The organism is Nocardia cyriacigeorgica GUH-2 (genome assembly GCF_000284035.1).
Classification (GTDB): Bacteria; Actinomycetota; Actinomycetes; order Mycobacteriales; family Mycobacteriaceae; genus Nocardia; species Nocardia cyriacigeorgica_B.
The window spans coordinates 2,923,042-2,979,377 of record NC_016887.1; the positions used below are offsets into that span (position 1 = coordinate 2,923,042).

Consider the following 56,336-nt stretch of genomic DNA (forward strand, 5'->3'; position numbering starts at 1 on the left):
CGAATTCGGCATGAACGACGTCGCCAACTGGATCTCCTACGGCGCCTCCCCGCGCGCCAGCCTCGGCATCATCGCCGCGGCCCGCGCGGTGGCCCTGATCCGTGGCCGCGACTACGTGGTGCCGCAGGACGTCGTCGAGGTGATCCCGGACGTGCTGCGCCACCGCCTGGTGCTGTCCTACGACGCCCTCGCCGATGAGATCAGCCCCGAGGACGTCATCAAGCGGGTGCTGCAAACCGTGGGCCTGCCGCAGGTCGCGCCGCAGGCCGTGGGCCAGGGCGGACCCGCCGCACCGGCGCCGGTTCCCGCCAACGGCGCTCACCCCGGTAGCCCGGCGCCGCAGCAGCCCCAACCCGCGCAGCAGCAGCAGCCGCCGGCGCCGCAGCAGCAGGCGGGCCAGGTGCCGCAGGCCGCCGGCAACAGCCCGTCGAAGTGACCTCGACGCCGGAGCCGGTCGACCGAGTACCGATGTCATCGCACGCACCACCGTCGTTCCGAGCGGGTGAGCTGACCGACCCGAAACTGTCGGCCGCTCTCAAGACCCTCGAGCTCACCGTGCGCCGCCGCCTCGACGGCGTGCTGCACGGCGATCACCTCGGCCTGATCCCCGGACCCGGTTCCGAGCCGGGGGAGGCCCGCGCCTACCAGCCGGGTGACGATGTGCGCCAGATGGATTGGTCGGTCACCGCGCGTACCACCCATCCGCATGTGCGGCAGATGATCGCCGACCGCGAGCTGGAGACCTGGATGGTGGTCGACCTGTCGGCCAGCCTGGATTTCGGCACCGCGGCCTGCCAGAAGCGCGATCTCGCCATTGCCGCTGCCGCCGCCGTCACCCATCTGACCAGCGGCGGCGGTAACCGCATCGGCGCCGTCGTCGCCACCGGTGAGCACCTCACCCGCATTCCTGCGCGCAGCGGCCGGGTGCATGCGCAGTCGCTGCTGCGTGGCATCGCGACCACCCCGCACGCCCGCGACGGTGTGCGCGGTGATCTGCGCGGCGCCATCGAATCGCTGCGTCGCCCGCAGCGCAAACGCGGGCTGGCGGTGATCATCAGCGATTTCCTCGGTGAGATCGACTGGCAGCGCTCGCTGCGCGCCATCTCCGGCCGCCACGATCTGCTCGCGGTGCAGGTGCTCGACCCGCGCGATATGTCGCTGCCGGATATGGGCGATGTGGTGTTGCACGATCCGGAGACCGGGCGCACCCGCGAGTTCAGCGTCACCCCGGCCCTGCGGGCCGACTACGCGGCGGCGTCGCTGCGGCATCGTCAACAGGTCGAGCAGGCGCTGCGCAGCTGCGGCGCGCCGGTGCTCACCTTGCAGACCGACCGGGACTGGATCGCCGACGTGGTCCGGTTCGTATCCACCCGGCGCCACAGCCTCGGCGCCCCGACCGGGCGGGTGCCACGTCAGTGAGTATTTCCAACTTCACCGCGCAGATCTGGCTCGGATTCCTGGCCATCGTCGCGCTCATCGCCCTCGGCTATGTACTGGTGCAGCGTCGCAAGCACAAGCACATGCTGCGGTTCAGCAATATGGAGCAGCTGGAGAAGGTCGCGCCCTCGCGGCCGAGCCCGCTGCGGCATGTCCCAATTGTTCTTCTGATCATCGGGATGGCGTTCTCCACAATCGGTGCGGCCGGACCGACGGCTGAAAAGAAGGTGCCACGTAACAGGGCGACCGTTGTGCTGGTGATGGATGTATCGCTGTCCATGGAGGCGACCGACGTGCCGCCTACGCGGCTGCGGGTCGCGCAGCAGGCAGCGAAAGATTTCGCAGATGGGTTGACCCCAGGCATCAACCTGGGCCTAGTCACCTTCGCGGGGACTGCGTCGGTACTCGTGCCACCTACAACCAGCAGGGAGTCGGTCAAAGCTGCGATCGACCAGATCAAACTATCCGAACGTACCGCGACCGGCGAAGGCATCTACACAGCGCTGCAGTCGATCGAAGTCCTGGGGGCGGCTCTTGGCGGGGCGGAAACTCCGCCACCGGCCCGGATCGTGCTGATGTCGGACGGTAAACAGACGGTGCCCGATTTCGCTGATGTCGATAACCCGCGACATGAGTTCGTCGCTGCTCGAATGGCTAAGCAGAAGGGCATCCCCGTCTCGACGATCTCGTTTGGCACAAAGTGGGGCACTGTTGATATCCCCCGGGAGGACGGTGGTACGCAGCGCGTGCCGGTCGCCGTGGACGACGAAGCGATGCGGGAAATCGCTCAACTGTCCGGCGGCGAGTTCTACACGGCGGCTAGCTTGCGGGAACTGTCGGCTGTCTACGACACGCTAGAGGAGCAGATCGGATTCGAGGTGACCCGGGGGGACGCCAGTCGGCCATGGTGGCTGCTCGGCATGCTCTTTACCCTGGCGGGTGTACTCGCGGCGCTGGCTTCCAGGCAGCGGTTGCCATGATCGCTTGAGGTGAATGACAGTGCGGCCGTTGCGATGTGGTTGCAATGTCTGACTTGAGGTCCGCTGGTTCGGTGGTAGGGTTTCCGCCGGGCGGCTACTTCGCTGCCACTAACCTTGGGGAGGATCCATCGTGCGCAAAGCAGCAATTGGATGTGCTGTGGCGATGTCGGCGTTCGCTGTCGTCATAGCTCCAACACCGACGGCTTCCGCTGCGTCTTGCTCAACTGGGGACGCGTGTTTCTGGTCTGGCGAGAATTACTCCGGTCGTGCGACGCAGCTAAAGAATTCGGATAACAAGAAAAACTACTGTATAAATTTGAACGTGCCGTCACAGTCCGTTATCAGCAACTACGATAGGCAGTTTCTGCTGAGTAGTGAGTCCTGTGGCGGTGGCAAGAAGCAGTATCGCTATGTAAGCGCTGGTCAGAAGGTACCGTCCCTGGGTTTCACCGCGCGTTCGATCAGCTGGTGTCCTTCGTGCTGAGGTAGCCACTGACGGGTCTCGCTTCTAGGGCCGGGTTCGATTCGAACCCGGCCCTAGATGTGTCAATGTTGTGATGAACCACGACGTGTTTTTCGGTGGCAGGAACCATCGGCTAGATTGTCCGCATGTCGAACTCTGTCGAGGACAGTCGTAAGTCGGAATCGCAGAATGCGGAGCGGGCCTCCCGGTCGGTACTGGTGACCGGTGGTAACCGTGGCATCGGTCTCGCGGTCGCGCAGCGCCTCCTCGCCGATGGACACAAGGTCGCCGTCACCCACCGTGGTTCGGGTGTGCCGGACGGGCTGTTCGGGGTGAAATGCGATGTGACCGACAGCGAATCGGTCGATCGCGCGTTCTCCGAGGTGGAGGCGCATCAGGGTCCGGTCGAGGTGCTGGTGGCCAATGCCGGTATCACCGACGACACGCTGCTGATGCGGATGACGGAGGAGCAGTTCGAGAAAGTCATCGATGCCAACCTCACCGGCGCCTTCCGCTGCGCCAAGCGAGCGAACCGGGCCATGTTGCGCGCGCGCTGGGGTCGGATGATCTTCCTCGGTTCGGTTGTCGGCATGGCCGGCCAGGCCGGTCAGATCAACTACGCATCTTCCAAGGCCGGCGTCATCGGCCTGGCCCGCTCGGTCACCCGTGAGCTCGGCTCGCGTTCGATCACCGCCAACGTGGTCGCCCCCGGTTTCATCGAGACGGACATGACCAAGGATCTGCCCGAAGATCTGCGCGACATGGCGAAGAAGTTCATCCCGTTGCAGCGTCTCGGCCGGGCCGAGGACGTCGCCGCCGTGGTCAGCTTCCTCGCGTCCGAGGACTCGGCCTACGTTTCCGGCGCCGTGATCCCGGTCGACGGCGGCATGGGCATGGGCCACTGACCCACCGCCTCGCGCACCGAGAATCGAAAGCCGCGCTAACGAAATCAGGCGTGCAGCCGACAGTCCCTCCGGACCGCGGCACACATCCATAACGCAGGGAGAACCCAGAACTCATGAGCGGACTGCTCGACGGTAAGACCATCCTGGTCACCGGCATCATCACCGACGCCTCCATCGCGTTCCACGCGGCGGCCATCGCGCAGGAACAGGGCGCGAAGGTGATCATCACCGGTATCCCGGAGCGCCTGCGCCTGATCGACCGGATCGCCAAGCGCCTGCCCAAGGAAGTGCCGCCGGCGATCGGCCTCGACGTCACCAACGAAGACGACCTGGCCCAGCTCGCCGACAAGATCCGCGAGCTGGCCCCGGAAGGCCTCGACGGTGTGCTGCACTCCATCGCGTTCGCCCCGCGCACGCTGATGGGCCCGGAGGCCAAGCCGTTCCTCGAGGGCCCCGGCCCGGACGCCGCCAAGGCGTTCGAGATCTCGGCCTGGAGCTACGCCTCGCTGGCGCGGGCGGTGCTGCCGGTGATGAACGAGGGCGGCTCCATCGTCGGCATGGACTTCGACCCGCGCACCGCCATGCCGTACTACAACTGGATGGGTGTGGCGAAGGCGGCGCTGGAATCGGTGAACCGCTACGTCGCGCGTGAGGTCGGTGAGGCGAAGAAGGTGCGCTCGAACCTGATCGCCGCCGGTCCGATCAAGACTCTGGCCGCCAAGGCCATCGCCGGCACCGCCACCGACGACGCCGCCAAGCTGAACCAGCTCAACACCTACTGGGACGGTGCCTCGCCGATCGGCTGGGATGTCGACGACCCGACCGTCGTGGGCAAGTCCGTGGTGGCGCTGCTCTCGGATTGGCTGCCCGGCACCACCGGCTCGATCATCTACGTCGACGGCGGCGCCAGCCACAACACCTGGTTCCCGGAGAACATGCCGGTCAACTGACCCGTCACATACGACAGAGGAGACACTGTGGGCCGTTCGGCCGATGCGTTGCTACTGCTGTCGTTCGGCGGCCCCGAACGCCCCGAGGACGTGATGCCGTTCCTGGAGAACGTCACTCGGGGCCGGGGCGTGCCGCAGGAACGTCTCGCCGAAGTCGCCGAGCACTATCTGCACTTCGGCGGGGTGTCGCCGATCAATGAACTCAACCGCCGCATCATCGCCGCGGTGGAAGCCGAATTGCGCACGGCCGGAAGGGATCTGCCGGTCTATTTCGGCAACCGCAATTGGCATCCGATGGCCGAGGACACCCTCGCCCGGATGACCGCCGACGGGGTGCGCTCGGCGCTGGTCTTTCCCACCTCGGCCTGGGGCGGCTACTCGGGCTGTTTGCAGTATCAGGAAGACATCGTTCGCGCCCGTGACTCGGTCGGCCACGACGCACCTGAATTGATCAAGCTACGGCAGTACTTCGACCACCCGCTGCTGATCAACTCCTTCGCCGACGCGATTCGCGTTGCGGTGCAGCAGATTCCGGCCGATCGCCGCGACCGGATCCGGCTGGTGTTCACCGCGCACTCGATCCCCGTCTCGGCCGACCGCACCGCGGGCCCGCCCGCCGACGGTGGTGCGCTCTACAGCCGCCAGGTCGCTGATGCCGCCCGATTGTGCGCGGCGGCAACGGGTTTCGCCGATTACGACGTGGTGTGGCAGTCGCGGTCGGGTCCGCCGCAGGTGCCGTGGCTCGAGCCCGACATCGTCGACCATCTGGAGAACTTGTCCGGCAAGGGTGTCGACGCCGTGGTGGTGTGCCCGGTCGGGTTCGTCTCCGATCATCTCGAGGTGATCTGGGATCTCGACAACGAGGCCGCGCAGAAGGCCGCCGAACTCGGCATGGCCTTCGCCCGCGCCGGCACCCCGGGTGCCGATCCGCGGTTCGCGAAACTGGTCGTCGAGCTGATCGGCGAACACCTCGACGACGTGCCGCCGCGACGCCTCGGGTCCGCGCCGGGTTACGGGTGCACCGTCAACGGCGCCCCGTGTGCGGTGGACTGCTGTAAGCCGCCTGCGCGCCCGGCACGCTGAGGACCGTTCTCCTGCCCCCGCACGGGTACTGACGAGGACCGGCCGGTGCCGACCGGCGGGCTCGCCGGTTCCAGGTTCGGGCGCTGCGCGCGCTCGAGTGCTCGGCCAGTCCGGCGCAGCTCGAGTGGGCCGAGTAGCAGCGATGCGGTCTGCGCGCCGCGGCCGGCGATCAGCTCCCGCGCGCCGAGGCGTGCACCGCGACCAACCGCGCCGCCCGGATGGCGTCCCACAGCGGGCGCAGCAGCGATTCGTGCTCGGTGACGGCGCTGGCGGAGGTGGGGGAGGAGGCCGGTTCACGCTGGGCCACGGTGAGGATGGCGGCCAGGTGGTCGGCGCTGTCGAGGATGCGGCGCGCGCGCAGCGGAATCGCTTCCGGATAGTCGTGGCGGGTGTAGTCGGCCAGTTCGGCTTCGATCAGTTCGCGCGGATCGGCGTCACCGGCACCGAGGCCGGTGGTGTGCAGGCGCATGAGCGCGTCGGCGGCATCGCGGACCGCTTCGCGCATCGCGTATTCGGCTTCGCCCAGCGACATGTCGATACCGGTGGTGGCCGGGATCGGCGCGCTGTAGACGGTCCATTGCAGGGTGTCCTCGCCCTCCCACTGCGGGATCAGGCCGGTGCCCTCGGTGCCGGGAACACCGATGAGGATGCCTTCGCCGGCCTCGAGCGCGTCGGCGGCGAACGCGGTGCCCACCGGCAGCCCCCGCACGTCGCCGGGCACGGGCAACACCAGCCGCAGGTGCGCGCCGGGCTCGGCGAGGGCTTCGCGAATCACCTTGAGCAGCGGCATGACTCCGGTGCCGGTGGTACCGCGCGAGGACCACGGCAAGTCGGTGCGGGCGCCGCTGAGCGGATCGCCTGCGGCGATGGTGTGCCGCGGGGCCCACGCGTGTAGCGCCTCCAGTACGTCATCGGGCGCACTGGAACCGGCCAGCCAGGAGCCGGCCCACACCGTCAGCGTGGCACTCGGGGAGCACATAATCTTCGAGCATAAAGGTTCACCACGACACGTGGACATCGGTGCGCCCGCAGGTGTGCCCCAGGCTGTTATCTCATCGATCCCGTGGTCACAGTTCAGGTGTTGCAGCCCTGCGATGGATCGCCGGAAGCCGACGGCGGCAGCTGGATCAGGCAGACGATCAGGTCCAGCAGCGCCGGTGCCAGATCGGCCGAACCGGTAGCGACGGGATGGCGGTATTCGGCGGCGGGAGCGGCGCTCGCGGCCGGGGCGGCCCACGCGGGCAGGGTCAGGGCGGCGGCAGCCAGCAGCGCCGACAGTGGCTTCGCGGACATGTGCACCTCCGGATCACCCCGGCCGGGCGTTCCGGCCGGCACGGCTCGCGCCCGCACCGACGGGCCGCGAGTCCCTCGATTGCCGGACGCTACTCGGGTTCGGTGACGAAGTCGATGAGTCGTTCCACCGCACCGATCAGCGGTGCCTCGAGGTCACGGAAGGAATCGACGGCGTTGTAGACCCGCCGCCAGCCCTCCTGCGGCGTGCCCCAGCCCAGGCGCCGGCAGACCCCGGTCTTCCAGTCCTCGCCGCGCGGCACCTGCGGCCACTCCGGGATGCCCACTGCGGCCGGGCGCACCGCCTGCCAGACGTCGATGAACGGATGTCCGGTGACCAGCACGTGCGCGCCGAGGCCGGTGGTGAGCTGGGATTCCTTCGACCCGGTGACCAGATGGTCGACCAGCACGCCCACCCGCCGGCCCGGTCCCGGCCCGAATTCGGTGAGCCGCGCGGCCAGGTTGTCCAGTCCCTCGAGATGTTCGACGACCACGCCCTCGACCCGCAGGTCGTGGCCCCACACCCGCTCCACCAGCGCCGCGTCGTGCACGCCCTCGACCCAGATCCGGCTCGCCGCCGCGACGCGGGCACGCAGGCCTTCGACCCGGGTGGAGCCGGAGGCGGAGCGGGTCTCGCGCTTGGGCGCGGTGGGGGCGGGGCGCACCAGCGTCACCGGTTGACCGTCGATCAGGAACGCGGCCTCACGCAGGGCGAACAACCGGACCGCGCCGCGGGCGTCCTCGAGTTTCACGAATTCGCCGTCGTAGCTGCGGTCGAATCCGACGACGGCGCCGCAGAATCCGCTCGCCGCGTCCTCCACCACGAGGTCACGTTCGGCGTCCACCCGCGGGACCGCGCGCTTGGTGGCGCGGGAGTGCCCGGAAAAGATGTCACGGCCGTACATGTCACGCGAACTCACCCGCCCGAAGCTACTGCACCGGAAACGCTTCGACGGTGCGGCGCACCGGGGGATCGTCGTGGCGGGCCACACAAATCGGCTCCGCCCACTACAGTGGAGGCGTGGCCGCAGTTGTCTGGCTGGTCGTGGGCATTCTGCTCGTGGCGGCCGAGATGTTCGTCGGTGAGTTGACCTTGCTGATGCTCGGTGGTGGTGCCCTCATCACCGCGGTGATCAGTTTCGCCGCCGACACCAGTGTCGTGGCCGACGCGATCATCTTCGCGGTCGTGTCCGTCGCGCTGATGCTCGGTGTGCGCCCGATGTTGTTGCGGCGCTTCGCGACTCCACCGCCGACGCTCACCAATGTGGATGCGCTGCCCGGGAAGACGGCGCTGGTGCTCGAGGACGTCGGGGCACACAGCGGACGGGTGAAGCTCGGTGGTGAGGAGTGGACGGCGCGGCCGTTCGATCCGGCGGAGGAGTATCCGCAGGGAACCACGGTGTACGTGATGAAGATCGACGGCGCGACGGCCGTCGTCTGGAAAGGGCCGTAATGGCTGTATTGATCGTTGCCGCCGTCCTCGTGCTGCTGGTCGTGGTGGTGGTGTTCAAATCGATCGCGCTGGTGCCGCAGGCCGAGGCGGCGGTGATCGAACGACTCGGCCGGTACTCGCGCACGGTGTCGGGTCAGTTGACCTTCCTGGTGCCCTTCGCCGACCGCATCCGGGCCAAGGTGGATCTGCGCGAGCGGGTGGTCTCGTTCCCGCCGCAGCCGGTGATCACCCAGGACAACCTCACCCTGCAGATCGACTCGGTGGTGTATTTCCAGGTCACCAGCCCGCAGGCGGCGGTATACGAGATCAGCAACTACATTGCCGCGGTCGAACAGCTCACCGTCACCACCCTGCGCAACGTGGTCGGCGGCATGACCCTGGAAGACACGCTGACCTCCCGTGATCAGATCAACAGCCAGCTGCGCGGCGTCCTCGACGAGGCCACCGGACGCTGGGGTCTGCGGGTGGCGCGGGTGGAGCTGAAGGCCATCGATCCGCCGCCGTCGATTCAGGAGTCGATGGAAAAGCAGATGAAGGCCGATCGCGAGAAGCGCGCCATGATCCTCACTGCCGAGGGCCAGCGCGAATCGCAGATCAAGACCGCCGAGGGTGCCAAGCAGGCACAGATCTTGTCGGCCGAGGGTGCCAAGCAGTCGGCCATCCTGTCGGCCGAAGGTGAACGCCAGAGCCGCATTCTGCGCGCCCAGGGTGAACGCGCCGCCTCCTACCTGCAAGCTCAGGGCCAGGCCAAGGCGATCGAAAAGGTTTTCGCCGCAATCAAATCCGGCAAGCCGACGCCGGAACTGCTGGCCTACCAGTACATGCAGACGCTGCCGATGGTCGCGCGCGGCGACGCCAACAAGGTGTGGCTGGTGCCCAGCGATTTCGGGAAGGCCCTGGAAGGTTTCGCCAAGAACTTCGCCACCAAGGGCGAGGACGGCGTATTCCGTTACGAGCCACCGGAATCCGACGGCAGCGAGAGCAAACCGGAAGACGATTCCGAGGATGTCGCCGACTGGTTCGACACCGCGCCGGATCCAGCCATCGAACGTGCCGTGCGCGCGGCCGAGGCCACGGCCCGCACGCCGGTCGAGGGTTTGGTGCCCGGCGTCGACCCCGCACCGGCGAACCTGAACAAGCCGGGCCCCGCAGCGCCGCAAGGGCCGGCGCGGCCCGAACCGCCGCAGCCCAGTGCCGGTGACATCCACGGCCGGCCGTGGCAGCCGCCGGGGGCGCAGCAGTAGCGCACCGCCCGCGTTATTCCCTCCGCCGATGTCGGATTGTGCACAGTCGACGCGGAATTGACTCTCGCCGCGTGCGGTTGGTCTGCTGCGTCGGTTCGCGAACGGCGAATCGGGTGAGTGAGGGACGCAGATGATCGGGTGGACACGGCGGCGCACGACCGCGCGGACGAGCACGACCGGCAGGCGGCGCGGCACGGTGGTGGCCGCGCTGCTGGCCACGGCGGCGCTGGTACTCGCCGGCTGCTCCGATGACGCGGACGCCGGGACCACCACGGCCTGGTCCGACAGCTGGGTGACCGCGCAGCAGGCGGCGGTCGACCTGTGGGAACCCAATTGGTCCACCGGCGGATTCGAGAATCAGACCATCCGCCAGGTGATCCGGCCGACGCTCGGCGGCGATGAGGTCCGGATCAAGTTCTCCAACCTCTTCGGTGAACGCCCGCTGCGGATCGCCGCGGCGACGATCGCCGAACCGGCAGACGGCGCGGCGGTGCGCGCGGAGAGCGTGCGGCCGCTGCTGTTCGGTGGCGCCGAATCCACCGAGATCCCCGCCGGCGCGGAAACCACCAGCGACGCGGTCGATTTCCCGGTGACCGCGCTGCAGCCGGTCACGGTGACGATCTATCTGGCCGAGCCGACCGGCCCCGCCACCTTCCACCAAACCGGTAATGCCACCAGCTACCTGGCCAGTGGCGACCATGTTGCCGATCCGGCCGCGGCGGCGTTCACCGACACCAGCCGCTCCTGGTACTACCTCGCCGACCTCGAGGTGAACGGCACCGGCGCCGAGGGTGCGGTGGTGACCTTCGGCGATTCGATCACCGACGGCGCCGAAGCCACCGCCGACGCCGACAACCGCTACCCGGACGTGCTGGCCACGCGCCTGGCCGCCGACGGGTCCGCCCGCGCGGTACTGAACACCGGCATCAGCGGCAATCGGGTGCTCACCGATTCCGACTACACCGGGCAGAGCGCCAAGACCCGGTTCCAGCGCGATGCGCTCGACCGCGACGGCGCGAGCACCGTCATCCTGCTGGAAGGCATCAACGACATCGGCGCCAGTGAACTCGACGAACCCTGGGTGCATCCCAACCCGGAGGTCAGCGCCGACCAACTCATCGCCGGCTACCGCGAACTCATCGCCCTGGCCCGCGCGGACGGCCTGCGAGTCGTGGGCGCGACGCTGACCCCGTACAAGGGCGCGCCCTATTACAGCGAACGCGGTGAAGCAGTGCGCGACGCGGTGAACAGCTGGATCCGGTCGTCGGGCGAGTTCGACGCGGTCATCGACTTCGAACGGGCCGTGGCCGACCCCGCCGACCCGGACGCCATCGCCCCCGCCTTCGACAGCGGCGACCACCTGCACCCGAGCCCGGCCGGTTACGCCACGATGGCCCAGGCCATCGACCTGGCCCAGCTCTGAGCCCTCGGCGCCCACCCGCGCAACTGCGCCGGTGGGCGCCTTGCTGTCTGGTTGATCCTTCGGCCATGAACTGCGCGGCCGCGAACAAGACCTTCGGCAGCCATCGCGGGCCGGCTGTGGCGGGCCCGGATCCCGGCGCTGGTCGCGGTGCCATGCGCCGAGATCACCCACAGTCGGCGGGCCGCCGCGCGATCTCGGGGCGACCGTTCGATAGCCTGCGCGCCGATCCGCACGCCACGGCGGTGGCCCTGCTCGCGGCGCTGAGCCATGCGAACAGGCCGTTCTCGGTGCTGGCGCGGCCGTGCGCTCGATCGCGCAGGGTTCTGCACCCATGCGCCGTGCGACGGGACCCCCGATCACCGCGGCGATTGCGCTGCTGGTGAACACGCTGCGGGCGGGCCGTGCAGCTCGGCATCCTGGAGGTATCGGGCTGCGGAGCAGGTGGTGATCAGCGTGGACGATGCGGCGATGGATGCGTACTCGCGCACGGTGATCGCGGTGGCAGCCTCGGTGACACCGCATGTGGCGAGTGTGCGGACGCGGCGGGGGAGCGGGTCGGCCGTGGTGGTGTCCGGGGACGGGTATCTGTTGACGAACGCGCACGTGGTCGGGTCCGCGCGCCGGGGTGAGCTGGTGTTCGCCGATGGGGCCGAAACCCGGTTCGACGTCGTCGGCGCCGATCCGCTGTCTGATCTCGCGGTGCTGCGTGCCCGCGGCGCGGCGCCCGGCGCCGTCACGCTCGGTGACGCCGACGCCCTCGTCGTGGGGCAGTTGGTGGTCGCCGTCGGCAGCCCGCTCGGATTGGCCGGTTCGGTGACCGCGGGCGTGGTGAGCGCGCTGGGCCGGGCCGTGCCGGTGGCCTCGCGCCGCGCCGGGCGGGTGATCGAAGACGTCATCCAGACCGACGCCGCCCTCAACCCGGGCAATTCCGGTGGCGCGCTAGCCGATTCGGCCGGGCGAGTGGTGGGGGTGAACACCGCCGTCGCCGGCATCGGCCTCGGCCTGGCGATCCCGATCAACGCCACCACCCGCATGATCGTGCAAACCCTGCGCACCGACGGACGGGTCCGCCGCGCCTACCTGGGCCTGGTGGGCGTGCCCGCGCCGCTGCCGGCCGAGGTCGCCGCACGCACGGGGCAGGATGGCGGCGTCCGCATCGTCGAGATCATCAGCGGCGGCCCCGCCGATCGAGCCGGGCTGCGCCGCGGCGATCTGGTGCTCAGCGTCGCCCGCACCGAGGTCAGGGACGCGCAGGGGATTCAGCGTCAGCTGTTCGCCGACGCGATCGGCTCACACCTGCCGGTCACGGTGCTGCGCAATGGAGCCATGGTCGATGTGATCGCGGTGCCGAGCGAACTCACCGTCGACTGACCGGCTGCGAGGGCAATGCGACAGGGTCGGCAACCTCCCCGCGGGGTACCGGCTTCCATCGCGCATCGATGACCAACCCCACCACGCCGATCGCCAGGCACACACCCGAGATCACCACCATTGCCGGATGGCTCCCGCCGGTCAGCGCATCCGCGAGGATCACCGTCGCCACCGTCCCGGGCAGCGAGCCGATCACCGTTGCGATCAGGTACGGCCAGAACCGGATCGAGGACAGCCCGCAGCAGTAGTTGACCACCGAGAACGGTGCGATCGCGATCAATCGCAGCGAACCGACGGCCAGCCAGCCGCGGCGTTCGAGCCGTTCATCGATCGCGCGCACCGACGGATGGGTCAGCCGTGCGGCCACGCGGTCGCGATCGAGGGCGCGCACCAGCAGCAGGGCCAGCGCGGCGGCCACCGTCGTCGCGGTGAGCGCCACCGTGCTGCCGAGTCCGGCGCCGAACAGCACACCGCAGCTCACGGTGAGTACCGTCCGCGGCACGGGTGCGACAGCGACCAGGGCATATCCGGCGAAGAACAGCAGCGGGAAGACCGGTCCGACGCTGTCGGCCCAGTCCTGGATCTGCTCGGGACTCGGCAGCTCGATCAGCAACGCGACGACGAAAAGCGCGCCGACCGCGAGGATCAGCGCGACGACGCGTCGATCGCGAATCAGTCGAGTCACCCGGGCAAGGTTACCGGTTGGTAGTGGTGGCCTCGCTCGAGCGCGTATTGGCGTCGGGCTAGCATCGGAGGAAACGAGTCGAATGCTCGTTAACCAAAGTGTCCGCTGAGCTGGGCGGATGCACAGGTGCGGGCGTGCAGGAGTGGTGCGCCCGTACTCGAATGGAAGAGGGAAAGCAGCGTATGCCGATAGCTTCAGAGCCGGTGCCCGAGTACGCCGCCTGGCGTAAGGGCGTAGCGGGTGTGCTGGCCAAGACCCGCCGGGTCGATGCCACGGAGCTTCCGGACGAACCCGAGAAGCTGCTCGAGGTCACCACCTATGACGGCCTCACCATCGCCCCGCTCTACACCCGTCGCGACGAGCTGCCCGAGCAGCCGTTGCCGGGACAGTTCCCGTTCGTGCGCGGCCGCGACGCCACTCGCGACGTGCACCGCGGCTGGTTCGTCGGCGACCGGTTCACCGGCACCGACGGCGCGAGCGTCAACCAGGAGATCCTGGCGCGGCTGGAGAACGGCATCAGTGCCGTCTGGCTGGCCGCCGGCGAAGGCGGTGTCCCGGTGGCCGAGCTGCCCGCGGCGCTGTCGGGCCTGCTGTTCGAGCTCGCCCCGCTGACGCTGGACGCCGGGGCCGCGACCCCGCAGGCCGCCCAGCAGGTGTTCGGCGTGCTCGACGGCTACACCACTTCCGCCCGCGCCGATATCCGCCTCGGCCTCGGCGCCGCCCCGCTGACCAGCCGCTTCGCCGGGGTCGACGACGTGGACCTCGCCGACGTGATCGCGCTGGCCGCGCAGGCGAACGACCGCGCGGAAACCGTGCGCGCCATCACCGTCGACGGCCGGGTCTTCCACGAGGCCGGCGCCGCCGACGCCCAGGAGCTGGGTGCCGCCGTCGCCGCCGGTCTGGAGTACCTGCGCGCGCTGACCGGTGAACTCGATGTGGTGGCCGCGCTCGGCCAGCTCGAGTTCCGCTTCGCCGCCACCGACGACCAGTTCGCGACCATCGCGAAATTCCGGGCCGCCCGCAAGCTCTGGGCCCGCGTCGCGCATGTGTGCGGCGCGCCCGATGCCGGCGGCGCACCGCAGCACGCGGTCACCTCGGCCGCCATGATGAGCCGCCGCGATCCGTGGGTGAACATGCTGCGCACCACCTTGGCCGCGTTCGGTGCCGGTGTGGGCGGTGCCGATACCGTGACCGTGCTGCCCTTCGATGCCGCGCTGCCGCCGGGTGAGCTGGGTGTCTCGCGCTCGTTCGCCGATCGCATGGCGCGCAATACCCAGCTGCTGCTGCTCGAGGAATCGCATCTGGGCCATGTCCAGGATCCGGGGGCCGGGTCCTGGTACGTCGAGGATCTCACCGCCGAACTCGCCGCCAAGGCCTGGGAGTTCATGCAGGAGATCGAGACCGCCGGCGGGTACCTTGCGGCACTGGAGTCGGGGTTGCTGGCCGAGCGCATCGCCGCCACCAAGGCCGCCCGGGACGCCGATGTCGCGCACCGCCGGACCGCGGTCACCGGCGTCAACGAGTTCCCGAACCTGGCCGAGAAGCCGCTGTCGGAGACCGCGCGCGCCGAGATCGGGGTGACGAGCTACGGCGCCGCGTTCGAGGCGCTGCGCGACCGCTCCGACGCCTACCTGGCCGCGCACGGCAAGCGCCCGACGGCGCTGCTGGTGCCGCTGGGGACGGTGGCCGAACACAACGTGCGGGTCACCTTCATCGCGAACCTGCTGGCCTCGGGCGGGATCGAATCGATCAATCCCGGCCCGCTCGATATCGACGGAATCGAATCCGCGGCAACCGAATCCGGTGCCCCGATCGCCGTGCTGTGTGGTTCGGATGCCCGATACGGCACCGATGCGGGCCCGGCCACCGACCGGCTGCGGGCGGCGGGGATCGAGACGGTGCTGCTGGCGGGCCCGGACAAGGCCGTCGCCGAACTGGACGGCGCACAGCGCCCGGACGGGTTCCTGACCGCGCGCATCGACGCCGTCGCCGCGCTGTCGGGTCTGCTGGAGAAGGTGGGAGCCTGATGACATCGCGTATCGAGCATCTGATCGGCAGTTTCGCCGAGGTGCCACTCACCGAGCGGGCCCCCGAGCCCGCCGCCGTGGATGCCGCGCAGGTCGAGGAATTCGTCCGCACGGCCGCCGCGGCCAACAACTACACCCCCGAGCAGCTGGTGTGGGCCACGCCCGAGGGCATCGACGTGCCGCCGGTGTTCACCAAGGCCGACCGGGATGCCGTTGCCGCCGCGGGTTTCCCGCTCGACAGCGTGCCGGGCATCGCGCCGTTCGTGCGCGGGCCGTACCCGACGATGTATGTCAACCAGCCGTGGACCATCCGCCAGTACGCCGGATTCTCCACCGCGGCCGATTCCAACGCCTTCTACCGCCGCAATCTGCAGGCCGGTCAGAAGGGCCTGTCGGTGGCCTTCGACTTGGCCACGCACCGCGGCTACGACTCCGATCATCCGCGCGTGCAGGGTGACGTCGGTATGGCCGGTGTGGCCATCGACTCGATCCTGGACATGCGCCAGCTCTTCGATCACATTCCGCTGGACCAGGTCAGCGTCTCGATGACGATGAACGGTGCGGTGCTGCCGATCCTGGCGCTGTACGTGGTCGCCGCCGAGGAGCAGGGCGTCACGCCCGAACAGCTGGCCGGAACCATTCAGAACGACATTCTGAAGGAGTTCATGGTCCGCAACACCTACATCTATCCGCCGAAGCCGTCGATGCGGATCATCTCCGACATCTTCGCCTACACCAGCGCGAAGATGCCGAAGTTCAACTCGATCTCCATCTCCGGCTACCACATCCAGGAAGCCGGTGCGACGGCCGATCTGGAGTTGGCCTACACCCTCGCCGACGGTGTCGAGTACATCCGCGCCGGCATCGACGCGGGCATGGAGGTCGACAAGTTCGCCCCGCGCCTGTCGTTCTTCTGGGCGATCGGCATGAACTTCTTCATGGAGGTCGCCAAGCTGCGTGCGGGCCGGCTGCTGTGGAGCGAGCTGGTGGCGAAGTTCAACCCGAAGAGTGCGAAATCGCTGTCGCTGCGCACTCATTCGCAGACCTCGGGCTGGTCGCTGACCGCGCAGGACGCCTACAACAATGTGGCGCGCACCTGCATCGAGGCCATGGCCGCCACCCAGGGCCACACTCAGTCGCTGCACACCAACGCCCTCGACGAAGCACTGGCGCTGCCCACCGACTTCTCCGCCCGCATCGCCCGCAACACCCAGCTGCTGATCCAGCAGGAGTCCAACACCACCCGTCCGATCGACCCGTGGGGTGGTTCGTACTACGTGGAGTGGCTGACCCACCAGCTGGCCGACCGCGCCCGCGCCCACATCGCGGAGGTGGAGGCGCACGGCGGTATGGCGCAGGCGATTTCGGAAGGTATTCCGAAGCTGCGCATCGAGGAGGCCGCCGCCCGCACCCAGGCGCGCATCGACACCGGTCAGCAGCCGGTGATCGGCGTGAACAAGTACCAGGTGGAAGAAGACCACGAGGTCGAGGTCCTCAAGGTCGAGAACTCCCGGGTGCGTGCCGAGCAGATCGAAAAGCTGCGGCAGCTGCGTGCCGAACGTGATTCGGCCGAGGTCGAGCGGGCGCTGAACGAACTGACCCGCGCCGCGGCCTCGTCCGAGGGCGGCATGGAGAACAACCTGCTGGCACTGGCCATCAATGCCGCGCGCGCCAAGGCCACCGTCGGCGAGATCTCCGATGCGCTGGAGAAGGTGTACGGTCGCCATCAGGCCGAGATCCGTACCCTGTCGGGTGTGTACCGCGACGAGGCAGGCAAGGTCACCAACATCACCACCGCCGGTGCGCTGGTGGAGGAGTTCGCCGAGGCCGAGGGCCGGCGTCCGCGCATCCTGGTGGCCAAGATGGGCCAGGACGGCCACGACCGAGGCCAGAAGGTGATCGCCACGGCCTTCGCCGACCTCGGCTTCGACGTCGATGTGGGCCCGCTGTTCCAGACCCCCGAAGAGGTGGCGCGCCAGGCCGCCGACAACGACGTGCACGTTGTCGGTGTGTCTTCGCTGGCGGCCGGCCACCTCACGCTGGTGCCCGCCCTGCGGCAGGCACTGGCCGATGTCGGCCGCCCCGACATCATGGTCATCGTCGGCGGCGTCATCCCGCCCGGTGACTTCGAGGAGCTGTACGCCGCGGGTGCGGCGGCGATCTTCCCGCCGGGCACCGTGATCGCCGATGCGGCGATCGATCTGCTGAAGAAGCTGGCGGCCGAACTCGGGCACGAGATCGGCGCCTCGGCCGAGGCAGACAGCACCGAATGACCCGGCGCGTCATCGATATCGACGCGCTCGCCCAGGCGGTCCGCCGAAATGAGCGGGCCGCCTTGGCGCGGGCGATCACGCTGGTCGAATCGACCCGCGCCGATCACCGGGAACTGGCGCAGCAGCTGCTGTTGCGGTTGACGCCGTCCACCGGTGCGGTGACGTCGAACCGGGTCGGGATCACCGGTGTGCCGGGGGTCGGTAAGTCGACGTTCATCGACGCGCTCGGCATGTATCTGATCGAGCAGGGGCATCGGGTCGCGGTGCTGGCCGTCGACCCGTCCTCGACTCGGACCGGCGGCTCCATCCTGGGCGACAAGACCCGGATGGCGCGCCTGTCGGTCCGCGACGAGGCGTTCATCCGGCCCTCACCCACCGCGGGCACGCTCGGCGGCGTCGCCAAGGCCACCCGCGAGACGATCGTGCTGCTCGAAGCGGCCGGTTACGACGTGATCCTGGTGGAGACCGTCGGCGTCGGCCAATCCGAGGTGACGGTGGCGAACATGGTCGACGTGTTCTGCTTCCTGACCCTGGCCCGCACCGGAGATCAGTTGCAGGGCATCAAGAAGGGCGTGCTCGAACTGGCCGATCTGGTCGCGGTCAACAAGGCCGACGGCAAACACGAGATCGAGGCGAAGAAGGCCGCGCGCGAACTCACCGGCGCCATGCGGCTGATCCATCCACACGATGCCCTGTGGCGTCCACCGGTGCTCACCATGAGCGGCCTCGAGGGCCTCGGCCTGGAGAAATTCTGGTCCACGGTCCTCGAACACCGCCGCGTGCTGACCGACGCCGGCGAGTTCGACGAGAAGCGCCGCCGTCAGCAGGTCGACTGGACCTGGACCATGGTGCACGACCAGCTACTGCGCCGCCTCGCCGACAACCCGCGCGTGAAGGCGATCCGCGACGAGGTGGAAAAGCAGGTCCGCGAAGGCGGACTGACCGCCGCCCTGGCCGCCGAGGAACTGCTGCGCGCCTTCGACGAGGGCTGATCAGCCGAACGGATCGAGCGGCGCCGTACCCGGTGATGAAAGTGCGGACCAGCGCCCGCGCACGCCTGCTCGTAGCAATCGACCGACCCCAGTCGTGCTCAGCGCGGGGCCGGGCCGGCCGGGCGGCGATCCGGCATGGTCAGTCCGTGGGATCGCGGTCCGGCGCCCGATCCGGCAGCGCGAACAGTCGCGCCGCGTTGTCGTGGCAGACGCCGCGCAGCCACTCATCGCCGAGCTCGAGCCGTTCCAGGGCGGTGATCGCGTGGTGGTACGGGTAGGGGATGTTCGGGAAGTCGCTGCCGAACAGGATGCGGTCGCCGAGGTCGCGCAGGCGGGGGCGGTCGGCGGCCGGGAAGGGCACCTCTTCTTCGGTGAAGTCGGTGAAGGCCATGGTGGTGTCGAGGCAGACGCCCGGATAGCGGTCGGCCAGGTCCATGAACTCGGCGTACTCGGGCATGCCCATATGCGCGACGATCAGCCGCAGGCCGGGGTGGCGGCGCAGGAGCTCCGCGATCGGGCCGGGGCCGGTGAATTCGCCGGGGGCCGGGCCGGATCCGCAGTGGATGACGATCGGGGTGCCGGACTCGGCGAGCACACCCCAGACCGGGTCGAGCAGCGGATCCAGCGGCGAGTACGCGCCGACCTGGATGTGCGATTTGAATACCTGCGCGCCCTGCTCGATTGCCGTGCGCACGTAGTCCGTGGCGCCGGGTTCGGGGTAGAAGGTGGCGGTGTGCAGGCAGTCGGGGACCTCGGCGGCGAACTCGGCGGTCCAGGAGTTGAGCCAGGCCGCCATCTGCGGCTTGTGCGGGTACACCAGCGCGGTGAACGCGCGAACACCGAAGCCGCGCAACGTCTTCAACCGTACCGCCTGATCGTCGCGGTAGGCGATCGGCCACTCGCGGCCGGTGAGCGGACCCGCCGAGTCGAAATACGCCCACACCTTGCGCATCACCTGATCCGGCATGAAATGGGTGTGCACGTCGACGATCGCGGGCAGGCCGAGCCGACGGCGGAATTCGGTGAGGTAGCTGACGGTGTCGTCGGTCATGGCGCCTCCTGCGCGCTCGCGGGCACAAGCCCGGCCGCCGGCGGGTACACCGCGGCGGCGAAATCACCGACTCGGCTGATCAGCCGGTCGAAGAACAGCTCGGGGTCGGTGCCGACGACGATGTCGGCATTGGGCTCGCGACCCCACATGCCGGCCCAGTCGGCGACCGTGGTGGCGCGGGTGAGGGTTCCGGTGAGTTCGACGTCGACCGTCGCGGGCCGGGTGCGCGCCAGCGCCGGGTCGAGAGCGACCGCGGCGGCGAACGGATCATGCATGTGCGCCAGATAGCCGAGGTCGTAGGAGTGGTGGAAGTCGAAGTAGAACCGCACCGCGTCGGTCAGATGCGCGATGATCGGATTGCTGGTGGCCAACCGGGCGCTGGGCGGATCGGCGGGCGAAACCCGTTCGGCGGGCATACTTCCCGCGCGTTCGGCCAGCCGCACCAGATGCTCGGGCCGCATCTCGATGGTCTCGGTGATGTCGAGCGCGCAGATCAGCGGACGTCGGTCCGGCGGCGCGGCGGAGAAGGCGTCGAAGACCTCCTTGGCGGCTTCGGGGTCGACGTGCACGTTCCACTCGTTGGTCGGCGTGGTGTTGCCCGGATGATTGAACGCACCGCCCATCACCACCAGCCGGTGCAGCAGCCGCGGCAGCGCGGGTTCACGGCGCAGCGCCAGCGCCAGATTGGTGAGCGGTCCGGTACACAGCCCGACGATCTCCCCGGGATGTTCGCGAGCCAGCTCGACCCACAGATCGGGGGCGTTGCGGTCGGAGACCTGGCGGGTCGGCGCGGGTAGCTCCGCGTAGCCGACACCCTGCGGGCCGTGCGTGTCCTCGGTCGTGCGCAGCGCGATGACCAGCGGTTCGGCGGAGCCGAGCGCGACCTCGATCTCGGGTGCTTTGCACAGCTCGAGCCAGGCGAGATTGTTGACCGCGACCTGGGCAGCGCCGACATTGCCCGCCGTGGAGACGATGCCGAGAATCTCCGCCTCGGGACTGGCCAGCAGGTACAGCAGCGCCAGCGAGTCGTCCACCCCGGTATCGACGTCGAGGATGATCTTCTGCCGCACGGTTCGAGCCTATCGAGCGGGCTCGGGTCGGTGAGCGCCCGGGCTCGAGCGCCGGTTCCTGCAGCGTCGCGCCGGCGTGTCCTGCATCGGTCCGCCGGAGTTCGTGGCGTGGCGGCCGTCGATGTGCCGGTGGTCGCGCCAGAGCCGATGGCCGTTCGGGCCGCGCGGAGTGATCAGACACGGCGCAGCGGCGCCGGCGCCGACCAGGTCGGCCGGTCGCACCCATAGCGGCGCGCCGGGGCTGGGTAGTCGGGGTACTCGGCGAGCGCCGGAGTGGCGGTGACGAGGTTGCCGTGCGTGACAACGCTGTGCCGATCCGGTTCGGCGGCCGCGGGATGCCGCGGTGTGCGTTCGGGTGCGGCGAGCAGCCAGGAGGCGGTGCGCGCCAACGACACCCGCACATCGCGACCCACACCGTCGGCGGCACGGGCGACGAGCGCGTCGATCACCCCGGCGGCGAGTAGATAGCCGGACGCGTGGTCGAGCGCCTGGGCCGGTAGCGCGCTGGGCACGGCCGGCGCGCCTTCGATGATCGCGATACCGGTCGCCGCCTGCACGATGCTGTCGAAGCCGCGCCGTATGCCCCACGGTCCGACATCGCCCCACGCGCTGACCCGGCCGTGCACCAGCCCGGGCCGGATCGTCAGCCCGGCATGTTCGAGCGCACCGGGCCGGTAACCGGTGACCAGCACATCGGCGGTGTCGAGCAGGGCGTCGATGCGGGCCCGGTCGGCGCGCAGGTCGAGCACGGTGGTGCGTTTGCCCTGGCAGGTGTCGCGGAACTGCCACGGAATCTCCGGCAGCCCGGGCGGGTCGATGCGCAGCACATCGGCGCCGAGCAGCGCCAGGGTGCGGGTCGCGACCGGACCGGCGATCACCCGGGTCATATCGAGCACCCGGATGCCGCGCAGCGGCTGGAACGGCGTCGCACCATCGGGCAGCCCGAGGCCGCGGGCATCGGCGCGGGCCGTCGTTGCCACCAGCGGGCCCGCCGCCGCGGCCCGGGCCTGTGGCGTGGCGGCCCATTCGCGTTCGGTGCGCACCCGCACCGCGATGGCGCCGGTGGCGGCGGCAGCGTCCTCGATATCGGTGGCGCGGCTCATCGCGATCTGCGCGACGGCGAGGTCGAGGGGTGCGTCGGCGGGCAGGTTCAGCGCGGCCAGCAGCCGGGCGCGGTGGTGCGGATAGTTGGCGTGGGTGCGGACCCAGCCGTCGAAGGTCGGGAAGAAGCCCGACAGGTCGGCGAACATCGCGACCGGCGCACCATCGATGCGCAGCAGTCGCTCGCTGGCGAAGGCGGCCGCCACCCGTCGCGGGTCGATTCGGTGATGCACGGGATCGAGTCCGCGGGCACGGCGCAGCCGGTTCGCCGCACCGATGACGGCACCGATCGCACCCGACGCCAGCCCCGCCACCGGCAGCGTCGCCGCGAGATCGGGCCCGAAATCCGGAGCGGGCGGCACGAATCGATCCTCGATACCGACACCTACCTGGTAATCACGGACCAGCCGTTCGTGCACGCTCACCGCACCCAGCGTAATAGCCGTCGACGGGAACGGATTCCGACGTGAGCAGGACCATCACGCCGGCCGCGCGGACGCGTTTTGCGGCCGCGGCCGAGCCTGATTCACCAGGGGGAGGGCCGGTAATCCTTGAGGAAGCAGCCGAACAGATCGTTGCCCTGCTCGCCCTGCACGATCGGGTCGTAGACGCGCGCGGCACCGTCCACCAGATCCAGTGGGGCCCGGAAGCCTTCGTCGGCCAGCCGCATCTTGGTGTAGTGGGGGCGCTCGTCGGTGATCCAGCCGGTATCGACGGCGGTCATCAGGATCGAATCGGTCTCGAACATTTCGCGGGCGCTGGTGCGGGTCAACATGTTCAGCGCCGCCTTGGCCATATTCGTGTGCGGATGGCCCGGGCCTTTGTAGGCCCGGCTGAACTGGCCCTCCATCGCCGAGACGTTGACGATGTACTTGCGCCGCGCCTGCGCCGCCGCCATCGCCGGCCGCAGCCGCGACACCAGGATGAACGGCGCGACCGAATTGCACAGCTGCACCTCGAGCAGCTCGGTCGGATCCACCTCGCCGACGGTCTGCACCCAGCTGTTGGTGTGTGCGAGGTCGGGCACCAGCCCACCGGCGTCGATGGCGACACCGCGGGAAATGCGGTCGGGCGTGGCCGAACCCGCCACCAACGCCAGCTCGGCGACGTCCGCGGCGGACAGCGTCGGGGTCAGTGAGGCGGTGAGCGCGCTGGGGTGGGCCTGCATGGTCTTGCCGAAGGTGACCACATCGGGCAGCTCACCGGCCGGCAGCGGCATGGATTCGGCCTCGACCAAGGCGCTGTAGGCCCCGGCCGAGCGGCGCACGGTCTGGGCGGCATTGTTGATCAGGATGTCGAGCGGGCCCTGCGCGGCGACGTCGTCGGCGAGGGCCACCACCTGCGCCGGATCGCGCAGGTCGATGCCGACGATGCGCACCCGGTGCAGCCAGTCGGCGCTGTCGGGCTGGGCGGCGAAGCGCCGGATGGCGTCGTTGGGGAAGCGGGTGGTGATGGTGGTGTGCGCGCCGTCGCGCAGCAACCGCAGCGCGATGTACATGCCGATCTTGGCGCGGCCACCGGTGAGCAGCGCCCGCCGGCCGGTGAGGTCGGCGCGCGCGTCGCGGCGGGCATGGCTGTCGGCGGCGCAGTCAGGGCACAGCTGGTGGTAGAAAGCGTCGACCGTGGTGTAGCGCTCCTTGCAGATGTAGCAAGGCCGGGGCCGGATCAGGGTGCCCGCGCTCGCGCCGGTGGCAGACGAGCTGATCGGGATGCCCGCGGTCTCGTCATCGATGCGCTGCGGCGAACCGGTGGCGGTGGCGGCGACCACCGCACGGTCGGCGGCCGAGACCGCGTCCCGGGCCGCCGCGCGACGACGCTGCTTGAGCTTTTTGAACATGTGCCCGACCGCGCGCTGCACCGCCACCGAATCCGGATGATCCTTGTCGAGCTGTCCGGCCTGCTCCAGGACCCGCAAACAGGTGGCGAGCGCGTCCGGATCGATCGTGGTTTCGGCCATCGGAGCTGGAATCATCCTTCATGAGCTGGGCGAGTATCGCGCCCATTGTCGCAAACGGGCCGCCGTGACCGGCCGCTCACCTCCACCGTGACCGGCCTGCCCGCGTTGCGCCTCAGTCGCGCAGCGCGGCCATCGTCGACTTGGCGGCCTCGGTCAGGTTGTCGATGACCTCCGACTCCGGCAGCACCTTCGCCTTCGGTTTCGACGACGACGACGTCGACACATACTGCGACCAGGTGAAGTGCCCGACCACCCACCCGTCACGGACCCGGATGGTGATCGTGGGGGAGGGATCGCCGGCTTTGCTCGGCTCGACGGCCACCCAGGCCTCGTCACCCAGGCCGGAGATCTTCTCCTTGCGGCCGTCGCCGCTGGAATCCGACCGCGAGTTCTCCCACGTGTCGAAGCCCGCGGTGAACTCCGGACTCGGATCGGTCTTCTTATGAATGGTGACGCCGGAGTACATGTAGGCGTCCTCGTAGTCGTCGTCGGACACACCCTGCGGCAGGAACCGCTGCGCGCAGAACATGGAGTCGACCGCGGCGTGCTCGGAGCCCTCGAAGTTCGGGTAATCGTCCTTGCCGGTGGAGGACTTGCGGGAGACCGTGTAGCCGGCGTCGGTGAACGGGGAAGTGTCGGAATCCTGGCAGAAATCGTCAGAATAGGTGTAACCGCGCAGATCGGGCTCGCCCGGCGCGACACCGGAGGAACTGCCGCCGCCGAAGCCGCCGAACGCGAGCACCGCGCCGCCCCACACCACCGAGGCGACCACGATGCCGCCCAGACCCCACAGCCAGCCCTTGCCGGCGAGACCCGACGAGGCCGGGCCGGTGGGGCCGTAACTCGGTGCGGGCTGCGCGAATCCCGGTGCACTCGGCCCGAAACCGCCCGAGGGGAAGCCTTGCTGTCCGAAGCCCTGAGCCTGTGACGCCTGGCCTTCCGGAGCGAAACCCTGACCCTGCGGTGCGAACTGACCCTGCGGCGGGAAACCTTGGCCCTGCGGTGCGTAACCCTGGTGCTGGGCGCCTTGACCTGGCGCGACGTTCTGGCCGTGCGCACCCTGATCCTGGGGCGCGAAGCCCCGACTGGGGGCGCCGCCTTGACCCGGCGCGAAGTTCTGGCCGTGCGCACCCTGATTCTGCGGCGCGAACCCCTGGCCGGGGGCGAAGCCGTGACCCGGGACGCCGGGCTGGGCGTACCCCGGGCCGGGCTGTTGCGGCGACGACGGGTACCCGGGCTGTGCGAATCCCGGTGCGGACGGCGGTGCGGCCGGGGCGAATCCGCCCGGCGGCTGATCGAAGGACCGCAGCTGGGTCGGATCCTGCTGCGGGTCCGACGGATTGGGCTGGCGCAGGACCGTCGGATCCGAGGGCGCCACCGGCTGCTGCGGTGCACCGCCGGTCGACTGCGGCTGATCACCTTGCGCGCCCGGCTGATTCGAAGAGTCCCCCGATGTCGTCATGGCGGGGAACGTACCATTGCGGCCCCCTGACCGGCCATTCGAGCCCGCTACGTGACCCGCAGTTCCTCGGCCAGTCGCGCGCGCCCGGACTCGTCACCACCGGCCGACTCGGCATGGGTCCCGGTCTCCGTCGCGGTGCCTGCAGGCTCGGTCATCACCGGCAGCGCGGCAAGCCGGCGGCGATCCTCGTCGGACAGGGCGGTGGCGAGCGGGATCACGGCCTCCCACTGGCCGGCGGCTCCGGCTCGGCGCAGCAGATCGTCGAGCCGGTCATCGGGTTCGGCGGCGACCCGGCCGGCGACGAAGGCCAGCGGCTCGGCGGGCAGGTTTCCGGTCAGCGGCAGCAGATCCAGCCACAGCCCCTCGTGCAGCGCGGTATCGACGCAGGCGGCGAGGAACTGCTCGTCGTGCACGGCGGGCCGGGCCGCCAACTGGGCGAGCGTGCCGGGACTCATGGCGCGAGTGACCGGGAGCAGGGTCGCCAGCGCATCGAGTTCCACTGCCGCCGCGACGAGACCGTCGAGCACCTCGTCGCCGAGCTCGGCGCAGATATCGCCGAGGCGGCGCTTGTTGGCATCGTTAACCGTGGCGAGCAGGTCCAGGCCCTGGGCCCACAGCTGATCGGTGTGCGCCGCGCGGATGATGCCGGGCAGCCGATCGGCGACGATCCCCATCAGCGTGTCGATCGAGCTCTTGTCCTCCATCAGGAACCCGATACGCAGCAGATCGGCGTCACCGGTCACGGCCGCCGCCGCACGCAAGGACGGTTCGGGCACCACGCCGACGAAACGGCCCATCGTGACGTGCTCGTCGCGCGCGAGCAACTCGGTCGCGACCGCTGCCACCTGCCGCGGCGGAACCTGCGCGATCACCGCGGCCGTGCGCCGCGGATCCAGCGCGATGGCGGCCTCGGCCAGGAACGGCGCGGGCAGGGCCGCCGCGATCTCCACAGCGCGACGCGGTTCGACCGAGGCGGCGACGGCCGCGCACAGCACCGGCCCGAAGGCGCGGGTGGCGATCTTCGCACTGATCGCCACCGGCACCAGATTCGCCGCCGCGGCCACCCGGGCGAGCTTGGACCGGCCACGATCGAAGAGCAGGTCGGTGCTGCGGTCCCGGAATTCGCGGATCGCGGCAGGCGGCAGGTCGACCAGAAAGTCGAGTTCCTCGGCCCGCACGCCCAGCAGCCGGGCCAGTTTGGTCGTCTCGGCGAGCGCGAGCAGATGGTTGCTCACAGCCCCAGCGCCTTCTTCACCGCGGGCCGCATCAGGCGCGGGATCAGCGCCAGCCCCGACTCGAACGCCTCCCGCATCTGCCGGGACCGCTGCTCGGAGGCCGCGCGCAGCATCCGGTCGAGTTCGGTGAGCTGGGCGTCGCTGAGCCGGGCGAACTCCGCGGGCAGGGGAGCGCCGAGGGTTTCGGACAGGGTGTCGGCTGCGGTGGTCATGATGCCTTTCGTGGCGAAGGAGGACGGCCTGCGCTGCTATCGAGTGTTGCCGACGATGGGATCGCTGTCGGCGCGCAGATCACTGACGAAATTGGCGATCGCCTCGCCGACCAGCAGCGGCTCGGTCACCGGCAGCCAATGGTTGGCAGGCAGCGTGTAGCACCACAGCCGATCCACCCGCGCCTGCACGGCCGCGCGCACGCCGGGCCGCGCGGCCGGGTCGGCGGCATCCAACAGCAACTGCACAGGCACCGCGGTGTGCTGATCGCGCGGATGGCGCAGATGGTGTCCGAGATTGGCGCGGACGATGCGCGCCCCCGCGAGCAGATCGGCGCGCCAGGTCGGTGCGATCGGCGCCTGCTGATGGGCGGAGCGGTGGGTGAGTCGGTGCATGCCCGCGCGGACCCGCGGCTGGTAGAGCGCACGGCGCAGCATCGACGGCGAGCTGTGCAGCGTCAGCCGCGCCTCGTCGAGGGCAGAGGCCATCGGTGTGGTCCTGCGGGCGCGCCCACCCGCTGCGCGGCGCTCGAGCGGCGGGGCGGTCGCCAACCGGCGCACCGTGCGTGCCTGCACACGATGCACCGTGCGCCGGGTGCGCTGACGCACTTGATGCAACCACAAGCCGAGATGGTCCAGATGCGGCGCCGAGAGCGCGGTGAACGAAGCGATACGGGTGCTCGCACGCGGATCGAGCACGGCCTCCCAGCCCTGCACCGCGCCCCAGCCGTGCCCGGCCAGATGGACCGGCCGATCCGGAGACACCGTGTCGATCACGGCGTAGATGTCCTCGGCCAGCCGGTCGAGCCGGTAGGCGCCGAGCTCGCGGGGCGCACCCGATCGACCGTGCCCGCGCACGTCGTAGGTGATGACCCGGAATTCGTCGGCGAGGATCGCGGCCACCTGTTCCCAGGCGTGGTGGGTGTCGGAGGCGCCGTGGACGAGGATCAGCGGAGGCGCGCCGGGAGCGCCCCATTCGAAGCCGGCGAGTTCGAATCCGTCGACCGGGATGCGCCAACGGCGGTCGGGGGCGGGCCCGTCCACCGGGTGGCGGCCGGGGTCGCGCGGTTCGGTCATGACGTCACCTCGTTCGTGCGTACTGGCGGTACGGTCGACGATACTGGCAGTACGTCCCGGGGTGAAGCCAGATCCCGCAGGTAGATGCATATGTGTGATGGATCACGTTTACGCTGGCTGTAGCGAGTAAAAGCTTCTCCGCGAGTAGTACGTACCGCGAGTACGTGTATGCTCTGCCGACAGGGTCGGTGGTGTTGCTCGAGGGGTGAACGCCGCCGCACTCGCCAACCTCGAGGTCGCCCGGAGATGAATATCGTGAACCGCAGCACCGTGCGCGCCGCACCGCGGTCGGTCGGCCGCGACGAGATCGTCGACGCGGCCATCCGGGTGATCGACCGGGACGGCCCGCGGCCCAGCATGGACGACATCGCCCGCGAGGCCGGCATCACCAAACCGCGCCTGTACCGGCGTTTCGCCGACAAGGCCGATCTGTTCACCGAGATCGGTGGGCGGATGGCGACATCGGCCTTCGCCGCCGCCGGGAACGACCTGACGCTGGTGCTGCAACCGCCGCGTCAGGCCCTGGCCACCGTGCTGCGCGCCTACGCCGACAGCATCCTCGAGCACCCGAACGTCTTCCGCTTCCTCGGCCAAGCCCAGACCGGCCACGACCGCGACGGCTCGGTGGTCCAGGTCGACCTCGGCCGTCAGGTCGCCGGACGCCTGGCGCGGCAAGCCAGTGCCGTAGCCGAGGCGGTCCCTATCGACGACAGCGGCATCGACTATCTGGCGCGCGCCATCACCGGCGTAGTCGTCTCGATCACCGACCTGTGGCTCGGCGGTGACGACCCGGCCGCAGACGCGGGCGAATTCGTCGATCAGACCACCGAATACGTCTGGGGTCTCATCGACAGCTTCCTGCGTCGCCGCGGGATCCAGGCCGATCCGGCCACGCCCATCTTCAGCACGCTCGCCGCGGTCGACACCGACCGCTGAACTACCCAGATCGCCCCCGCGTAGCCGATCGGTGCGCGGCTTGTTGACAGAATGCCAATAGTGCGCGAATCTGAGGGCGCAAGCCCCGGCGCGGCCGGGTGGGAACGAGCAGAGGATGCGACGATGGCACGCCCGATTTGGAGTGACGACGAGGTCGAAGCGGTGCGGGATCTGGCCCGCAGCTACTTCGAGCGCGAGGTCGTTCCGCACGAGGAGAAGTTCGTCGAGCAGGGCCATCCCGACCGCGAGCTCTACCGCACCGCCGGCAAACTCGGCCTGCTCTGCGCGGCGCTGCCCGAACCGTTCGGCGGTGGTGGCACCTTCGCTCACGAGGCCGCGATCATCGAAGAGCAGGTGCGCGCCGGTGACGGTGCCATGGGCATGCCGGTGCACAGTGCCATCATCGCCCCCTACCTCGCCGAATTCGGTTCCGAGGAACTCAAGCAGCGGGTGCTGCCCCGCGCCGCGAGCGGCGACATGGTGCTCTCGATCGGCATGACCGAACCCGGCACCGGCTCCGACCTGCAGAACATCAAGACCCGCGCGGTGCGTGACGGCGACGACTACGTCATCACCGGTTCGAAGATCTTCATCACCAACGGCTGGCTCTGCGATGGCATCATCATCGCCGCCAAAACCGACCCCGAACAGGGAGCGGCCGGCGTCTCGCTGCTGTTCGCCGAGGTCGGCGACGACACACCGGGTTTCACCCGCGGCCGGATCCTGTCCAAGATCGGCGGCAAGGGCCAGGACACGGCCGAGCTGTTCTTCGACGGCCTGCGCGTCCCGGCGGCGAACCTGCTCGGCGGGGTCGAGGGGCAGGGCTTCTATCAGATGATGCGGATGCTGGCCCAGGAACGGCTGGTCACCGCGATCATGGCGGTCGCGATGATGGAACGCGCCGTCGAGCTGACCGTCGAATACACCAAGGGCCGCGAGGCCTTCGGCAAGCCCCTGTTCGCGATGCAGAACACCAAGTTCGAACTCGCCGAATGCGCGACGCTGGCGCGGGTGAGCCGGGTCTTCCTCGACGACTGCATCGACAAGCACATTCGGGGCGAACTCGATATTCCCACCGCTGCCATGTCGAAATACTGGTTGACCGACCAACTGGGTATCGTGGTTGACCGCTGCCTGCAACTGTTCGGCGGCTACGGCTACATGACGGAGTACCCGATTTCCCAGCTCTACACCGGCGCCCGCGTCCTGCGCATCCTCGCGGGCAGCAACGAGGTGATGAAGGATCTCATTGCGCGATCTCTCTGAAACCCCAGCGTCGGCCACCGACGGGCAACCGCGCCGCCGGCGGCTCGAACCCGATGAGCGCCGGGCCCAGATCCTGGCCCAGGCCATCGAGATGTTCGGCGAGCGGCCGTATGCCGCGGTGTCGACAGCGGAGCTGGCCCAGCGCGCCGGCGTGGCGCGCGGGCTGATCAACCACTACTTCGGCAACAAGCGCGACCTCTACCTCGCGGTGGTGCGCCGGATGGTGACCCTGCCCCGCATCGATGACATGGTCGTGCCCACCGGCACCGAACGCGAACGGGTCGAGGCCAGCGTGCGCTGGTTGCTGGACACCATTTCCGAGCACGGCAGCACCTGGGTGAAGGTCACCAGCCACGAGGGTGTCGGTGACGATCCCGACGTGCAGCAGATCCTGGACCAGGCCGATGACGCCGCCGCCGAACGGCTGCTGCTGATGATCGGCCTGGCCGATTCGGCACACAGTGCGTCCATGCGCGCGATGGTGCGCGCCTACGGCGGACTGGTGAAAGTGGCCGGACGGGAATGGATCACCCGCGGCACACTCACCCGCGACCAGGTGCACGAGCTGCTGGTGGACATGCTGCTGACCTTGGTCGCCGAATCGCTGCCGAAGGTCGAACGCGGCCGCTGACACCCGTCGGCAGGGTAATTGTGCTGTGTTCGTTATGGATACGCCGGGCATGTCGGCTTGCTTTCCGGTAATGCGATCTGCGGCATTCGCAGGACGGTTCGGCGGTGTGGCTCTATCCTTCTCGTGTCGGGGCGGGCCGGATGTCCGGGGTTTCGCACGACGGTGAGTGTGAGAGGGACCCTCGGATGGCAGATTCGCGGCGCTGGGCAGATGAGCGCTGGCCGGAAGTTCGCGACGACAACACCATGACCACTCGCCGTGGTCGCGGGGTGGTCGTCGACGATCCCGACGACGACTACGACCCCGATTGGGTCCGCGCCGAGGAGCCCGGCGCCCGCCGAATCGTCAACCCCTACGCGGTGATCGCGCTGGTCGCGGCCCTGCTGCTGCTGATTCCGGTGGCCATCGTGTTCGGCCTCATCGCCTTCAGCCATCCCCGCGGCCGGGTGATGGCCCTGTTCGCGCTGCTGCTCGGCCTGGCCGAAGCGGCGGTGATCGCGGCCTTGCTGGTGCTGCCGGGCGACCTGCTGTCCGACGTGGTTTCGCGCGCGGAAGAACTCGCCTCCACCCAGACCTCCCAGACGGTCTGGGCCACACAGGCTTCGGCCACCGGCCCGGCAGGCAACGCGCCATCGGAGCCGGCCGGTGCGCCCGAAGCGAGCACCGGCGCATCGGCGTCCGGCGCCGAACCCACCGGACCCGCGGCACCGACGGCCACGCTGCGCACCGCCTGCCCGGAGGCCGGTCTCATCGGTACCGCCGCCGACGGTTCGACGCTGCTGTGCTTGACCGCGGCCACCTCCAGCACCGGATTCCAGTGGAAGGGCCCGTACACCATCTCCGAGGTCGTCGGCGAGGGCGGCACCAGCTGCGATCCGGACGCCGCGGCGACCGCGCGCACCGCCGATGGCCGCGCGCTGGTGTGCGAAGGACAGGGCCGGGGCGCTACCTGGGTGCTCTGGACGAGCTGATCGCCGGGCGGCGGCACGGCCGACCGCATGTCCGAATGTGACAGACAATCGTCATTGCCGTCATCGCCGGGCGCGGGTGAGGATGGGTGCGTGCCCCATTCCCACCGAGTCGTCATCGCGGTCTTCCCCGAGGTCGACCTCCTCGACGTCACCGGCCCGGCCGAAGTGTTCGCGCTGGCCAACCGGGAGACCGCGGGTCGCGCCGGCTACGAGGTCCGGCTCGCGGCGCCGGCCGCCGGCCCCGTCACCACCTCGGCCGGGGTACGGGTGCTGCCCGACCTGACCTTCGACGAGGTCGGCGGCCGGGTCGACACCCTGCTGGTGCCCGGCGCGGTCGAGATGACCGACGGCGGTCCGCTGGCCCGCATCGATTCCGACGTGGTGGCATGGCTGCAAGCGACCGCCCCGCACGCGGCGCGCGTGGCGTCGGTCTGTGTCGGCGCGCATCTGCTCGCCGCGGCCGGGTTGCTCGACGGGAAGACTGCCACCACGCATTGGTCGACCGCCGCCCAGCTCGCCGCTCGGCATCCGGAGATCATTGTCGATCCGGATCCGATCTTCGTGCGCGCCGACCGGGGCCGGTTGTGGACCGGCGCCGGCATCAGCGCCTGCCTGGATCTGGCGCTGGCCCTGGTCGCCGAGGATCTGGGCGAGCAGGTCGCGTTGGCCGTGGCGCGCCAGCTGGTCATGTTCCTGAAACGGCAAGGCGGGCAGAGCCAGTTCTCGGTCCCGTTGAGCCGTCCCGCACCCGCTCGTCGCGATATCGATGAGCTGCGGCTGTGGATCGCCGAGCACTACGACGAGGACCTGTCCACCGAGGTGCTCGCCGCCCGGATGCGGTTGAGCGAACGCCATTTCGTGCGGGTGTTCACCGCCGAGATGGGCGTCGGGCCCAGCGCCTACGTCGAGGCGACCCGGGTCGAGGTCGCCCGGCGGCTACTCGAAACCACCGACCGCAGCCTCGGCCAGATCGCGGCCGATTCCGGGCTCGGCTCGGTGGAGACCTTGCACCGGGCCGTCAAACGTCAGCTCGGCACCACCCCGGCGGCCTATCGCCGCCGCTTCCGCACCACGACGGCCTGAGCCCGGTCGCCCCCAAACCTCCCTCGGCACCCCCGCCGGGAGGAACTTCGTCATGCCCACCTCCCGTTGAAAGGCAGTTCCATGACCACGATTCAGTCGTCGGCTTCCCTGCGCACCGTCGTCGGATTGGACGATTCGGCACCGCGATTGCGCGAGTCCGCCCTGATCATGATCGACTACCAGAACACCTACCGCACCGGCGTGATGGCACTGGTGGGCGCCGAGCAGGCGCTGGCGGCGGGCGCGCGGCTGCTGGCACGGGCTCGCGCCGCCGGGATTCCCATCGTGCACATCGTCAATGACGGTGGCGTGGGCACGCCGTACGACATTCGCGCCGAGATCGGCGCCATCAGCGGCGAAGTCGCGCCCGCCGACGGTGAGCCGATCGTGGTCAAACAGTTCCCGAACGCTTTCCACGCCACCGAACTGGAACAGACGTTGGGTGATTCGGGGGTCGAGCCTGGCGCCGACCTCGTGCTGGCCGGGTTCATGACGCATATGTGCGTCGGCCACACCGCGCAGGGCGCGTTCAACCTCGGCTACCGCCCGACGGTCGTCGCCGAAACCACCGCGACCCGTGCCCTCACCGGGCCGGATGGTGGCGTCGTGTCCGCTGCCACCCTGCAGACCGCGGCCTTGACGACAATCACGGATCTGTTCGGCGTCGTCGTCCCCACCGTGGACGCCCTTCCGGAGTGAACAGGTGCGGGGTGCGGTGAGCCCAGGCTCGTCGCACCCCGGTAGCGCTCCCTACTGCCTGATTCCCGGCGCAGCGGCGCCACAGCACTCAGTCGGCCTTCCTGGCACGACTCGGCTGCACGCGCGGCGGCTCGTTGGGCATCTTCGGATACTGCGGCGGCCACGGCGCGTCCATCAGACCCGAGGCCATATCCCGCTCCGACATCTCCAGTAGCGGTTCGATCGACTGCGGCGGCCGGTCGGCCCACGGGTCACCGCGTTCGGCCAGCCGCGCCGGCACGGTGGCGATGGTCAGCTCCTCCGGCACCACGGTGTCCAGCTCGTCCCAGGAGATCGGCGTCGACACCTGGGCGCCGACTTTGGGCCGCACGCACCAGGCCCCGAAAACCGTTTTGTGCGGGGCGTTCTGGTTGTAGTCGACGAACACGCGGCTGCCGCGTTCTTCCTTCCACCAGTGCGCGGTGATCTCCTCCGGATGGCGTCGCTCGAGCTCACGGGCCAGCGCGACCGCCGCCGCCCGCACCTGGTAGCCGTCCCAGCGCGGTTGCAGCGCCACATACAGGTGCAGCCCGCGCGAGCCGGAGGTCTTGACGCGGGCGTCGATCCCGAGTTCGGTGCACAGTTCGCGGGTGCGCAGCGCCGCCGCGCGCAGCTCGTCGAAGCCGATGCCGGGGGAGGGGTCGAGGTCCACCCGCAGTTCATCGGCGATGTTCAGATCGTCGACGTGGTTGGGCCACACGTGGAATCCGAGGCAGCCCTGATTCACCGCCCACAGGATGTGCGCCAGATCGTGGGCGACCAGCGCGTCGCTGGTGGTGCCGTTGGGGGTGGTGACCTCGACGGTGTGCAGCCAGTCCGGCGCGGATTTCGGCACCCGCTTCTGGAACCAGGATTTGCCCGAGGCGCCGTCGGGATAGCGTTCCAGCAGCAGCGGCCGATTGCCGATGACGCCGAGCAGCGGTCCGGCCACGGCCTGGTAGTAGTGCACCAGATCGAGTTTCGTCTCCCCGCGCTTGGTGAAATACACCTTGTCCGGGTTGGAGATGGTGAGGGCGCGGCCGTCGACCTCGATCTCGACCGAGTCACTCATCGCGCCACCTCGGAACCGAAGATCGCGGCCAGTTCGGCCGGAGCCACCTCGTCGAGCTGGCCGTAGGTGCACGATTCCGGTGTGCGGTCGGTGCGGAACCGCACCAGCCTGCCGCCGTGCCGGAACCGGCCCGACTGCACATGCTCATAGCGGACCTCGGCGACGAGTTCGGGTCGCAGCGCCTCCCAGGACAGATCCTTGCCCGCGCTCCAACGGCTCATCCCGCCCGGCATCTTGCCCTCGGCCGAGGCCTGCGCGGCCGCATCGGCCCAGTTGCGCCACGGATGGTTGTCCAGCGCGCCCTCCCGCCACGGCTCGAGCTCGTCGACGAGCTCTTTGCGCCGGGCGGCGGTGAAGCTGCTCGCGACCCCCACATGATGCAGGTTGCCCTCGTCGTCGTAGAGCCCCAGCAGCAGCGAACCGACCCCTTGACCGTCCTTGTGCCAGCGGAAACCGGCCACCACACAATCGGCGGTGCGCTCGTGTTTGACCTTGAGCATCACCCGCTTGTCCTGCTGATACCGCTGATCGTCGGCCTTGACCATCACCCCGTCGAATCCGGCGCCCTCGAAGCGGGTGAACCAGTCCTCGGCGACATCGGGGTCGGCGGTGATGGGCGTCAGGTGCACCCGCGCGAGTTCGGTATCGAGGATGGTCTCGAGCAGCCGCCTGCGTTCCCGGAACGGCTGGCCGGTCAGATCGTCGTCGCCGAGCGCGAGCAGATCGAACGCGACGAAACTCGCGGGGGTTTCGGCGGCGAGTTTGGCCACCCGCGAGGCCGCCGGATGCAGCCGCAACTGCAGGGTGTCGAAATCGAGGCCGGCCTCGGTGACGATGACGATCTCGCCGTCGACCACGCACCGCGGCGGCAGCGCGTCCTTCAGCAGCTCGGCGACCTCGGGAAAGTACCTGGTCAGCGGCCGGTCATTGCGCGAGCCGAGCTCGATGTCGGGCCCGTCGCGGAACACGATGCACCGGAACCCATCCCATTTGGGTTCGTAACTCAGGCCGGGCTCACGCGGTACCGCGGGGGCGGATTTGGCGAGCATCGGCCGCACGGGTGGCATCACCGGTAGGTCCACGCGATCCTCCTCGGAGTCGGTCCTCACCGATGTCGACGTCGCGACCGACGGGGATTCATCGGTGGGGCGATCGTATGCGGTGGCACCGACACCATGCGGGATCCACGAGCACAACGACGAGCGTGGCTTACGCGGCCCGTGTGGTCAGTCGTCGAGCCAGCCGTGTTCGCCGGCGAAGGCGGTGAGCCGTTCGCGGATGGTGATGATCTCACCGGCGGTGAGCGCCGGGCTCGCATCCAGCAGCAGCTCGGTGACCAGCCGGATGTGCTCGGCGGCGCTGAGCACCACCACCCCGGCCCGGTCCTTGGTGCGGCCACGGGGAGCGGGCCCGACCGCGCCGCCCGCGGCGGCCAGATTGACCGCCTTGGGCCCGCGGTCACCCTCGGTGATCTCGAATTCGAACACCCGCCCCTGGCGCAGTTCGTCCTCGTCGAGACCGATGTCGTTGACGTGCACGAACACATCCGGTCCACCGTCTTCGGGACGAATGAAACCGAATCCGCGCGAGCTGTCGAACGACACCAATTTCCCGATGGCCACCACACCCGCTCCTCGTCGCCGACGCTACCGGGCCACTTTAACCCGCATTTTCTCCATCGTTGGAGGAAAGCGCCTTTTGCAGCGAAGAGAACACCGTCAGGCCCTGACCGACCATCCCGTTGACCAATTCGCTGACCCCGTCGGGACCGTTGAGCACGGTGAGGTTGGCGTTGGACAGCCCGTGCGAGGCCTGGCGCACGATCTCGGGAAGTTGCTCGATGAGCAACTGGTCCAGCGCGATCCGGTTGTTGGACGCCGCCGCCTCGGCCTGGATCCTGGTGCGATCCGCCTCGGCCTCGGCCAGGATGCGCACCCGCTCCGCCTCGGCCGCGGCCGGCTTCACCACCTCGGCCTGCAACTGCTGTTCACGCAGTTCGGCTTCCTTACGGGCCTGTTCGGCCTTGGCGATCAGCACTTCCTGCTGGGCCAGCGCCTGCGCCAGCGGACCGGCCGCGGCCGCCTCGGCCTGGGCCTTGTCGATATCGCGCTGGTACTGGGCCTTGAGCAGCGCGGTCTCCCGCTCGTATTCGGCCTGGCGGCGCAACGATTCCTGCTCGGCCTCCGCCGAACGCTGCGCGGCCTGCGACTGCGCGATGTGCGCGTCGCGCTGCACGGCGGCATTGTGCGGTGCGGCCAGCGCGGAGATGTAGCCGAGGTCGCCGTCGTCGATGGACATGATCTGGAACGAGTCGACCCACAGCCCGATGTTGCTCATCTCGACCTTCGACGCCACCAGCACCTCATCGGCGAGGCGCTGACGTTCGCGGATGATCTCCTCCACCGTCATCGAACCGACGATGGAACGCAGGTGACCGGAGAAGATCCGGCCGGTCAGCATCGACATCTCGCGTTCCTGCTCGGACAGGAACCGTTGCGCGGCATTGACGATCGAGGGGGTGTCGTTGGCGACCTTGAACGCGATGACCGCCCGCACATCGAGCTGGATCGCCTGCTTGGTCTCGCAGCGTTCCTTGATCTCGGCCTCGAACATGGCCAGCGACAGATACCGCACCTTGCGGAAGAACGGCACCACCCAGGCCCCGCGGCCGATGATCACCTTGAACGGCGTGTTGTCCTTGCTCTTGGCGCCGCTGACCAGCATCGCCTCATCCGGATCCGGCACATGGTAGCCCAGCACGTCTGTCTCCCTTGCTGTTTCGAACATCAGTCCAGCGGATCCGGCACGAGCGGAATCCACGGCACCACCTCGGCGATGCGGCCGGAGTCGACAGCGATGATCAGCACGGTCGCCCCGGCCGCGATCGGCTCGGTAGCGCGCGCGATGTAGAGCTCGGTTCCCCCTCGGACGGCGACCAGGACCTCACCCAGCATCCCGGCCCCCCGGATCGGCGACATCAGCGTACCCGTAGAACCCACCACCGCATCGGCCAACGTTCGAAACCTCCTGCGGCCACCTTACGTTCGGGGCCGCCGGTCGGCGCCGCGCCGGTCAGTGCTGATACAGCCCGCGGTAAGCGGTGATCATCGCGACCAGATGATCGACGATCTCGTCACGGTCGGCGCGCAGCGAGCCGTTGAGCCAGGCCGAGAACATGCCGGCATTACCGCTGGCCATGGTGACCGCGGCCAGGCGACGCCGCACCGGATCGTCGATCTGGGAGAACAGATGGTCCTGGATGAGGCGGGTGAACGCGGGCATCACCGCGATGGTGGTCTGGCCCAGCCCGGTGCTGGAATACGGCTCGACCAGGAACAACCGGGATTTGCGCGGATCCTCGAGCACCTTGTCGACCAGCACTTGCGACAGCGCGCGGTCGCGGGAGGGATCGTCGGCCACCGCGAAGGCGGTCATCGGCTCCAGGAATTCCTCGGCCACCTGGCGGTAGAGCACATCGAGCAGTTCGTCGCGGCTGGCGAAGCTCTCGTAGAAGTACCGGTCGGTGAGATTGGCCCGGCGGCACACCGCCCGCATGGTGACCCCGGCTGCTCCGGATTCGCCGATCAGATCCAGCGCCGCCTCCAGCAACGCCGTGCGCCGCACCTGCTTGCGCTCGGTGAGGGTGGTCCCGCCCCAGATCCGGGGTCCGGCGAGTGGATCCGCGTGCGGATGCTCTGAGTCCTGGCCTGTCTGCACCGTTCCACCCTAGTGCGACCGGCCGCACCGTTCGGCCACCCCGCCCGACCCGGCGGCTTCATGCATCGGTAACTACCGGTTAACTCGGCCTCGATACCGTCCACCCGTTATCGAGCGTGTTGGTGAGGTGCAGGTGGTGGACTCCGCTACGAGGATCGGGCCGGGGTGGAGTGCCGACGACCGGCTCGCAACGGGTCCGATCCCGGTACTGCGGCGACCGGGGCAGCCGCTGCCGCCGGTGACCAGACCGCCGGTGCTGATGCGCCGTCCGCGTCCGGCGCACCTGCCACTGGCTCCGGCCCAGGAGCGGATGTGGCACGCCGCGCGCGCCGGTCGCTCGGCGGACTGGAACGTGGCGCGCGCGGTCCGCATCCGCGGCGCCGCGATCGATGTCGACGCACTGGTCGCCGCGATCGGTGACGTGGTCGCCCGGCACGAGCCGCTGCGCAGCCGCTTCCCGGCCACCGAACACGGGCCCGCCCAGCTCGTCGTCCCGATCGCGGACGCGGCGCCGGATGTGCGGGTGTGCCCGGTGTCCGAACACGATCTGCAGGTCCGGCTGGCCGAGTTCGCCGGCCGTGAGTTCGACCTCGCGGTCCATCTGCCTCTGCGGGCCCGGGTGTACCTGCTGGGCCCCGACGATGTGGTGCTGCTACTGGTGGCCCATCACATCTGTCTCGACGGCCGCTCGATCGCGCCGCTGTTGCGCGATCTCGGCTCCGCCTACACCGCCCGCGCCCGCGGCCGGGCCCCGGTCTTTCCGCCGCTGCCGGTCGACTACGCCGACTACACGATGTGGAAGCATGCCCAGCTCGGCGACTACGCCGACGAGTGGAGCCGAGCCACCCAGCAACTGCGCTACTGGGCGAACACACTGGCGGGGCGGCCGTCGATGCTGGATTTCCCACTCGACCGGCCACGTCCGGCCGTGCCGTGCGCGGACGGCGCCTCGATCGCCGTGGCCTTTGCGCCCGCGGTGCACGCGGCCCTGCTCGAGCGTGCGCAGCGGGGGCGAGCGAGCCTGTTCATGGTGTTGCAGACGGCGTTCGCGGTGTGCGTGGGCTGGTTCGGGCGCAGCGCCGACGTCACGGTGGCGACGGCGGTGCACGGGCGCGATCACCGTCTGCTGGACGATCTCGTGGGCAATTTCGCCGATGACGTACTGCTGCGCATCCGCCTGGACCGCGCCGCCGATATGGACGAGCTGATCGATCAGGTCCGCCGGGTGGCGCTGGCCGCGTTCGCCCACCCGGACACACCGAACCCGCGGCTGAAGCGGTGCCTGCTGGAGGACACGCGCACCCCGCTGTTCCAGGCCACGTTGATCCTCGAGCGCGCGGCCGCCGCACCCGAACCGCCGAACGATCCCCGGTCGACGGTGACCGAGGTGCCGGTCGGCGCGCCGCGCGCCAAACACGATCTGGAGTTCGGGCTGGTCGAACGCTACGACGAGCACGGAGCGCCGGCCGGTGTAGACGGGGTGTTCCTCTACCCCACCGCGCTGTTCGATCCCGGCACCGCCGAGTCGTTCGTGGCCCGGTTCGACGCCGTCGTGCGCGCGCTGGCCGACGGTTATCGGGGTCCGGTTCGCGCCGTCTTCGACCATGGGTGATCGGCCGGGCGCTCGCCGCCGGTTCAAACGTATTGCCGCATCGGCGGTTTCGAAACCGTAACGCCCAGTCGGTTCCGGTCGGTACGTTGGATGACGTCCAACAGTGCGGGTACGAGCGGAAAGGACCCGGCCCCTTGGCATTCGGCGTGCTGGTCCTATCGGATCGAAGAGATCGTTGCGAGCGCACCGGGGTGCGCGCCGAGTCGGCCGGGGGTGTGTGATGTTCACCCGCTGGGGGGAGTTGGTGTTCCGGCTGCGGTTCGCGGTCCTCGTGGTGGTGGGCGCGGCGATGCTCGGCCTCGGCGTCGCCGGCATCGGCCTCGACGATCATCTGACCTCGGGCGGTTTGGACGACCCGACCTCGGAATCGGCGGTGGCGGCCCGATTGTCGGACCGCGCGTTCGGGCGCAACCACGACGTCGACGTGGTGGTCCTCTATACCGCGCCCGACGGCGCCACCGTCGACGATCCGTGGTTCCGTGGTCGCGTGGTGGACAACCTCAACCGCCTGCCCCGCGAACACCCCGACGAGATCCTCGGCATCAACGCCGCCTACTGGCCCACCGAGACCGGCAAACTGAGCGGCCCGCAGGCCGCCACCGACGACCGCAAACACGCCGTCGCCGCCATCGCCGTCCGCGGCGAGACCGACACCGAAATGGTGCAGAACTACCGGAAGGTCAAGGACGCCTTCGCCATTCCCGGTATCGAGGTGCAGGTGGGCGGCCTGCAAGCGGTGGCGGGGACCTTGAACGACACCGTCGCCCACGACACCCGGCGCCTGGAAATGCTGGCCATCCCGGCGGTGGCGGTGCTGCTGTTCTTCATCTTCGGCGGTGTGGTGGCGGCGGCGTTGCCGCTGATCGTCGGCGGGCTCACCGTCTTCGGCGCCTACGGCATCCTGCGGCTGCTGACCCTGGTCACCGACGTGAATTCCTTCGTCTCCCCGGTGGTCTCGATGATCGGCATCGGCCTGGCGATCGACTACGGACTGTTCGTGGTGAGCCGGTTCCGGGAGGAACTGGCCGCCGGCTACGACACCCGGGCCGCGGTGCGGCGATCGGTGATGACGGCCGGGCGCACCGTGGTGTTCTCGGCGACGATGATCATCGCCAGCCTCGGCGGCATGCTGCTGTTCCCACAGGGTTTCCTGAAATCGATGGCCTACGGCGCCATCGCGACGGTCTCGCTGGCGGCGCTGGCATCGATCACCCTGCTGCCCGCGATGCTCGCGGTGCTCGGGCCCCGAGTTGATCTGCTCGGCTTCGAACGTTTCCGGCGGACCCGGTCGGCGCAGGAGGTGGAGCAGGGATTCTGGGCCCGCAGCACCGACTGGGTGATGCGGCATCCGCGCAAGATCACCGTCGTGCTGTGCCTGGGTTTGCTGCTGTTGATCCTGCCGATGCGCAACCTCGTCTTCGGCGGGTTCAGCGAACGCTATTTGCCGCCGGACGATCCGACCCGGGTGGCGCAGGAGCGGATCGATGAGCTGTTCCCGGTGCGGAAATCCGATCCGCTGGAGCTGATCTTCATCTCCGACAACGGCACCGCGGTGGGCGATCTCTGGGATCAGGCCAATACCGCGCCCGGTCTCGAGGGCAGCTTCGAGGTTCCGTCGCGTTCCACGGTGCAAGGCGATGTCTACCGCACCAAGGCCACCCTCATCGACTCGGCCGAAGCGGGCGAGACCATCGAATACCTGCGCGCCCTCGACCGGCCCGACGGGGTGACCATGCTGGTCGGTGGGGTTCCCGCGATCCAGAAAGACAGCATCGACGCCCTGCTGGTGCGCATCCCGTTCATGGTCGTGCTGGTTTTGCTGGTGACGACGATGCTGATGTTCTTGACCTTCGGCTCGCTGGTGCTGCCGATCAAGGCCGCGCTGATGAGCGCCCTCGGACTCGGCTCCACCCTCGGCATCCTCACCTGGATCTTCCTCGACGGGCACGGCGCCGACCTGCTGAACTTCACCCCGCAACCCATCCAGGCCAATATCCTGGTGCTCATCATCGCCATCATCTACGGCCTGTCCACCGACTACGAGGTGTTCCTGCTCTCACGCATGGTGGAAGCCCGCGCCCGCGGCGCCACCACCGACGAGGCCGTGCGGACCGGCACCGCGCACACCGGGCGCATCATCACCGCCGCCGCCCTGATCCTGCTGGTCGTGACCGGCGCGTTCGCCTTCTCCGATCTGGTGATGATGCAGTACATCGCCTTCGGCATGATCGCGGCGCTGATCATCGACGCGACCGTGCTGCGCATGATGCTGGTACCGGCCACGATGACACTGCTGGGCGAGCGCTGCTGGTGGGCGCCGGCATGGATGAAGCGGTGGCAACAGCGGATCGGGCTGGGGGAGCCGTCATTGGCCGATGAACCGCCGCAGCCGAGTGCTGTCGGACGGGGGTGAGGGTTGGTGAGGCCAATGCTGCGGTGGTCACTGTCGCTTAGACTCCGACAGTGCCGTGGCCGGTGCCCGGTGGCCCGGCGAGAAGCGAGGTAAACGGTGAGTGCGGTGGATCGGTGGCTGATAGCGCGTAGTGCCGACTTACGGCCCACACCGGCGGATCGGGTGCTGCGCAAGCTCAGCCGGGCGGCCGACCGCAACCTGCTGTGGGTGGGCCTGGCGGCGGCGATGTACCTGACCGGCGACCGCGCCCAGCGGCGGGCCGCGGTGCGCGGGGCGCTGTCGGTCGGGTTGGCCAGCGGTATCGCCAACGGGATCGCCAAGCCGATGTTTCCCCGGCGCAGGCCACCGGACGCGTCGGTGCCGTTCGTGCGCAGGCCGGTCAAACCGCCCTATTCGTCGTCGTTCCCGTCCGGGCATTCGGCCTCGGCCGCTGCGTTCGTCACCGGTGTCGCGCTCGAAGACCGGCGCGCGGCCGTCGCGGTGGCGCCGGTCGCGGTGGCCGTCGGCTACTCCCGCGTCCATATCGGTGTGCACTGGCCCTCCGACGTCCTCGCCGGCGCGATGCTCGGCTCGGCGCTGGCGCTGGCCACCCGGCGCTGGTGGGCGGTGCGGGCGGGTGAACCGGCCACCATGGGGCCCACCGAATCCACCACACCGCTGTCGGACGGCAAAGGGTTGCTGCTGGTGGTCAACCGCTCCTCGGGGCTCGGCAACGGCGACCCACTCGAACCGATCCGCGAGAAGGTCCCCGCGGCGCAGATCCTCGAACTCGACCCGCGTGCGGACCTCGACGCGCAGATCGCCGCGCAGATCGCGGCCGGCGGGGTGGTGGCGCTGGGCGCCCTCGGCGGTGACGGCACCGTCTCCGGCGTCGCCGAAGCCGCGGTCCGCCACGATCTGCCGCTGGCCGTGTTCGCCGGCGGCACCCTCAACCACTTCGCCCGCGACCTCGGCGTCGACGATGCGGCCGCGACGCTGGCAGCGCTGGAATCAGGCGAGGTGATGCGCACCGATATCGCCCGGGTGCGTTTCGGCGGCGACGGTGAACGCACCTTCGTCAATACCGCCAGCCTCGGCGGCTATCCGGATTTCGTGCGGTTGCGCGAAAAGCTGCAATCGCGGCTCGGGAAATGGCCGGCCGCGGCCGTCGCCCTGCTGCGGGTGCTGTCACGGGCACAGCCGCTGCACGCGATCATCGACGGTGAGCGCGTGGAGATCTGGATGCTGTTCGTCGGCAACGGCACCTACCTGCCCGGCCACCAGATCCCCACCGCACGCCCGCGCCTGCACGGCGGCACCCTCGACGTGCGGTACCTGCGCGCGGACCTGCCGCTGTCGCGGACCCGGCTCATCTGGTCGACCATCACCGGCAGCCTGGAACATTCGCACACCTACGTGCACCGCCGGGTGGCGCAGATGCGGGTGCAGGTGGTGGGCTCGGACGTTTCGCTGGCGACCGACGGCGAAGTCAACCATCGCGTGAAAGACCTGACCATCACCAGCGAGGCAGGTGCGCTGGGTGTGTTCCGGCCGTCGGAGACCGGCGTGACCGAGAGCAACGGGCGGCGCTGACCTACACCGGCCTGGCCGCGGGCCCCGCGTGGGTTCGTGCCCGGTGTGGCCCTTCGACATCGTGCCCGGCCCGGCACCGGACCACCACCTCGACCGGTTCGTCGCAGTCGCGATGGTCCACCACGAGCGCAGGTCCTTCGGGGTCGGCGCAGTATCGGTCGCCCCATTGCAGGAGCGCGAGCAGGATCGGATACAGGTCCCGGCCCTTGTCGGTGAGCCGGTATTCGCGCCGGGTCCGGCTGCCCGATTCGCGATAGGGGACCGCCTCGATGACGGCGGCCGTGCGGAGCTTGGCCAGCCGGTTGGACAGCACCGACTCCGAGATACCCGAATGCTGCCGGATCTGTTCGAAGCGGCGCACGCCGTTGAACAGTTCACGCAGCACGATCATCGTCCACCGATCCCCGATCACATCCAGCGTGCGCTGCACCGAGCAGTTGGCGGTACTGAACTCGAGCCACTCCATCGGACCAGCGTATCTGCCTTCGGACTTGACAGTCAGCCGGGCGGAGTGGCTAGCTTTCATATCGAAAGCCAGATTCGACGTCAGGAGCATCGCATGCCGGATTCCGCATCCGCCTCGTCACTGCCGAGCGTGGACCTCACCGACGCCGGCCGGTTCGTCGCCGCGAGCGGATTCGTGATCGAGGAGTTCTCGGGTACGCGCGTGTCGGGACACGTCGACCTCGGCGCCGATCACCACACGCCGTGGGGCGTGGTGCACGGCGGGGTATACGCGACCATCGTGGAGACCGCGGCCAGCATCGGCGCCAGCGCCGCCGTGGCCGACCGTGGCCAATTCGCTGTCGGCGTGCACAACGCGACCGATTTTCTGCGCTCGGCGACCGAATGCCGGGCCGCGGTAACGGCCGAACCCCTCCATCAGGGCCGCACCCAGCAGCTGTGGCAGGTGGTCATCACCGACGAAGCAACCGGCAAGACCCTCGCCCGCGGGCAGGTGCGGTTGCAGAACGTGCCGCTGCCCAACTGACAGCGGCCGTAGCGTCACCGCGACCGCGACACTCGGGGTCTGCCCGCAGCCGGGCAGCCCCCGGGCGTGTCCGTGCGCATAAGGTGGGCGGATGGTGTGGGTGGCGTGCGTGCTTGCGGTGGTGGCGGTGGCGCTGACCTGGTTCGTCCTGCACGGCGACGCCGAGACGGCGGTGGACGTGCCCGTCATGGACTGGGTGGTGGACCACCGCGTCGACGCGCTGACCCCGGTGGCGAAGGTGATCACGCACTCCGGCGGCACCATCGCCATGTGGTCGGCGGCGCTGCTGGCCTGCGCGGTGCTGGCCCGGCGCAGGCAGTGGCCGGAGCTGACGCTGGTGGCGGTGACGGGTGCGGGCTCGGCGATATTGATTCCCCTGCTCAAATCCGTGATCGACCGCGACCGCCCACCGGTGGCGGACCGGCTGGTCACTGTCACCAGCCACTCGTATCCGTCCGGGCACAGCCTCGGTTCGGCGGTCGTGGTCGGCGTCATCGCCGCCGTCGTCATCGCCGGCCTGCACCGCCCCGGCCCCCGCTACCTGGTGGCGGTGGCGGCTGTGGCGTTCGTCGGTGCCGTGGGCCTGTCCCGCATCTACCTCGGCGTGCACTGGCCCACCGACGTCCTGGCCGGCTGGACCATCGGCCTGCTCTGGTTGACCATCATGCTCACCGGCTACACCCGCTACCGCCGAACCCAGCCGCCCGACCCTCGAGATGCGCCGGACCCAACTGTCGCGGTCGGCGCGGAACCAAGTGCCGGTCGCTGACGGACACCCTCGAATCGTCGTAACCATCCGTGCAGACCAGATGATTGCCCGCGCGAGGAGCACGGCGTGGAGGTGAGCGTCGTGACGGAGGATTGAGCCAGCGCCCGCTCTGGGGCGACCCTTTCGCCGGCAGGGATTGCTCTCAGCCCGCGACTGATACGTGCAGCGCCGTGTGCAGCCAGCGTTGTGCGGTGCCCGTTGTATGGGTGGTGCCGAGGATTTCGCCGGTGAGTGCCCAATACCGGCCCGTCACCGGATGGGTGTCGGGGACGCCGATGGCCAACTCGCGGCGGAAGGCCGCGGTGTCGGTGCGGCCGCGGACATCGGCGTGCACGGCGACGAAACGGTCGAGTTCGGGGCCGGGACGCGGTGGGGTGCCTGCCAGGACGTGTGATGCGACGGCCGCATAGGCGTCGGCCAGGCCGAGCAGCAGGGCGCGCCGATCCCGGATCCGGTCGGCCTCGGTGCGCCAGAGCTGCCGGGCGAGCACCTGGCCCAGCTCCGGTGTGCCGACCAGCCGCACGAGTTCGGCGAAAGCGACCACTTGATCCGGCGTCGGATCCGCGGGTATGCGCGGCACATCCATCTCGGCGAAATCATCGAACAGTTCCGGCGGCATGACCGCGAGTAGGCGGCGCCAGAATCCGATGATCGCGCTGCGGGCCGCGGCTCGGTCCGGCACCTGCGCCAGTAGCGCGATCCGATCCGCGCGTTCGGTCGCTGCGGCCTGTTCGATCGCGAGCAGTGCCGCATGCCGCCACGACAGCGCATCGAGTTGGGCGCGCACGTCCGCGCGGGCCTCGGTGATCGCGTCCTCGACGGTCGTACCGCCCGCGACGACCTCGGCGATCTCCGCCAATCCCAGTCCGAGCGTGCGCAATCGGCGGATCGACAGCAAGCGGTCGACCACCGCGGGTTCGAAGACACGATGCCCGCCGGAGGTGCGGCGCGACGGGAGAATCCCCGCATCGCAGTAGAACCGGATGGTGCGCACCGCAACCCCGGTGCGCTGCGAGAGCTCGCCGATGCTCATCAGGTCGCGTGGATGTGTGTCGTACGTCACGTGTGCTTGAACCTCCACCCGGCTGGAGTTCCTACGGTACCGGTGACACCGCAACCAGGAGGAATACCGATGACGCAGGTACCGGCACCATCCGAGGAACAGATCTGGCAGGCGGTCGCCGCCGAGCGCAGGCGACTCATCGAACTGCTCGCCGACTTGCCGGAACAGGCTTGGGATCACGATTCCCTGTGCGAAGGATGGCGGGTCCGCGAAGTCGTCGCGCACGTGGTGATCAGCTCGGAGGCGAAGCTGGGTTGGCTGCTGTGGCAGCTGGTGCGGGCACGCGGGAGCATCGACCGGCTCAACCGTGACACCGCGATTCGCCTCGCCGCCCAGGTCGATTCCGCCGAATTGCTCCGGCGGTTGCGCGCGTGCGCCGACCGCCGCTTCACCCCGATCGGCAGCACCCCCACCGACCGGCTGATGGATCTGCTGGTGCACGGCCAGGACATCACCGTCCCGCTGGGCCTGCGATACGAGATACCGGCGGAACCGGCCCGCTGGGCATTGCACCGGGTCTGGACGATGGGCTGGCCCTTCCACGCGGCGCGCAAGCTCGCGGGCTACCGGCTGACCGCCACCGACACCGACTGGTCGGCGGGCGAGGGCACGCCGATCGCCGCGCCCGCCTCGACGCTGCTGCTGGTGCTCACCGGGCGGACCTCACCGCGAAATCTGGTCGTCGGCTGACCGCGAGGGCCTGCCCGCACCGCGCGTCGGCTCGCCCTCTCAGCCCCCACGCTCCAACGGCAGACCCGCGTCCCGCCAAGCGATCAGCCCGCCGTCGAGACTGTGAGCACGGTGCCCGGCCCGGCGGGTGGTCGCGGCGAAGTGGCGGGACAGGTCGCCGGTGGGGCAGATGAAGACGATCGGGCGGGAGGCCGGGAACGGGGTGCCGTGGGTGAGCAGGTCGGTCAGGTGATCGTCGGGGATGTTGAGGGAGCCGGGGACGTGGCCGATGCGGTAGGCCATCGCACCTCGGGTGTCCACGAGCACCGGGGATTCGGTGCGGTTCAGTTCGGCGAGTTCGGTGGGTGTGAGGCCGGGGACGGCCGCCAGCTCCTGAGCGGTCGGGACCTGACGCCGGTTCGTGCCGCCGAACAGGTCGGGCCTGCGCTTCTTGATATAGGACAGGTAGGGCTCGATCCGGTCGCAGACGATGATCACCGCCACGATCGGTTCCGGACCCGAATGTTGCAGTGCGGCAAGGCTGTCCACGGCCGCCGCGTACGCCGCACCGCTCGTCGGGCCCGCCAGCACGCCGTAGCCGCGGGCCAGCGTCAGCGTCGCCTCGATCGCGCGCGCCGAATCCACCGTGACGATGCGGTCGTAGAAATCCGGCTGGAACAGCCCCACATCCCACATCTCGTGTTCGGAGCGGATGCCCGGTATGAAGTCCGACCGCTCCGACACCACGGCGAGGGCCCGCAATTCCGGATGATGTTTACGCAGGTAGGTGGCGGTGCCGCGGGTCGAACCGGTGGTGCCGAGACCGCCGACCAGGTAGTCGATGCGATCGACGCCGGCTGCGGCGAGGTCCTCGTGGATCTCGCGGCCGGTGCCGTCGTGGTGGGCCTGCACGTTCTTCTCGTTGGTGTACTGGGACGGGTGGTGGAACGCGCCCGGCTGCTCCGCCATCGTCGCCTCGATCACCGAGTACACGTCGTTCGGCGTGGTCGGGTCCGGGCATTCGGACAGCCCGGGCAGTTCCACGATGTCGGTGCCGAGCAGCCGCAGCAGATCCCGCACTTCCTCGACCTTGATCCGGTTCGTCACCGCCCGCAACCCGATCCCGTGCACCCCGCCGAGCAGCCGCAGGGCCTTGGCGGTATTGCCGCTCGACGCCTCGATCAGCGTGCGTCCCTCGCCGCCGATGGCGCCGATGTCGTCCCGGATCATCGCCCACGCCACCCGGTCCTTGACCGAACCGAACGGGTTGTGCGACTCCAGCTTCGCGTACAACTGCACCCCGTCGAGTCCGTGCACCGCGGGATCCAAGCGCAGCAGGGGAGTGTTGCCGATGAGATCGGCGATGTGGTCATACGGCATCACCGCACCTCCGACAATCCGGCCGCGGAGCCGGTTCGGAACGCGCTGTCCGCGCAGAAACGGAACCCGTCGCTGCCACGGGTGACGGCGATCTTGGCCGCTGCGGGACGCATCGATGCCGTCGCCGCCGACAGATCCATGTGATAGGCAGCGGTATTCGGGAACACCACCCGATCACCCGGCTGCGGCAACCACGGCAACATGACGACCCGAGTGGTGATCAGATCCCGTTCCAAGCAGAGCCTTCCCGCGAAATACACCTGGGCCGGCGCCGAATCCCGCACCACGCGACCGTCACCGGGCAACACGAGCGGATCGACCATCACCTCCTGATCGGCCGGTGTCACCGCGTCCCGGCTGATATCGAGATCCACCAGCACCGAGCCGTCTGCGGCTTCCTTCACCACTTCGACCGTCGCCACCGTGATACCGGCATGGTCCACGAGCGCCTTACCCGGTTCCAGCCACAGTTCGAGCAGATTGTCGGCCGCCACCTGCGCGACGGTGCGACCACCGTGACGCTCCAACGGCGCGTCCAGCAGTTCGGCCAGCATGTGCTCGGCGGCAACGGTATTGGCGTACTTGTGAAACACCGGCACCCCGCGCACCGAGGTGCCGTCGACGTGGTAGCCGAAGGTGGTGTTGGCCCAGCTCATCGGCGCGCGCGCACCGGTCAGCGACTCGCGCAGCGCCCGTACGTACCGGTCGAAATCGGCGGCGTCGGCGGTGAACACCTGCCGCAGCCCACCGCCGATATCCAGCACCGACGGAGTCAGCCCATACTCGTAGGCGCGTTCGGTCAGCGCCAGGCAGTGATCGATCGCGCGCACCCGTTCCGCGACCTCACCGGAATCGAGGTGGAAGGCGAACCCGCGCAGGTCGAGCCGGTCGCGATGGGAGGCGAGGGTGCGTAAGGCCGCCTCGATGCGCGCCAGCGGGATACCGAACCGGCTCACCCGTGCCGGATCGAACCCGGACACCCGCACCAGCACCGGCACCGGCGCGTGCGCCAGTGCGGCGATCGTCTCCAGCTCCCACTGATTGTCGACGTTCACGGTGACGCCCGCCGCGATCAGCCGGCGCAGCAGACCGGCGCCCTTGGGGCCGGTCGCCTCGATCCGAGCCGGCTCGAACCCGCCGCGCCGCGCACTCGCCAACTCCTCGGCCGAGGCCACGTCGATGCCGATGCCCGCATCGGCCGCGGCCCGCACCAACGCCGACGACTGGTTCACCTTGTGCGCGTAGCAGATCCGATACGGTGCCGGACGCTGCTCGAGCACCGCCCGCAACCGCAGCTGATTCTCCTCGAAGACCTGCGGAAACACCAGGTTCAGCGGCGACCCGTAGTCGGCGAGCGCGGCCTCGAGCGACGCCCGTTCGTCGAGGAACTGCCGCACCAGCGGATCGATCAGGCCGGGCAGCGCCGGTATCGTCATCGGCCCGATTCCGCTGCCGCCGCCGGCTCGGAGGCCGTGCTGTCCGCCCGCGCGGGCACCGCCGACGGGTTGTATCCACCATCGCGCAGCGCCTCGAACGCCCGCGCCCGATTGCGCGGACTGCGGAACTCGGCCACCACCCGCTTGCTGACCAGATCGATCTCCGACACCCGGATATCCATCGACTCCAACACGCCCCCGATCGTGCGCACGCAGTGTTTGCATGTCATATCCGGGACGTAGAAGACCTGATCGTCGGCGGCGATCGGGCCGTCACCGTCGAGCCCGTCCAGCTCATGAGGCACCGCGACGAGAGTGAGATGGGCCAGGACGCCGACGAAGGAGGCGACGAACTGCTCGGCCACCACCGGCAGAACGCTGTAGTGCTCGTCATCGATCCGGTGCGGCATGGCGGCCAGGCAGGCGGGTCGAGCGCCCGCGGGCAGCAGCGCATATTGGCGGGAGATGAGATCGAGGTCGTCGTGGTATTTCTCGATCGCCGCGGCCACCGTCAGCCCCTCCGGTCCGGTGGCCCGGCGCATCACCGTATGGGCGTCGGCGATCGTCGCGTCCTTCATCGCGCGCAACACCGCCACCGACTCGGCCGAATACCGCACCGTCGCATCCGGTTGCGCGCGTAACGCGACAGGGATCATGCCGCGCCGGTAGGTGGAGGCCTGCAGCTCCCAATACCAGCGCGTCGCAACGGCGGCGAAGATCCCGGAATCGAGCAGGCCATGCGCGAATTCGGCGCCGTCACGGTAGGGGGTCTGCCTGGCCAGCAACGCGTGCTGGGCCAGCGCGCGCCCGGTGGCCTCGATGCCCACGCGGAAGATCTCGATCGGGTCGTGATCGGTGGTGGTGCCGGTGAGCAGCGCATGGGCGTTCGCATCGAGCCGCGAGATCCGTTCGGCCAGAGCGCCGTTGGCGGCCAGCCGATCCCACAGTTCCAGCACGGCCTCGCGGGCGGCGATCGGCATGATCGGTCCGAGACCGTCGTCGCGATAGTGGCCGGTATTGGGGATGCCGTGGCTGTCGGTCCAGGTGAGCCGATGGGTGGCGGTGGTGACCTGACCCGCGCGGCATGGCCGCATGAAGCGCTCCAGATACATCCGTTGCGACACCGTGAGGTGCCGGCCGGGCTCTGGCGTGAGCGGAGTGCTGGTGTACTCGATGCGCCGCGGTCGTGGTGGTGCAGCGGCGGCGAACAGGCCCGGCTTGGCGAGTTCGGCGAGGACCCGGGAGGCGCCTCTGCGGTCGTAGCGGCCGGTACCCGGACCCGTCGATGCTGCCGTCATAGGACCTCCTCGGCGATCTGGCGGACGCAGTCGGTGAAACGCTCGATCTCACTGCGCGTGTTGTAGATCTGGGTACTGACCCGCACCGATTCGGCCTCCGCACCGGACTCGGCAGGCACGCAATGCGCGCCCGTGCGGACCATGAAACCGGTTTCGGCCAGCACGAAACCCAGGTCGCCCGCCGAGATCCTGTCGACGGTGAACGACACGATCCCGTAGCCGTTCGCACACGGCGCGTGCGCAGGCCCGGGCAGCAGACGCACGCCCGGCACCGTGCGCAAGCCTTGGATGAGCCGCAGTGTCAGGTCGCGGTTGTGCTCCGCGATGGCCTGCATACCGAACGATTCCAGCAGGTCCAGCGCTGCGCCGAGGGCCAGCAGCGCCGGGATGTCGGGGGTTCCGCCTTCCAGCCGACCGGGCATCGGCGCCGCCGACGAGCCGCCTGGCCCCGGGCCGCCGCCGGGCAGAAACGGAATCAACTGATCGTGGACCCGGCGCCGGGCATACAGCACCCCGGCGCCCGGCGCGCCGAACATCTTGTGGGCCGCGAACACCGCGAAGTCCGCACCCAGCTCGGTGACGTCCACCGGCAGATGCCCGCCGCTCTGGCTACAGTCGAAACACAGGCGCACCCGCGCAGGAATCCGATCGCGCAGCTCCTCGAGGGTGGTGACCGCGCCGTAGACGTGATGCAGGTGGCTGGTGGTGATCAGCCGGGTCCGCGGGCCGATCTTGGCCGCGATATCGGCGATGTCGGCCTCGCCCAGATCCGTCATCCGATACGGCACCAACTCGATCTGCCGGCCGAAACGGGCCATGATCGCGCGCAGGTGCTGCCAGGGCAGCACATTGGCGGCGTGGTCGCGCGGATTGAACAGGATCTGATCGCCCTCGTTGAGCGTCGCGAGCCCCCACGAGAGGGCGACCGCATTGAGCGCGGCCGTGGCGCCGGAGGTGAACACCACTTCGTCGGTATGGTCCGCGCCGATGAACGCCGCCATCCGTTCCCGCACCTGGGCGATCCGGCCGGTGAGCACGGTGGACCAGCGATAGCTGCCGCGCCCGGCGTTGGCGGTGCGGGCGCGGTGATAGCCGGTGACCGTGTCGATCACCGGCCACGGCTTCTGGGTGGTAGCGGCGCTGTCGAGGTACACCTCGGCGGTGTCGTCCAATGCCGGGAACAGTGCGCGCGCGGTGTCGATCGAGTGCCGGGCGGGCGCGCGGTGGGCAGGTTCGGGTACCGGAACCGGGTTCGACGCTCGCGCAGGTGACCCCACCGTGCCGCTCCCTCCGCCGGACGCGCTGAATATCGCTCAACGATACGCACAAACCGGAAAACCTTCGAACTTTTCACGCAGCCAACGGCTTTCACGGCCGAAGGGGCCGGCTCGGCGCGACGTGCCGCCGGTCGAGTTCACCGGACTGTGTCAGTGGGGCGGCGTAGTGTCGCGCCCATGCCGCTGACTTCCGAACAACGCCAAGAATTTCTCGCCGGGCCGCAGTTGGCGTCGCTGGCCGTCACCGGCCTCGACGGGCGCGGCCCGCTGACGGTGCCCATCTGGTACCAGTACCGCCCCGGCGATGAGCTCTGGGTCATCACCGGGGCCGAATCGCAGAAGCTGCGCCACATCCAGGCCGCAGGTCGCTTCAGCCTGGTCGCCCAGCGACTCGAACCGACCGTGCGGTACGTGAGTGTGGAAGGTCCGGTCACCCGGATCGAGCCGATGAGCGAGGCGCAGAGCCGGGAGATGGCCGCGCGGTTCCTGCCCGCCGCGAGCGTGGAGGGCTATCTGCGCGCGGCCGAGCAGTTCGGGGAGCAGGTCGTGGTGTTCATGCGCCCCGAACACTGGCTGTCGGCCGATCTGGGCAGTCCCGGGCAGCCGTAGCGCTCAGTAGAGGCCCTGCACGTAGCCGACCAGTTGTTCGCGCTCGGTCGCGAGCTCGGAGATCGCGCTCTTGACCACGTCACCGATGCTCACGATGCCGATCAACCGGCCATCGCGCACCACCGGCAGATGCCGGATGCGATGGTCGGTCATGGTGCGCCGCAAGCCGTCCACCAGATCGTCAGGGTCGCAGGTGCGGACGTCGGTGGTCATGATCTGCTCGACGGGGGCGTCGAGCAGGTCGGCCCCGTGCTGATGCAGGCTGCGCACCACATCGCGTTCGGAGACGATGCCGGTGATGCCGACACCGTCGGAGGAGACGACCACCGCGCCGATATTGTGCGCGGCGAGCGTCGCGAGCAGGGCACGAACCGTCGAGTCGGGCCGGACGGTCGCTACCTCGCTCCCTTTTCTGCGCAGGATTTCCGCGATTCGCATGGTTCACCATCCAAAGGGGACACTCCGCCTCTCAGGATCCCCCCTCGACCACCGCGTGACCAGCACGAATCGGCATCACCTACGGGCGCGCACCCGGGCTGCGGTCCAGCTCGCGCGCCAGCAGCGCGATCGAGGCCTGGGAAATCCCCGCCGAGGTGGCCAGATCGATGGTGGTGAGCTGAGCGATGCGGCGCAGCCGGTAATCGACGGTGTTCGGGTGCACATACAGCTGCCGGGCGGTGAGCTGGCGGTTCATATCGTTGCGCAGATAGGCGCGCATGGTGGCGAACAGTTCGGGGTGATCGTCGAGCGGTTCCAGGATGGTCGCGATCCGCCGGGTGGCGGGCCCACCCCGGGTGAGCTGGTATTCCACCGCGAGATCGGTCATCTGATAGAGGCCCGGCGGCCGCTCGCCGGCCCGGACCAGGCCGAGTAGCTCATGGGCTTGATCGGCGGCCTCGGGGACCTCGCCGGTGGTAGCGGTGACCATCGCGGCGGTGACCGGTACCTCCGCGGCAGCAGAGAGCCGCACCAGCACGTCGTCGGTCAGTTCGGCGTCGCCGTCGAGGGGGATGAGCAGTGTGCCGCCCTGCGGGCTGAGCAATGCCAGCGCCGTCGATTCGAAGATCACGGCCAGCTCCGACTGCACCCGGCGCAGTTTGCGCCGGGCCGCCACCCGGGTGTCCACGCGCAGATTGCGTTCGTCGGGATGCGGCGGAATGAATAGCGCCACCACCTGATAGCGCTCGGCGACCGGAATACCCGATTGGAGGGCGAGCGCGGCGTGCGAACGCCCGCTCAGCAAGGCCGAGGCCAGGGTCTGGCTGGCGGTCTGGTGTTCCCGGGCGACTAGCTGCTGTTCCTGGACATAAGCGTCGGCGACCGCGGCGGAGATGGCTTCGAGCAGTTCCAGGATCAGGTCGGTGGCGGCGAGGACCTCCTCGACGTCGGTGGCCGCGGCCCGCGCGGTGACGAGCCCGAAGGCGATCCGCACGCCCTCGTGATAGGCCCGCAGAATGGTGCCGAGCGGCACGCCCTCCCTGGCCCATTGCGCGGCGGCGGACCGCACTTCGGTGAACGCGTCGTCGTCGGGAACGGTGCGCCGGTCCAACATTTCGGCCGCGAGGGCGAGGCAGTAGCGGGTCACCTCGGTGACGTCGCCACGCATCTGTTCGCCGGGCAGGGTGCGGCACGGTGCGACACAGGTGGCGAAGTAGTCGACCATCCGCGAGGCCACTCGGTCGGTGTTCTGTAGGGGCACCGATGCCGGCTGTCCACCGATCTCGAGCACGGTGTCGTTGTCGCCGACCGAGAGGTCGAGCGCGGAAAAGCTCATGTAGTTGCTCCGTTGCCACCTCGGATGTCGACCGACAACATCCGATTCGTTCGCCTCACTATACGAGCGGGCGGGCAACGTGAAAGGGGTTCGTCTCAGATCGGCCGAACCGCTGACGCGGCATCCGTTTTCGCCGCCGCGTAGCCGTTCACTCGTCGTCGAGGCCCGCCGACAGATACGCGGCGGCGGCAAGCCATTGCCGGCAGCGCGGCCCGTGCACCTCGTGTACGCGCAGGATTTCGCGGGCCTGCCGGTAGGTGAGACCTGGTGGTTCGGAACCACAGTCGGTGGTGGGGGTTTCCGGTGCCGGGTAATGGCGCAAGGCATCGGGAAGGTGCCGCAGGGTCTCGACGCCGGCGGAGCCGGTGATCGCGACTCGGCGGGGAGTTCGGAATGGCTGGCTCATTACGACCGCCCCTCGCATCAGAACGTGGGGGGAGGTGTGAATGGCGACGTCGGCGTGAACTCCGGCGTACCTCCCCGACTCTCATGATCGAGTTTAGGTGTCTGTCGCTTGCAAATGCAAGTACATTTGTAGCTTACATTGAAGAGAACACTTCGCCGCCGGCGAGCCGGACGGCCGGTGATCGATGCTGTGTCCCAGGCGGATTCCCGATCGCCCGAATGCGACGCGAAACCTAGTCATACACGGGGAGTAGCCCGTCGTCACCGATCTGTGCGTACGTCGTCGTTTCGTGATGGAGATGAGGCCGCGCGGCGATCCATGGGGCCGGATTTGCCCGGATGAGCGCTCTGGATGCCCTGGTCGGCGCGATCACGAACTGCGATCATCGGCTCCAGGTGGGCGTTTCGGTCGGATGACCATTTCGCCCGGGGTCGCCGGGCTTCCATGTGGCCGCGGCGGCGGTGAGTTCTCCTTCGCCGGTTTACCTCCGGAATACCGCTGTATCGCTATTTCATTGCGGCAGTGAGCAATTCGTCCCGTCGGAACGGCGAAAGCGAGACACTGGCCGGATGCGGCTTCGCCGCCGCCGCAGTGGGCGCCGGGGCCGATTGCGCCGAAGTCGCGGAAGGGTAGGAATCTGCGGGCGCGCGCGGGCGCGCGCCATGCTATGGTCCAGATGAGGGTGCAAATGCAAGAACATTTGCGTGTGCATCTGCAAACACTGCGTCGAGTAAACGTCGTAACCGAGGAGTGGGTCCAATGGCGGAGTCAGTCACCAATCACGTCGCCGGAGCATGGCGCAAGAGCACTTTCAGCAATCCGAGCGGTAACTGCGTGGAGCTGGCGGAGGCGACCAACAACCTGGTCGCCGTGCGGAATTCGCGCGAGCCCGACAGCGGCATCCTGTTCTACACCCGGCCCGAGATCGATGCCTTC

The 56,336-nt window shown here is 69.1% G+C and carries 54 protein-coding genes and 1 pseudogene (2 of these 55 only partly in view); 28 read left to right on the plus strand and 27 right to left on the minus strand.

Translation table 11 applies throughout. The features are described from left to right. The 7 genes from NOCYR_RS13100 to NOCYR_RS13125 form a co-directional block, all read left to right on the plus strand. On the plus strand, positions 1 to 436 hold the 3' end of the coding sequence (locus NOCYR_RS13100) for an AAA family ATPase (protein ID WP_048833319.1). Its footprint begins 776 nt before the window's first position; 436 of the gene's 1,212 nt are visible here — the last part of the coding sequence; the start codon falls outside the window, past its left edge; its stop codon occupies positions 434 to 436. Between the two features lie 32 nt (positions 437 to 468). After that, the gene (locus tag NOCYR_RS13105) at positions 469 to 1,419 is read left to right on the plus strand and encodes a DUF58 domain-containing protein (RefSeq protein WP_014350856.1); all 951 of its coding nucleotides are present in this window, start codon (positions 469 to 471) and stop codon (positions 1,417 to 1,419) included. Beyond that, positions 1,416 to 2,417, plus strand: a complete 1,002-nt coding sequence (locus NOCYR_RS13110) for a VWA domain-containing protein (RefSeq protein ID WP_014350857.1) — start codon at positions 1,416 to 1,418, stop codon at positions 2,415 to 2,417. The genes NOCYR_RS13105 and NOCYR_RS13110 overlap by 4 nt, the downstream gene beginning before the upstream one ends. Positions 2,418 to 2,580: 163 nt before the next feature. Continuing rightward, positions 2,581 to 2,901, plus strand: coding sequence for a peptidase inhibitor family I36 protein (locus NOCYR_RS31010; RefSeq protein ID WP_081505393.1), 321 nt, complete (start codon positions 2,581 to 2,583; stop codon positions 2,899 to 2,901). Between the two features lie 125 nt (positions 2,902 to 3,026). Further along, positions 3,027 to 3,785: a 3-oxoacyl-ACP reductase FabG1 gene (fabG1, locus tag NOCYR_RS13115; RefSeq protein WP_048833320.1), complete on the plus strand. Its 759-nt coding sequence runs from the start codon at positions 3,027 to 3,029 to the stop codon at positions 3,783 to 3,785. Positions 3,786 to 3,898: 113 nt separating this feature from the next. Then, positions 3,899 to 4,735 carry an NADH-dependent enoyl-ACP reductase InhA gene (gene inhA / locus NOCYR_RS13120; RefSeq protein WP_014350860.1) on the plus strand — a complete coding sequence of 279 codons (837 nt, stop codon included), beginning with the start codon at positions 3,899 to 3,901 and terminating at the stop codon, positions 4,733 to 4,735. A gap of 27 nt (positions 4,736 to 4,762) precedes the next feature. Beyond that, positions 4,763 to 5,818 (plus strand): ferrochelatase, encoded by a 1,056-nt coding sequence (locus NOCYR_RS13125; RefSeq protein WP_014350861.1) that lies wholly within the window; start codon positions 4,763 to 4,765, stop codon positions 5,816 to 5,818. A gap of 169 nt (positions 5,819 to 5,987) precedes the next feature. On the opposite strand, the gene NOCYR_RS13130 is transcribed toward NOCYR_RS13125, so the two are convergent. The 3 genes from NOCYR_RS13130 to NOCYR_RS13140 form a co-directional block, all read right to left on the minus strand. After that, positions 5,988 to 6,797: a hypothetical protein gene (locus NOCYR_RS13130; RefSeq protein ID WP_014350862.1), complete on the minus strand. Its 810-nt coding sequence runs from the start codon at positions 6,795 to 6,797 to the stop codon at positions 5,988 to 5,990. A 95-nt stretch (positions 6,798 to 6,892) separates the two neighbouring features. After that, positions 6,893 to 7,111 carry a hypothetical protein gene (locus tag NOCYR_RS13135; RefSeq protein WP_014350863.1) on the minus strand — a complete coding sequence of 73 codons (219 nt, stop codon included), beginning with the start codon at positions 7,109 to 7,111 and terminating at the stop codon, positions 6,893 to 6,895. 89 nt (positions 7,112 to 7,200) lie between these two features. After that, positions 7,201 to 8,013: a DUF3097 domain-containing protein gene (locus tag NOCYR_RS13140; protein WP_014350864.1), complete on the minus strand. Its 813-nt coding sequence runs from the start codon at positions 8,011 to 8,013 to the stop codon at positions 7,201 to 7,203. A gap of 116 nt (positions 8,014 to 8,129) precedes the next feature. On the opposite strand from NOCYR_RS13140, the gene NOCYR_RS13145 reads away from it, so the two are divergent. The 4 genes from NOCYR_RS13145 to NOCYR_RS13160 all read left to right on the plus strand — a co-directional run bounded on the left by NOCYR_RS13145 (position 8,130) and on the right by NOCYR_RS13160 (position 12,599). Then, positions 8,130 to 8,561 carry an NfeD family protein gene (locus tag NOCYR_RS13145; protein WP_014350865.1) on the plus strand — a complete coding sequence of 144 codons (432 nt, stop codon included), beginning with the start codon at positions 8,130 to 8,132 and terminating at the stop codon, positions 8,559 to 8,561. Continuing rightward, complete coding sequence (locus NOCYR_RS13150) at positions 8,561 to 9,805, plus strand: SPFH domain-containing protein (protein ID WP_014350866.1); 1,245 nt, start codon at positions 8,561 to 8,563, stop codon at positions 9,803 to 9,805. Before NOCYR_RS13145 ends, NOCYR_RS13150 begins: the two co-directional genes overlap by 1 nt. A 130-nt stretch (positions 9,806 to 9,935) precedes the next feature. Next, positions 9,936 to 11,228, plus strand: a complete 1,293-nt coding sequence (locus tag NOCYR_RS13155) for an SGNH/GDSL hydrolase family protein (RefSeq protein ID WP_014350867.1) — start codon at positions 9,936 to 9,938, stop codon at positions 11,226 to 11,228. Positions 11,229 to 11,696: 468 nt separating this feature from the next. Beyond that, positions 11,697 to 12,599: a S1C family serine protease gene (locus tag NOCYR_RS13160; RefSeq protein ID WP_193364746.1), complete on the plus strand. Its 903-nt coding sequence runs from the start codon at positions 11,697 to 11,699 to the stop codon at positions 12,597 to 12,599. Here the strand turns inward: NOCYR_RS13160 and NOCYR_RS13165 are convergent. Further along, positions 12,586 to 13,284, minus strand: a complete 699-nt coding sequence (locus NOCYR_RS13165) for a TVP38/TMEM64 family protein (protein ID WP_014350869.1) — start codon at positions 13,282 to 13,284, stop codon at positions 12,586 to 12,588. The two genes, NOCYR_RS13160 and NOCYR_RS13165, sit on opposite strands and share 14 nt — an antisense overlap. A 182-nt stretch (positions 13,285 to 13,466) precedes the next feature. Here NOCYR_RS13165 and NOCYR_RS13170 point away from each other — a divergent pair, with 182 nt between their 5' ends. The 3 genes from NOCYR_RS13170 to meaB are packed head-to-tail and all read left to right on the plus strand — an operon-like array spanning position 13,467 to position 18,576. Beyond that, positions 13,467 to 15,311, plus strand: a complete 1,845-nt coding sequence (locus tag NOCYR_RS13170) for a methylmalonyl-CoA mutase family protein (protein ID WP_048833322.1) — start codon at positions 13,467 to 13,469, stop codon at positions 15,309 to 15,311. After that, the gene (gene scpA / locus NOCYR_RS13175; protein ID WP_014350871.1) at positions 15,311 to 17,584 is read left to right on the plus strand and encodes a methylmalonyl-CoA mutase; all 2,274 of its coding nucleotides are present in this window, start codon (positions 15,311 to 15,313) and stop codon (positions 17,582 to 17,584) included. The genes NOCYR_RS13170 and scpA overlap by 1 nt, the downstream gene beginning before the upstream one ends. Beyond that, entirely contained in the window at positions 17,581 to 18,576 is a 996-nt protein-coding gene (gene meaB / locus NOCYR_RS13180; protein WP_014350872.1) for a methylmalonyl Co-A mutase-associated GTPase MeaB, read from the plus strand. The genes scpA and meaB overlap by 4 nt, the downstream gene beginning before the upstream one ends. A 139-nt stretch (positions 18,577 to 18,715) precedes the next feature. Here meaB and NOCYR_RS13185 read toward each other — a convergent pair whose 3' ends face one another. From NOCYR_RS13185 to NOCYR_RS13220, 8 genes are all read right to left on the minus strand, one after another. Next, positions 18,716 to 19,627, minus strand: coding sequence for an amidohydrolase family protein (locus tag NOCYR_RS13185; protein ID WP_014350873.1), 912 nt, complete (start codon positions 19,625 to 19,627; stop codon positions 18,716 to 18,718). After that, the gene (locus NOCYR_RS13190; protein ID WP_014350874.1) at positions 19,624 to 20,697 is read right to left on the minus strand and encodes a nucleoside hydrolase; all 1,074 of its coding nucleotides are present in this window, start codon (positions 20,695 to 20,697) and stop codon (positions 19,624 to 19,626) included. Before NOCYR_RS13190 ends, NOCYR_RS13185 begins: the two co-directional genes overlap by 4 nt. A 173-nt stretch (positions 20,698 to 20,870) precedes the next feature. Next, positions 20,871 to 22,223 carry a CoA transferase gene (locus NOCYR_RS13195; RefSeq protein ID WP_014350875.1) on the minus strand — a complete coding sequence of 451 codons (1,353 nt, stop codon included), beginning with the start codon at positions 22,221 to 22,223 and terminating at the stop codon, positions 20,871 to 20,873. Positions 22,224 to 22,324: 101 nt separating this feature from the next. After that, positions 22,325 to 23,755: an SDR family oxidoreductase gene (locus NOCYR_RS13200; protein ID WP_014350876.1), complete on the minus strand. Its 1,431-nt coding sequence runs from the start codon at positions 23,753 to 23,755 to the stop codon at positions 22,325 to 22,327. A gap of 112 nt (positions 23,756 to 23,867) precedes the next feature. Further along, positions 23,868 to 25,217, minus strand: coding sequence for a hypothetical protein (locus NOCYR_RS13205; RefSeq protein ID WP_148280621.1), 1,350 nt, complete (start codon positions 25,215 to 25,217; stop codon positions 23,868 to 23,870). 47 nt (positions 25,218 to 25,264) lie between these two features. Then, positions 25,265 to 26,452: a hypothetical protein gene (locus NOCYR_RS13210; protein ID WP_014350878.1), complete on the minus strand. Its 1,188-nt coding sequence runs from the start codon at positions 26,450 to 26,452 to the stop codon at positions 25,265 to 25,267. After that, positions 26,449 to 26,664 (minus strand): hypothetical protein, encoded by a 216-nt coding sequence (locus tag NOCYR_RS13215; RefSeq protein WP_014350879.1) that lies wholly within the window; start codon positions 26,662 to 26,664, stop codon positions 26,449 to 26,451. Before NOCYR_RS13215 ends, NOCYR_RS13210 begins: the two co-directional genes overlap by 4 nt. Before the next feature lie 36 nt (positions 26,665 to 26,700). Next, positions 26,701 to 27,738 (minus strand): alpha/beta fold hydrolase, encoded by a 1,038-nt coding sequence (locus NOCYR_RS13220; RefSeq protein ID WP_014350880.1) that lies wholly within the window; start codon positions 27,736 to 27,738, stop codon positions 26,701 to 26,703. 246 nt (positions 27,739 to 27,984) lie between these two features. Here NOCYR_RS13220 and NOCYR_RS13225 point away from each other — a divergent pair, with 246 nt between their 5' ends. The 6 genes from NOCYR_RS13225 to NOCYR_RS13250 all read left to right on the plus strand — a co-directional run bounded on the left by NOCYR_RS13225 (position 27,985) and on the right by NOCYR_RS13250 (position 33,324). Beyond that, entirely contained in the window at positions 27,985 to 28,674 is a 690-nt protein-coding gene (locus NOCYR_RS13225; protein WP_014350881.1) for a TetR/AcrR family transcriptional regulator, read from the plus strand. 123 nt (positions 28,675 to 28,797) lie between these two features. Next, entirely contained in the window at positions 28,798 to 29,940 is a 1,143-nt protein-coding gene (locus NOCYR_RS13230; protein ID WP_014350882.1) for an acyl-CoA dehydrogenase family protein, read from the plus strand. Next, the gene (locus tag NOCYR_RS13235) at positions 29,924 to 30,571 is read left to right on the plus strand and encodes a TetR/AcrR family transcriptional regulator (RefSeq protein WP_014350883.1); all 648 of its coding nucleotides are present in this window, start codon (positions 29,924 to 29,926) and stop codon (positions 30,569 to 30,571) included. The genes NOCYR_RS13230 and NOCYR_RS13235 overlap by 17 nt, the downstream gene beginning before the upstream one ends. 185 nt (positions 30,572 to 30,756) lie before the next feature. Further along, entirely contained in the window at positions 30,757 to 31,542 is a 786-nt protein-coding gene (locus tag NOCYR_RS13240) for a hypothetical protein (protein ID WP_048833323.1), read from the plus strand. Between the two features lie 90 nt (positions 31,543 to 31,632). Next, on the plus strand, positions 31,633 to 32,625 hold the full coding sequence (locus NOCYR_RS13245) for a GlxA family transcriptional regulator (protein ID WP_014350885.1): 993 nt from the start codon (positions 31,633 to 31,635) through the stop codon (positions 32,623 to 32,625). 81 nt (positions 32,626 to 32,706) lie between these two features. Then, complete coding sequence (locus NOCYR_RS13250; protein WP_014350886.1) at positions 32,707 to 33,324, plus strand: isochorismatase family protein; 618 nt, start codon at positions 32,707 to 32,709, stop codon at positions 33,322 to 33,324. Between the two features lie 88 nt (positions 33,325 to 33,412). On the opposite strand, the gene ligD is transcribed toward NOCYR_RS13250, so the two are convergent. The 6 genes from ligD to NOCYR_RS13280 all read right to left on the minus strand — a co-directional run bounded on the left by ligD (position 33,413) and on the right by NOCYR_RS13280 (position 38,131). Beyond that, entirely contained in the window at positions 33,413 to 34,414 is a 1,002-nt protein-coding gene (gene ligD, locus NOCYR_RS13255; protein ID WP_014350887.1) for a non-homologous end-joining DNA ligase, read from the minus strand. Beyond that, positions 34,411 to 35,496: an ATP-dependent DNA ligase gene (locus tag NOCYR_RS13260; RefSeq protein ID WP_014350888.1), complete on the minus strand. Its 1,086-nt coding sequence runs from the start codon at positions 35,494 to 35,496 to the stop codon at positions 34,411 to 34,413. Before NOCYR_RS13260 ends, ligD begins: the two co-directional genes overlap by 4 nt. A gap of 144 nt (positions 35,497 to 35,640) precedes the next feature. Then, positions 35,641 to 36,039 carry a cold shock domain-containing protein gene (locus tag NOCYR_RS13265; protein ID WP_014350889.1) on the minus strand — a complete coding sequence of 133 codons (399 nt, stop codon included), beginning with the start codon at positions 36,037 to 36,039 and terminating at the stop codon, positions 35,641 to 35,643. A 34-nt stretch (positions 36,040 to 36,073) separates the two neighbouring features. Continuing rightward, a complete protein-coding gene (locus NOCYR_RS13270; protein WP_014350890.1) occupies positions 36,074 to 37,174 on the minus strand; it encodes an SPFH domain-containing protein in 1,101 nt (366 codons plus the stop codon). 26 nt (positions 37,175 to 37,200) lie between these two features. Beyond that, positions 37,201 to 37,392: a hypothetical protein gene (locus NOCYR_RS13275; protein WP_014350891.1), complete on the minus strand. Its 192-nt coding sequence runs from the start codon at positions 37,390 to 37,392 to the stop codon at positions 37,201 to 37,203. Between the two features lie 94 nt (positions 37,393 to 37,486). Next, on the minus strand, positions 37,487 to 38,131 hold the full coding sequence (locus tag NOCYR_RS13280) for a TetR/AcrR family transcriptional regulator (protein ID WP_014350892.1): 645 nt from the start codon (positions 38,129 to 38,131) through the stop codon (positions 37,487 to 37,489). A 238-nt stretch (positions 38,132 to 38,369) separates the two neighbouring features. Between NOCYR_RS13280 and NOCYR_RS13285 the strand changes: the two genes are divergently transcribed. The 3 genes and pseudogenes from NOCYR_RS13285 to NOCYR_RS13295 all read left to right on the plus strand — a co-directional run bounded on the left by NOCYR_RS13285 (position 38,370) and on the right by NOCYR_RS13295 (position 43,728). Then, a complete protein-coding gene (locus NOCYR_RS13285; RefSeq protein ID WP_231856074.1) occupies positions 38,370 to 39,743 on the plus strand; it encodes a condensation domain-containing protein in 1,374 nt (457 codons plus the stop codon). A 220-nt stretch (positions 39,744 to 39,963) separates the two neighbouring features. Then, positions 39,964 to 42,123: pseudogene (locus tag NOCYR_RS13290) on the plus strand (MMPL family transporter); the annotation flags it as partial. A 129-nt stretch (positions 42,124 to 42,252) separates the two neighbouring features. After that, entirely contained in the window at positions 42,253 to 43,728 is a 1,476-nt protein-coding gene (locus NOCYR_RS13295) for a bifunctional phosphatase PAP2/diacylglycerol kinase family protein (protein ID WP_148280625.1), read from the plus strand. Position 43,729: 1 nt separating this feature from the next. Here NOCYR_RS13295 and NOCYR_RS13300 read toward each other — a convergent pair whose 3' ends face one another. Next, complete coding sequence (locus NOCYR_RS13300) at positions 43,730 to 44,194, minus strand: winged helix-turn-helix transcriptional regulator (protein WP_014350896.1); 465 nt, start codon at positions 44,192 to 44,194, stop codon at positions 43,730 to 43,732. A gap of 93 nt (positions 44,195 to 44,287) precedes the next feature. Here NOCYR_RS13300 and NOCYR_RS13305 point away from each other — a divergent pair, with 93 nt between their 5' ends. Continuing rightward, a complete protein-coding gene (locus NOCYR_RS13305) occupies positions 44,288 to 44,719 on the plus strand; it encodes a PaaI family thioesterase (protein ID WP_014350897.1) in 432 nt (143 codons plus the stop codon). A 91-nt stretch (positions 44,720 to 44,810) separates the two neighbouring features. Beyond that, entirely contained in the window at positions 44,811 to 45,488 is a 678-nt protein-coding gene (locus NOCYR_RS13310) for a phosphatase PAP2 family protein (RefSeq protein WP_014350898.1), read from the plus strand. Positions 45,489 to 45,630: 142 nt separating this feature from the next. On the opposite strand, the gene NOCYR_RS13315 is transcribed toward NOCYR_RS13310, so the two are convergent. Continuing rightward, positions 45,631 to 46,551 (minus strand): MerR family transcriptional regulator, encoded by a 921-nt coding sequence (locus NOCYR_RS13315; RefSeq protein WP_014350899.1) that lies wholly within the window; start codon positions 46,549 to 46,551, stop codon positions 45,631 to 45,633. A 69-nt stretch (positions 46,552 to 46,620) separates the two neighbouring features. Between NOCYR_RS13315 and NOCYR_RS13320 the strand changes: the two genes are divergently transcribed. Next, positions 46,621 to 47,241: a maleylpyruvate isomerase family mycothiol-dependent enzyme gene (locus tag NOCYR_RS13320; RefSeq protein ID WP_014350900.1), complete on the plus strand. Its 621-nt coding sequence runs from the start codon at positions 46,621 to 46,623 to the stop codon at positions 47,239 to 47,241. A gap of 39 nt (positions 47,242 to 47,280) precedes the next feature. Here NOCYR_RS13320 and NOCYR_RS13325 read toward each other — a convergent pair whose 3' ends face one another. The 4 genes from NOCYR_RS13325 to NOCYR_RS13340 are packed head-to-tail and all read right to left on the minus strand — an operon-like array spanning position 47,281 to position 52,611. Continuing rightward, the gene (locus tag NOCYR_RS13325) at positions 47,281 to 48,600 is read right to left on the minus strand and encodes a pyridoxal-phosphate dependent enzyme (protein WP_048833325.1); all 1,320 of its coding nucleotides are present in this window, start codon (positions 48,598 to 48,600) and stop codon (positions 47,281 to 47,283) included. Next, positions 48,600 to 50,036, minus strand: coding sequence for an alanine racemase (locus NOCYR_RS13330; protein WP_014350902.1), 1,437 nt, complete (start codon positions 50,034 to 50,036; stop codon positions 48,600 to 48,602). The genes NOCYR_RS13325 and NOCYR_RS13330 overlap by 1 nt, the downstream gene beginning before the upstream one ends. Beyond that, the gene (locus NOCYR_RS13335) at positions 50,033 to 51,334 is read right to left on the minus strand and encodes a heavy-metal-associated domain-containing protein (RefSeq protein ID WP_014350903.1); all 1,302 of its coding nucleotides are present in this window, start codon (positions 51,332 to 51,334) and stop codon (positions 50,033 to 50,035) included. Before NOCYR_RS13335 ends, NOCYR_RS13330 begins: the two co-directional genes overlap by 4 nt. After that, the gene (locus tag NOCYR_RS13340) at positions 51,331 to 52,611 is read right to left on the minus strand and encodes an aminotransferase class V-fold PLP-dependent enzyme (RefSeq protein ID WP_231856075.1); all 1,281 of its coding nucleotides are present in this window, start codon (positions 52,609 to 52,611) and stop codon (positions 51,331 to 51,333) included. Before NOCYR_RS13340 ends, NOCYR_RS13335 begins: the two co-directional genes overlap by 4 nt. Before the next feature lie 177 nt (positions 52,612 to 52,788). On the opposite strand from NOCYR_RS13340, the gene NOCYR_RS13345 reads away from it, so the two are divergent. After that, a complete protein-coding gene (locus NOCYR_RS13345) occupies positions 52,789 to 53,220 on the plus strand; it encodes a pyridoxamine 5'-phosphate oxidase family protein (RefSeq protein ID WP_014350905.1) in 432 nt (143 codons plus the stop codon). Positions 53,221 to 53,223: 3 nt separating this feature from the next. On the opposite strand, the gene NOCYR_RS13350 is transcribed toward NOCYR_RS13345, so the two are convergent. The 3 genes from NOCYR_RS13350 to NOCYR_RS13360 all read right to left on the minus strand — a co-directional run bounded on the left by NOCYR_RS13350 (position 53,224) and on the right by NOCYR_RS13360 (position 55,400). After that, positions 53,224 to 53,658 (minus strand): CBS domain-containing protein, encoded by a 435-nt coding sequence (locus NOCYR_RS13350; protein WP_014350906.1) that lies wholly within the window; start codon positions 53,656 to 53,658, stop codon positions 53,224 to 53,226. Between the two features lie 79 nt (positions 53,659 to 53,737). Continuing rightward, on the minus strand, positions 53,738 to 54,994 hold the full coding sequence (locus tag NOCYR_RS13355) for a PucR family transcriptional regulator (protein ID WP_014350907.1): 1,257 nt from the start codon (positions 54,992 to 54,994) through the stop codon (positions 53,738 to 53,740). 148 nt (positions 54,995 to 55,142) lie between these two features. Further along, positions 55,143 to 55,400, minus strand: coding sequence for a hypothetical protein (locus NOCYR_RS13360; protein WP_148280626.1), 258 nt, complete (start codon positions 55,398 to 55,400; stop codon positions 55,143 to 55,145). A 759-nt stretch (positions 55,401 to 56,159) separates the two neighbouring features. Between NOCYR_RS13360 and NOCYR_RS13365 the strand changes: the two genes are divergently transcribed. Next, positions 56,160 to 56,336, plus strand: partial view of a DUF397 domain-containing protein gene (locus NOCYR_RS13365; RefSeq protein ID WP_014350909.1) — the 5' portion only. Its footprint extends 45 nt past the window's final position; only the first 177 of its 222 coding nucleotides appear in the window; the start codon lies at positions 56,160 to 56,162; its stop codon lies off the right edge, out of view.

Bases quoted from the DNA above. Each gene is read 5' to 3' on its own strand.
- NOCYR_RS13105 (WP_014350856.1), top strand. From the start codon at position 469: ATGTCATCGCACGCACCACCGTCGTTCCGAGCGGGTGAGCTGACCGAC.
- NOCYR_RS31010 (WP_081505393.1), top strand. From the start codon at position 2,581: ATGTCGGCGTTCGCTGTCGTCATAGCTCCAACACCGACGGCTTCCGCT.
- fabG1 (WP_048833320.1), top strand. From the start codon at position 3,027: ATGTCGAACTCTGTCGAGGACAGTCGTAAGTCGGAATCGCAGAATGCG.
- inhA (WP_014350860.1), top strand. From the start codon at position 3,899: ATGAGCGGACTGCTCGACGGTAAGACCATCCTGGTCACCGGCATCATC.
- NOCYR_RS13130 (WP_014350862.1), bottom strand. From the start codon at position 6,797: ATGTGCTCCCCGAGTGCCACGCTGACGGTGTGGGCCGGCTCCTGGCTG.
- NOCYR_RS13135 (WP_014350863.1), bottom strand. From the start codon at position 7,111: ATGTCCGCGAAGCCACTGTCGGCGCTGCTGGCTGCCGCCGCCCTGACC.
- NOCYR_RS13140 (WP_014350864.1), bottom strand. From the start codon at position 8,013: ATGTACGGCCGTGACATCTTTTCCGGGCACTCCCGCGCCACCAAGCGC.
- NOCYR_RS13150 (WP_014350866.1), top strand. From the start codon at position 8,561: ATGGCTGTATTGATCGTTGCCGCCGTCCTCGTGCTGCTGGTCGTGGTG.
- NOCYR_RS13155 (WP_014350867.1), top strand. From the start codon at position 9,936: ATGATCGGGTGGACACGGCGGCGCACGACCGCGCGGACGAGCACGACC.
- NOCYR_RS13160 (WP_193364746.1), top strand. From the start codon at position 11,697: ATGGATGCGTACTCGCGCACGGTGATCGCGGTGGCAGCCTCGGTGACA.
- NOCYR_RS13170 (WP_048833322.1), top strand. From the start codon at position 13,467: ATGCCGATAGCTTCAGAGCCGGTGCCCGAGTACGCCGCCTGGCGTAAG.
- scpA (WP_014350871.1), top strand. From the start codon at position 15,311: ATGACATCGCGTATCGAGCATCTGATCGGCAGTTTCGCCGAGGTGCCA.
- meaB (WP_014350872.1), top strand. From the start codon at position 17,581: ATGACCCGGCGCGTCATCGATATCGACGCGCTCGCCCAGGCGGTCCGC.
- NOCYR_RS13185 (WP_014350873.1), bottom strand. From the start codon at position 19,627: ATGACCGACGACACCGTCAGCTACCTCACCGAATTCCGCCGTCGGCTC.
- NOCYR_RS13200 (WP_014350876.1), bottom strand. From the start codon at position 23,755: ATGGCCGAAACCACGATCGATCCGGACGCGCTCGCCACCTGTTTGCGG.
- NOCYR_RS13205 (WP_148280621.1), bottom strand. From the start codon at position 25,217: ATGACGACATCGGGGGACTCTTCGAATCAGCCGGGCGCGCAAGGTGAT.
- NOCYR_RS13215 (WP_014350879.1), bottom strand. From the start codon at position 26,664: ATGACCACCGCAGCCGACACCCTGTCCGAAACCCTCGGCGCTCCCCTG.
- NOCYR_RS13220 (WP_014350880.1), bottom strand. From the start codon at position 27,738: ATGACCGAACCGCGCGACCCCGGCCGCCACCCGGTGGACGGGCCCGCC.
- NOCYR_RS13225 (WP_014350881.1), top strand. From the start codon at position 27,985: ATGAATATCGTGAACCGCAGCACCGTGCGCGCCGCACCGCGGTCGGTC.
- NOCYR_RS13230 (WP_014350882.1), top strand. From the start codon at position 28,798: ATGGCACGCCCGATTTGGAGTGACGACGAGGTCGAAGCGGTGCGGGAT.
- NOCYR_RS13240 (WP_048833323.1), top strand. From the start codon at position 30,757: ATGGCAGATTCGCGGCGCTGGGCAGATGAGCGCTGGCCGGAAGTTCGC.
- NOCYR_RS13250 (WP_014350886.1), top strand. From the start codon at position 32,707: ATGACCACGATTCAGTCGTCGGCTTCCCTGCGCACCGTCGTCGGATTG.
- ligD (WP_014350887.1), bottom strand. From the start codon at position 34,414: ATGAGTGACTCGGTCGAGATCGAGGTCGACGGCCGCGCCCTCACCATC.
- NOCYR_RS13275 (WP_014350891.1), bottom strand. From the start codon at position 37,392: ATGTCGCCGATCCGGGGGGCCGGGATGCTGGGTGAGGTCCTGGTCGCC.
- NOCYR_RS13300 (WP_014350896.1), bottom strand. From the start codon at position 44,194: ATGGAGTGGCTCGAGTTCAGTACCGCCAACTGCTCGGTGCAGCGCACG.
- NOCYR_RS13305 (WP_014350897.1), top strand. From the start codon at position 44,288: ATGCCGGATTCCGCATCCGCCTCGTCACTGCCGAGCGTGGACCTCACC.
- NOCYR_RS13310 (WP_014350898.1), top strand. From the start codon at position 44,811: ATGGTGTGGGTGGCGTGCGTGCTTGCGGTGGTGGCGGTGGCGCTGACC.
- NOCYR_RS13320 (WP_014350900.1), top strand. From the start codon at position 46,621: ATGACGCAGGTACCGGCACCATCCGAGGAACAGATCTGGCAGGCGGTC.
- NOCYR_RS13325 (WP_048833325.1), bottom strand. From the start codon at position 48,600: ATGCCGTATGACCACATCGCCGATCTCATCGGCAACACTCCCCTGCTG.
- NOCYR_RS13330 (WP_014350902.1), bottom strand. From the start codon at position 50,036: ATGACGATACCGGCGCTGCCCGGCCTGATCGATCCGCTGGTGCGGCAG.
- NOCYR_RS13335 (WP_014350903.1), bottom strand. From the start codon at position 51,334: ATGACGGCAGCATCGACGGGTCCGGGTACCGGCCGCTACGACCGCAGA.
- NOCYR_RS13345 (WP_014350905.1), top strand. From the start codon at position 52,789: ATGCCGCTGACTTCCGAACAACGCCAAGAATTTCTCGCCGGGCCGCAG.
- NOCYR_RS13350 (WP_014350906.1), bottom strand. From the start codon at position 53,658: ATGCGAATCGCGGAAATCCTGCGCAGAAAAGGGAGCGAGGTAGCGACC.
- NOCYR_RS13355 (WP_014350907.1), bottom strand. From the start codon at position 54,994: ATGAGCTTTTCCGCGCTCGACCTCTCGGTCGGCGACAACGACACCGTG.
- NOCYR_RS13360 (WP_148280626.1), bottom strand. From the start codon at position 55,400: ATGAGCCAGCCATTCCGAACTCCCCGCCGAGTCGCGATCACCGGCTCC.